General features: G+C 69.7%; 52 protein-coding genes and 3 pseudogenes (2 of these 55 running past the window's edge). 36 read left to right on the forward strand and 19 right to left on the reverse strand.

Annotation, left to right across the window (positions count from 1 at the left end; genetic code table 11):
• The 4 genes from OG858_RS29950 to OG858_RS29965 all read right to left on the reverse strand — a co-directional run.
• Nucleotides 1-230, reverse strand: partial view of a succinate dehydrogenase/fumarate reductase iron-sulfur subunit gene (locus tag OG858_RS29950; protein WP_086753107.1) — the beginning only. It extends 547 nt beyond the left edge of the window; the window shows 230 of its 777 coding nt (coding positions 1-230); it begins with the start codon at nt 228-230; the stop codon falls past the left edge of the window.
• Between the two features lie 46 nt (nt 231-276).
• Nucleotides 277-2,244: a fumarate reductase/succinate dehydrogenase flavoprotein subunit gene (locus tag OG858_RS29955; RefSeq protein WP_086753109.1), complete on the reverse strand. Its 1,968-nt coding sequence runs from the start codon at nt 2,242-2,244 to the stop codon at nt 277-279.
• Between the two features lie 19 nt (nt 2,245-2,263).
• Nucleotides 2,264-3,100 (reverse strand): hypothetical protein, encoded by an 837-nt coding sequence (locus tag OG858_RS29960; protein WP_319320220.1) that lies wholly within the window; start codon nt 3,098-3,100, stop codon nt 2,264-2,266.
• A 91-nt stretch (nt 3,101-3,191) separates the two neighbouring features.
• On the reverse strand, nt 3,192-3,482 hold the full coding sequence (locus OG858_RS29965; protein WP_086754592.1) for a hypothetical protein: 291 nt from the start codon (nt 3,480-3,482) through the stop codon (nt 3,192-3,194).
• 515 nt (nt 3,483-3,997) lie between these two features.
• Between OG858_RS29965 and OG858_RS29970 the strand changes: the two genes are divergently transcribed.
• The 9 genes from OG858_RS29970 (at nt 3,998) to OG858_RS30010 (ending at nt 16,970) form a co-directional block, all read left to right on the forward strand.
• On the forward strand, nt 3,998-6,379 hold the full coding sequence (locus OG858_RS29970) for an ABC transporter family substrate-binding protein (RefSeq protein WP_328544249.1): 2,382 nt from the start codon (nt 3,998-4,000) through the stop codon (nt 6,377-6,379).
• A 142-nt stretch (nt 6,380-6,521) separates the two neighbouring features.
• On the forward strand, nt 6,522-7,229 hold the full coding sequence (locus tag OG858_RS29975) for a hypothetical protein (RefSeq protein ID WP_319262935.1): 708 nt from the start codon (nt 6,522-6,524) through the stop codon (nt 7,227-7,229).
• A gap of 346 nt (nt 7,230-7,575) precedes the next feature.
• Nucleotides 7,576-8,214 carry a hypothetical protein gene (locus OG858_RS29980; protein WP_143677078.1) on the forward strand — a complete coding sequence of 213 codons (639 nt, stop codon included), beginning with the start codon at nt 7,576-7,578 and terminating at the stop codon, nt 8,212-8,214.
• A gap of 196 nt (nt 8,215-8,410) precedes the next feature.
• Nucleotides 8,411-10,318, forward strand: a complete 1,908-nt coding sequence (gene typA / locus OG858_RS29985) for a translational GTPase TypA (protein ID WP_037694852.1) — start codon at nt 8,411-8,413, stop codon at nt 10,316-10,318.
• A 765-nt stretch (nt 10,319-11,083) separates the two neighbouring features.
• Nucleotides 11,084-12,718, forward strand: a complete 1,635-nt coding sequence (locus tag OG858_RS29990; protein ID WP_086746379.1) for a peptide ABC transporter substrate-binding protein — start codon at nt 11,084-11,086, stop codon at nt 12,716-12,718.
• A 125-nt stretch (nt 12,719-12,843) separates the two neighbouring features.
• The gene (locus tag OG858_RS29995) at nt 12,844-13,773 is read left to right on the forward strand and encodes an ABC transporter permease (RefSeq protein WP_086746380.1); all 930 of its coding nucleotides are present in this window, start codon (nt 12,844-12,846) and stop codon (nt 13,771-13,773) included.
• On the forward strand, nt 13,766-14,749 hold the full coding sequence (locus OG858_RS30000) for an ABC transporter permease (protein WP_086746381.1): 984 nt from the start codon (nt 13,766-13,768) through the stop codon (nt 14,747-14,749). Before OG858_RS29995 ends, OG858_RS30000 begins: the two co-directional genes overlap by 8 nt.
• Nucleotides 14,750-14,761: 12 nt before the next feature.
• Nucleotides 14,762-15,820: an ABC transporter ATP-binding protein gene (locus tag OG858_RS30005; RefSeq protein ID WP_086746382.1), complete on the forward strand. Its 1,059-nt coding sequence runs from the start codon at nt 14,762-14,764 to the stop codon at nt 15,818-15,820.
• Nucleotides 15,813-16,970 (forward strand): ABC transporter ATP-binding protein, encoded by a 1,158-nt coding sequence (locus OG858_RS30010; protein WP_086746383.1) that lies wholly within the window; start codon nt 15,813-15,815, stop codon nt 16,968-16,970. Before OG858_RS30005 ends, OG858_RS30010 begins: the two co-directional genes overlap by 8 nt.
• A 47-nt stretch (nt 16,971-17,017) precedes the next feature.
• Here OG858_RS30010 and OG858_RS30015 read toward each other — a convergent pair whose 3' ends face one another.
• The 6 genes from OG858_RS30015 to OG858_RS30040 all read right to left on the reverse strand — a co-directional run bounded on the left by OG858_RS30015 (nt 17,018) and on the right by OG858_RS30040 (nt 23,558).
• On the reverse strand, nt 17,018-18,013 hold the full coding sequence (locus tag OG858_RS30015; RefSeq protein WP_086746384.1) for an oligopeptide/dipeptide ABC transporter ATP-binding protein: 996 nt from the start codon (nt 18,011-18,013) through the stop codon (nt 17,018-17,020).
• Nucleotides 18,010-18,999 carry an ABC transporter ATP-binding protein gene (locus OG858_RS30020; RefSeq protein WP_319066496.1) on the reverse strand — a complete coding sequence of 330 codons (990 nt, stop codon included), beginning with the start codon at nt 18,997-18,999 and terminating at the stop codon, nt 18,010-18,012. Before OG858_RS30020 ends, OG858_RS30015 begins: the two co-directional genes overlap by 4 nt.
• Nucleotides 18,996-19,919, reverse strand: a complete 924-nt coding sequence (locus tag OG858_RS30025; protein WP_319262932.1) for an ABC transporter permease — start codon at nt 19,917-19,919, stop codon at nt 18,996-18,998. The genes OG858_RS30020 and OG858_RS30025 overlap by 4 nt, the downstream gene beginning before the upstream one ends.
• Complete coding sequence (locus OG858_RS30030; RefSeq protein WP_319066500.1) at nt 19,916-20,977, reverse strand: ABC transporter permease; 1,062 nt, start codon at nt 20,975-20,977, stop codon at nt 19,916-19,918. Before OG858_RS30030 ends, OG858_RS30025 begins: the two co-directional genes overlap by 4 nt.
• A 7-nt stretch (nt 20,978-20,984) precedes the next feature.
• The gene (locus tag OG858_RS30035) at nt 20,985-22,826 is read right to left on the reverse strand and encodes an ABC transporter substrate-binding protein (protein WP_327724840.1); all 1,842 of its coding nucleotides are present in this window, start codon (nt 22,824-22,826) and stop codon (nt 20,985-20,987) included.
• A gap of 354 nt (nt 22,827-23,180) precedes the next feature.
• Nucleotides 23,181-23,558, reverse strand: a complete 378-nt coding sequence (locus tag OG858_RS30040) for a VOC family protein (protein ID WP_086746148.1) — start codon at nt 23,556-23,558, stop codon at nt 23,181-23,183.
• A gap of 179 nt (nt 23,559-23,737) precedes the next feature.
• Between OG858_RS30040 and OG858_RS30045 the strand changes: the two are divergent.
• Both OG858_RS30045 and OG858_RS30050 read left to right on the forward strand, forming a co-directional pair.
• Nucleotides 23,738-23,870, forward strand: a pseudogene (locus OG858_RS30045) (IS5/IS1182 family transposase); the annotation flags it as partial.
• 204 nt (nt 23,871-24,074) lie between these two features.
• A pseudogene (locus OG858_RS30050) lies at nt 24,075-24,654 on the forward strand (IS5/IS1182 family transposase); the annotation flags it as partial.
• 21 nt (nt 24,655-24,675) lie between these two features.
• Here the strand turns inward: OG858_RS30050 and OG858_RS30055 are convergent.
• Complete coding sequence (locus OG858_RS30055) at nt 24,676-25,170, reverse strand: tetratricopeptide repeat protein (RefSeq protein WP_086746151.1); 495 nt, start codon at nt 25,168-25,170, stop codon at nt 24,676-24,678.
• A 152-nt stretch (nt 25,171-25,322) separates the two neighbouring features.
• Here OG858_RS30055 and OG858_RS30060 point away from each other — a divergent pair, with 152 nt between their 5' ends.
• The 8 genes and pseudogenes from OG858_RS30060 (at nt 25,323) to OG858_RS30100 (ending at nt 33,739) form a co-directional block, all read left to right on the forward strand.
• A complete protein-coding gene (locus OG858_RS30060; protein ID WP_328544248.1) occupies nt 25,323-25,838 on the forward strand; it encodes a DinB family protein in 516 nt (171 codons plus the stop codon).
• A gap of 554 nt (nt 25,839-26,392) precedes the next feature.
• Nucleotides 26,393-26,776, forward strand: a complete 384-nt coding sequence (locus tag OG858_RS30065; protein ID WP_086746146.1) for a VOC family protein — start codon at nt 26,393-26,395, stop codon at nt 26,774-26,776.
• Nucleotides 26,777-27,671: 895 nt separating this feature from the next.
• Nucleotides 27,672-29,318, forward strand: a complete 1,647-nt coding sequence (locus OG858_RS30070) for a peptide ABC transporter substrate-binding protein (protein WP_328544247.1) — start codon at nt 27,672-27,674, stop codon at nt 29,316-29,318.
• A 6-nt stretch (nt 29,319-29,324) separates the two neighbouring features.
• A complete protein-coding gene (locus OG858_RS30075; protein WP_086746144.1) occupies nt 29,325-30,248 on the forward strand; it encodes an ABC transporter permease in 924 nt (307 codons plus the stop codon).
• A complete protein-coding gene (locus OG858_RS30080) occupies nt 30,241-31,257 on the forward strand; it encodes an ABC transporter permease (protein ID WP_319317514.1) in 1,017 nt (338 codons plus the stop codon). The genes OG858_RS30075 and OG858_RS30080 overlap by 8 nt, the downstream gene beginning before the upstream one ends.
• A 60-nt stretch (nt 31,258-31,317) precedes the next feature.
• Nucleotides 31,318-31,434 (forward strand): annotated as a pseudogene (locus OG858_RS48560) (ABC transporter permease); the annotation flags it as partial.
• A 186-nt stretch (nt 31,435-31,620) separates the two neighbouring features.
• Nucleotides 31,621-32,631 carry an ABC transporter ATP-binding protein gene (locus OG858_RS30095; RefSeq protein WP_086746143.1) on the forward strand — a complete coding sequence of 337 codons (1,011 nt, stop codon included), beginning with the start codon at nt 31,621-31,623 and terminating at the stop codon, nt 32,629-32,631.
• Nucleotides 32,597-33,739 carry an ABC transporter ATP-binding protein gene (locus OG858_RS30100; protein ID WP_086746142.1) on the forward strand — a complete coding sequence of 381 codons (1,143 nt, stop codon included), beginning with the start codon at nt 32,597-32,599 and terminating at the stop codon, nt 33,737-33,739. The genes OG858_RS30095 and OG858_RS30100 overlap by 35 nt, the downstream gene beginning before the upstream one ends.
• 160 nt (nt 33,740-33,899) lie before the next feature.
• Here the strand turns inward: OG858_RS30100 and OG858_RS30105 are convergent, their stop codons facing one another.
• Nucleotides 33,900-36,056, reverse strand: a complete 2,157-nt coding sequence (locus tag OG858_RS30105) for a S9 family peptidase (RefSeq protein WP_086746141.1) — start codon at nt 36,054-36,056, stop codon at nt 33,900-33,902.
• A 224-nt stretch (nt 36,057-36,280) separates the two neighbouring features.
• Here OG858_RS30105 and OG858_RS30110 point away from each other — a divergent pair, with 224 nt between their 5' ends.
• The 8 genes from OG858_RS30110 to OG858_RS30145 all read left to right on the forward strand — a co-directional run bounded on the left by OG858_RS30110 (nt 36,281) and on the right by OG858_RS30145 (nt 44,046).
• Complete coding sequence (locus OG858_RS30110) at nt 36,281-36,475, forward strand: hypothetical protein (RefSeq protein ID WP_005480627.1); 195 nt, start codon at nt 36,281-36,283, stop codon at nt 36,473-36,475.
• 128 nt (nt 36,476-36,603) lie between these two features.
• Nucleotides 36,604-37,575 (forward strand): N-acetyl-1-D-myo-inositol-2-amino-2-deoxy-alpha-D-glucopyranoside deacetylase, encoded by a 972-nt coding sequence (gene mshB, locus OG858_RS30115; protein ID WP_319066507.1) that lies wholly within the window; start codon nt 36,604-36,606, stop codon nt 37,573-37,575.
• A gap of 64 nt (nt 37,576-37,639) precedes the next feature.
• Nucleotides 37,640-38,071: a DUF6113 family protein gene (locus OG858_RS30120; protein WP_319262920.1), complete on the forward strand. Its 432-nt coding sequence runs from the start codon at nt 37,640-37,642 to the stop codon at nt 38,069-38,071.
• Between the two features lie 159 nt (nt 38,072-38,230).
• Nucleotides 38,231-40,387, forward strand: coding sequence for a hypothetical protein (locus OG858_RS30125; RefSeq protein ID WP_456243139.1), 2,157 nt, complete (start codon nt 38,231-38,233; stop codon nt 40,385-40,387).
• A gap of 155 nt (nt 40,388-40,542) precedes the next feature.
• Entirely contained in the window at nt 40,543-41,517 is a 975-nt protein-coding gene (locus tag OG858_RS30130) for an ABC transporter ATP-binding protein (RefSeq protein ID WP_408059434.1), read from the forward strand.
• A complete protein-coding gene (locus tag OG858_RS30135; RefSeq protein WP_086750644.1) occupies nt 41,514-42,254 on the forward strand; it encodes an ABC transporter permease in 741 nt (246 codons plus the stop codon). Before OG858_RS30130 ends, OG858_RS30135 begins: the two co-directional genes overlap by 4 nt.
• On the forward strand, nt 42,251-43,435 hold the full coding sequence (locus OG858_RS30140; protein ID WP_086750643.1) for a sensor histidine kinase: 1,185 nt from the start codon (nt 42,251-42,253) through the stop codon (nt 43,433-43,435). The genes OG858_RS30135 and OG858_RS30140 overlap by 4 nt, the downstream gene beginning before the upstream one ends.
• Complete coding sequence (locus OG858_RS30145; protein ID WP_086750642.1) at nt 43,432-44,046, forward strand: response regulator transcription factor; 615 nt, start codon at nt 43,432-43,434, stop codon at nt 44,044-44,046. Before OG858_RS30140 ends, OG858_RS30145 begins: the two co-directional genes overlap by 4 nt.
• A gap of 131 nt (nt 44,047-44,177) precedes the next feature.
• On the opposite strand, the gene OG858_RS30150 is transcribed toward OG858_RS30145, so the two are convergent.
• Together OG858_RS30150 and OG858_RS30155 are read right to left on the reverse strand one after the other, a co-directional pair.
• A complete protein-coding gene (locus tag OG858_RS30150) occupies nt 44,178-45,050 on the reverse strand; it encodes a transglutaminase-like domain-containing protein (protein WP_319317524.1) in 873 nt (290 codons plus the stop codon).
• Nucleotides 45,047-46,111 carry a GNAT family N-acetyltransferase gene (locus OG858_RS30155; RefSeq protein WP_328544246.1) on the reverse strand — a complete coding sequence of 355 codons (1,065 nt, stop codon included), beginning with the start codon at nt 46,109-46,111 and terminating at the stop codon, nt 45,047-45,049. Before OG858_RS30155 ends, OG858_RS30150 begins: the two co-directional genes overlap by 4 nt.
• Nucleotides 46,112-46,251: 140 nt before the next feature.
• On the opposite strand from OG858_RS30155, the gene fdxA reads away from it, so the two are divergent.
• Both fdxA and OG858_RS30165 read left to right on the forward strand, forming a co-directional pair.
• Nucleotides 46,252-46,569, forward strand: a complete 318-nt coding sequence (gene fdxA / locus OG858_RS30160) for a ferredoxin (protein WP_005480604.1) — start codon at nt 46,252-46,254, stop codon at nt 46,567-46,569.
• A 176-nt stretch (nt 46,570-46,745) separates the two neighbouring features.
• Nucleotides 46,746-47,846: a bifunctional succinyldiaminopimelate transaminase/glutamate-prephenate aminotransferase gene (locus OG858_RS30165; RefSeq protein ID WP_319262911.1), complete on the forward strand. Its 1,101-nt coding sequence runs from the start codon at nt 46,746-46,748 to the stop codon at nt 47,844-47,846.
• Between the two features lie 210 nt (nt 47,847-48,056).
• Here the strand turns inward: OG858_RS30165 and OG858_RS30170 are convergent, their stop codons facing one another.
• Entirely contained in the window at nt 48,057-48,470 is a 414-nt protein-coding gene (locus OG858_RS30170) for an ATP-binding protein (protein WP_086753428.1), read from the reverse strand.
• 312 nt (nt 48,471-48,782) lie between these two features.
• Nucleotides 48,783-49,805: a heavy metal transporter gene (locus OG858_RS30175; RefSeq protein ID WP_319262909.1), complete on the reverse strand. Its 1,023-nt coding sequence runs from the start codon at nt 49,803-49,805 to the stop codon at nt 48,783-48,785.
• A gap of 117 nt (nt 49,806-49,922) precedes the next feature.
• Between OG858_RS30175 and dapE the strand changes: the two genes are divergently transcribed.
• Together dapE and OG858_RS30185 are read left to right on the forward strand one after the other, a co-directional pair.
• A complete protein-coding gene (gene dapE / locus OG858_RS30180; protein WP_328544245.1) occupies nt 49,923-51,002 on the forward strand; it encodes a succinyl-diaminopimelate desuccinylase in 1,080 nt (359 codons plus the stop codon).
• Nucleotides 51,003-51,134: 132 nt separating this feature from the next.
• Nucleotides 51,135-51,893, forward strand: a complete 759-nt coding sequence (locus OG858_RS30185; protein ID WP_086753422.1) for an LOG family protein — start codon at nt 51,135-51,137, stop codon at nt 51,891-51,893.
• A gap of 305 nt (nt 51,894-52,198) precedes the next feature.
• Here the strand turns inward: OG858_RS30185 and folP are convergent, their stop codons facing one another.
• Complete coding sequence (folP, locus tag OG858_RS30190; RefSeq protein WP_086750462.1) at nt 52,199-53,059, reverse strand: dihydropteroate synthase; 861 nt, start codon at nt 53,057-53,059, stop codon at nt 52,199-52,201.
• Between the two features lie 119 nt (nt 53,060-53,178).
• On the opposite strand from folP, the gene OG858_RS30195 reads away from it, so the two are divergent.
• Both OG858_RS30195 and OG858_RS30200 read left to right on the forward strand, forming a co-directional pair.
• Nucleotides 53,179-53,529, forward strand: a complete 351-nt coding sequence (locus OG858_RS30195; protein WP_086750463.1) for a DivIVA domain-containing protein — start codon at nt 53,179-53,181, stop codon at nt 53,527-53,529.
• Nucleotides 53,526-54,113 carry a DNA-3-methyladenine glycosylase I gene (locus tag OG858_RS30200; RefSeq protein WP_319066517.1) on the forward strand — a complete coding sequence of 196 codons (588 nt, stop codon included), beginning with the start codon at nt 53,526-53,528 and terminating at the stop codon, nt 54,111-54,113. Before OG858_RS30195 ends, OG858_RS30200 begins: the two co-directional genes overlap by 4 nt.
• 80 nt (nt 54,114-54,193) lie before the next feature.
• Here the strand turns inward: OG858_RS30200 and chcB are convergent, their stop codons facing one another.
• On the reverse strand, nt 54,194-54,985 hold the full coding sequence (gene chcB, locus OG858_RS30205) for a 2-cyclohexenylcarbonyl CoA isomerase (protein ID WP_319066518.1): 792 nt from the start codon (nt 54,983-54,985) through the stop codon (nt 54,194-54,196).
• A 375-nt stretch (nt 54,986-55,360) separates the two neighbouring features.
• Here chcB and OG858_RS30210 point away from each other — a divergent pair, with 375 nt between their 5' ends.
• Entirely contained in the window at nt 55,361-55,528 is a 168-nt protein-coding gene (locus OG858_RS30210) for a DUF3117 domain-containing protein (RefSeq protein WP_003966491.1), read from the forward strand.
• A gap of 113 nt (nt 55,529-55,641) precedes the next feature.
• Here OG858_RS30210 and OG858_RS30215 read toward each other — a convergent pair whose 3' ends face one another.
• Nucleotides 55,642-56,343 (reverse strand): O-methyltransferase, encoded by a 702-nt coding sequence (locus OG858_RS30215; protein WP_078935457.1) that lies wholly within the window; start codon nt 56,341-56,343, stop codon nt 55,642-55,644.
• Between the two features lie 258 nt (nt 56,344-56,601).
• Here OG858_RS30215 and sigE point away from each other — a divergent pair, with 258 nt between their 5' ends.
• Together sigE and OG858_RS30225 are read left to right on the forward strand one after the other, a co-directional pair.
• A complete protein-coding gene (sigE, locus tag OG858_RS30220) occupies nt 56,602-57,303 on the forward strand; it encodes an RNA polymerase sigma factor SigE (RefSeq protein WP_046706113.1) in 702 nt (233 codons plus the stop codon).
• Nucleotides 57,300-57,671, forward strand: the 5' end (the start) of a protein-coding gene (locus OG858_RS30225) for an anti-sigma factor family protein (RefSeq protein ID WP_328544244.1). Its footprint extends 813 nt past the window's final position; the window shows 372 of its 1,185 coding nt (coding positions 1-372); the start codon lies at nt 57,300-57,302; the stop codon falls past the right edge of the window. Before sigE ends, OG858_RS30225 begins: the two co-directional genes overlap by 4 nt.

The raw sequence follows: 57,671 nt of genomic DNA on the forward strand, positions 1-57,671 counted from the left end.
CGGGTCATGCACATCAGCCGGGGACGGCCGTTGATCTCCGCGGAACACGAACCGCACTTGCCCGCCTTGCAGTTCCAGCGGACGGCGAGGTCGGGGGCCTGGGTCGCCTGGAGGCGGTGGACGATGTCGAGGACCACCTCGCCCTCGTTCACCTCGACCTTGAAATCCTCCAGGCCACCGCCCCGCGCATCGCCCCGCCACACCTTGAAGCGGGCCTCGTAGCCGCTCATGACCCCGTCTCCATGACCGTTCATGACCGCGGCTCCTCGTAGCTGCTCACTCGTACAGCTCCTCTTCGGCGAGGTACTTGACCAGCTCCTCCTTGTCGAAGAGGGCGAGCAGGTCGGGACGGATGGCTTCGGTGGTCTCACGGGTGAGGGCGATCTGGGCGACGACGGGATCCCAGGTCTCCGGCCCGCCCGTCGGATCGGTGAGCCGGCAGAGCAGGTTGATCCGGCGCCAGCCGCGGTCCATCGTCGGATGGTCCTCGCGGGTGTGCCCGCCGCGCGACTCGGTGCGCTCCAGCGCGGCCCGTGCCACGCACTCGCTGACCAGCAGCATGTTCCGAAGGTCGAGGGCGAGATGCCAGCCGGGGTTGAACTGCCGGTGCCCCTCCACACCCGCCCGGCGCGCCCGTACCCGAAGGTCGGCCAGCTTCTCCAGCGCCTGCTCCATCTCGCCCTCGCGGCGGATGATGCCGACCAGGTCGTTCATGGCCTGCTGCAGTTCCTGATGGAGGGTGTACGGGTTCTCCGGCGGCCGACCGGCCTCCAGACCCGGCGCCGGCCCCTCGGCGGAGAACGGCCGCAGCGCCTCGGCGGCGGCCGTGTCGACCTCGATGTCGTCCACCGGCGGCCGTGCCCCGGTCAGCCCCGCCGCGTACCCGGCCGCGTGCTGCCCGGCCCGGCGGCCGAACACCAGCAGGTCGGAGAGGGAGTTGCCGCCCAGCCGGTTGGAGCCGTGCATACCGCCGGCCACCTCACCGGCCGCGAACAGGCCCGGCACCCCGCGTGCAGCCGCCGTGTCCGACTCGACCGCGATACCGCCCATCACGTAGTGGCAGGTGGGCCCGACCTCCATCGCCTCCGCCGTGATGTCGACGTCCGCCAGCTCCTTGAACTGGTGGTACATCGAGGGGAGCCGGCGGCGGATGGTCTCCGCCGGCATCCGCGTGGACACGTCCAGGAAGACCCCGCCGTGCGGTGATCCCCGGCCCGCCTTCACCTCGGAGTTGATGGCCCGCGCCACCTCGTCACGCGGGAGCAGTTCGGGCGGACGGCGGTTGTGGTCCGGGTCCTCGTACCAGCGGTCGCCCTCCTCCTCGGACTGCGCGTACTTCTCCTTGAACACGTCCGGGATGTAGTCGAACATGAACCGCTTGCCCTCGGAGTTCCTGAGCACACCGCCGTCACCGCGCACCGACTCCGTGACGAGGATGCCCTTCACCGACGGCGGCCAGACCATGCCCGTCGGATGGAACTGCACGAACTCCATGTTCAGCAGCGGCGCGCCTGCGAGCAGCGCCAGCGCGTGGCCGTCGCCCGTGTACTCCCACGAGTTCGACGTCACCTTGAACGACTTGCCGATGCCACCGGTGGCGATGACGACGGCGGGCGCTTCGAGGACGAGGAAACGGCCCGACTCGCGCTCGTAGCCGAAGACGCCGGACACCCGCTCGCCCGCGGCGGAGCCGCTGTCGGACACAGTCTTCAACACCCGGGTGACCGTGCACTCCTGGAAGACCTTCAGCCGGGACTCGTAGTCGCCCGTCTCCTTGTGGTCCTCCTGCTGGAGGGCGACGATCTTCTGCTGGAGCGTGCGGATCAGCTCCAGGCCCGTACGGTCACCGACGTGGGCGAGGCGCGGGTACTCGTGGCCGCCGAAGTTGCGCTGCGAGATGCGGCCGTCCTTCGTACGGTCGAAGAGGGCGCCCCAGGTCTCCAGCTCCCACACCCGGTCGGGTGCCTCGCGGGCGTGCAGCTCCGCCATCCGCCACTGGTTGAGGAACTTGCCGCCGCGCATGGTGTCGCGGAAGTGGACCTGCCAGTTGTCACCGGAGTTGACGTTGCCCATGGCGGCCGCGATGCCGCCCTCGGCCATCACCGTGTGGGCCTTGCCGAACAGGGACTTGCAGATCACAGCCGTACGGGCGCCCCGCTCACGGGCCTCGATCGCGGCGCGCAGCCCGGCCCCGCCGGCGCCGATCACGACGACGTCCCACTCCTGTCGTTCGACCACGGACATCAGAAGCACCTTTTGTCTGTTAGAAGAGGGTCGGATCGTCGAAGACGCCGGACGCGACCAGGTACACGTAGAAGTCGGCGAGCGCCACACTCACCAACGACGCCCAGGCGAGCTGCATGTGGCGGGCGTTGAGCTTCCCGACCCAACTCCACATCCGGTAGCGCACGGGATGCCTGGAGAAGTGCTTGAGCTTGCCGCCGACGATGTGCCGGCACGAGTGGCAGGAGAGGGTGTACGCCCAGATCAGCACGATGTTGACGAGGAACACGAGGGTGCCGAGGCCCATGTGGCCCCACTCGTAGTGCTCGTCGCGGAAGGCCAGGACCGTGTCGTAGGTGAGGATGCCGGCGACCAGCAGGGCCGCGTAGAAGAAGTACCGGTGGAGGTTCTGCAGGATCAGCGGGAAGCGGGTCTCGCCGGAGTACTTCTGGTGCGGCTCGGCCACCGCGCAGGCGGGCGGGGACGCCCAGAAGCCGCGGTAGTAGGCCTTGCGGTAGTAGTAGCAGGTCAGGCGGAAGCCGAGCGGGAAGATCAGGATGATGATCGCCGGTGAGATGCCCCACCAGCCGCCGAGGATCTCCCAGTTGGGGCCGGCGCGCATGGGCTCGCAGCGTTCCGCCAGACAGGGCGAGTAGAACGGCGAGACGTAGGGGGCCGCGTAGTAGTGCGCGTCGGCGAAGGCCCGCCAGGTCGAATAGACGATGAAGGCCAGCAGCCCGGCGGCCGTGGCGGCGGGGGCCAGCCACCAGCGGTCGGTGCGCAGATGCGGGGCGGAGATCGCGGCGCGCGTACGGCTCCGCACGCCGCCGCGCTGTGGATGGGGTTCTGTTGCCGGTGGTTCCGTACCAGTGGCCAACGGGGGACTCCCGGTCGGGTTCTTGGCGTGTCGGGTTCTCGGTCTCGGGTTCTTGTGGTGGTCGGTTGTGGTGGTCGGTCGGTTACGGCGGTCAGGGTGCGCGGCGGTCGCGGGCGCCTAGGCCCTCGTCGTCCGAGTCCGTCCACAGGGAGCTGTCGTACGGGGTGTCGGGGATGGAGACGAGGTCGGGGCGGCGCGGCTTCGCCAGTTCGGGGGCGGCCTCGCCGAGCAACGCGACGCTCTCGCGCAGGTGGTCGGCGTCGGTGCGGACGCGGCGTATCTCCAGGCCGCTGCCGCCGAGTTGCTGTTCCAGGCGGCGTACGGACCGGGTCAGTTCGTCCAGGCAGCGCCGGACTGCCGTCAAGTCGTCGTGCACGGACATGACTTGCCCTCGCTTTCAGGGGGCGGTGGCCCCAAGGCGGCAATGTTCATGCGCCTGCGAGTGTCGCGCGTCACACCTGCCGGTGGGAAGCGGTGTGCGGGGTTCTTTTGCGTGGGGGGAGCTCGGGGGGCTGGGGTGGGTTCTTGTCCGCGGGTCCGGTGGGGCTTCTCGCGGAGTTCCCCGCGCCCCTGAAAAGCAGGGGCTGCGGGCCTTGCTTTTCAGGGGCGCGGGGCAGTGGTCTCTCCAGCCGGCAGGGGCCTGATCTCTTGGGGGCGCGGGGAACCGCGCGACCAGCCCTCACCGGACCCGCACCCGCCAAGGCACCCGAACCCACCCGAACTGTCAGGCGTCCAAACGGGTGGGTTCCCGGGGGCTCGCCGTCGTGTCGGCGCACCCGCGAGGCCTCCGTCCTCTTCAGTGGGCCGCATCCGTCTGATCAGCTCCATATACCGCCGAACGTGATCAGAGCCGCCCCCGTCCCCGTTCTCCCACCGCGGAGCGAGGAGGTCGCAGTGATGCCGATTCCCCACGACCGCGTTCGACCGCGCCCCCCGCGCTGCTCCCTGGCGTTCCTGGTCGCCGGCGTGCTCACGATGCCCGTGCTGAGCGGATGCGGTGAGGAGGACCCGGCGGGCAGGCCCGTCGCCGGACAGGACATCGCGCCGGCCGCGCGGAACCTCGTCGCCGACGGCGGCACCCTGCGCTGGGCCGTCGACGCCGTGCCGGAGACGCTGAACACGTTCCAGTCGGACGCCGACCCGGCCACGGCACGGATCGCCGGAGCCGTACTGCCGTCGATGTACCGCCTCGACACCAGCGGACGCCCGCAGCTCAACACCGACTACCTGGAGTCCGCGAAGGTCGTCGAACGCGAGCCCCGCCAGGTTGTCCTCTACAAGCTCCACCAGGAGGCGGTGTGGAGCGACGGCCGGGAGATCGGCGCCGCCGACTTCGCCGCGCAGTGGCGGGCCCTGTCGGGCAAGGACTCCGCGTACTGGACCGCCAGGAACGCCGGCTACGAACGCATCGAGAAGATCGAACGCGGCGACAACGACCTGGAGGTCCGGGTCACCTTCGCCCGCCCGTACGCCGACTGGAGATCGCTCTTCTCGCCGCTGTACCCGAAGCAGGTGATGGGCACCCCCGACTCCTTCAACGACGGCGCCCGCAAGCGGCTCAAGGTCACCGCCGGGCCGTTCGCGCTGAAGGACGTCGACCGCAAGGGCGGCGAGGTCACGCTCGCCCGCAACCTCCGCTGGTGGGGCCGCCCCGCCAAGCTCTCCGAGCTGGTGCTGCGCGCCGTACCGCGCGCCGAGCGGGCCAAGGCGCTGGCCGAGGACCAGGTCGACATCGCCGAGATCGACTCGGTGCAGGCCGAGCGGATCATGCTCGCCTCCCGTGACAGGAAGAAGTCGCAGGGCGCCGGTCCTCCTCTCTCGCGGAGCGCCCCCCAGACCCAGGAGGGCGCCCCCGCCCACGGCCCCGGACTGACCCCCGCGAAGTCGCTTCGGTCCTGGGCCATCGCGCACGGCTCGGACGAGAAGGCCGCGAACGACGAGACCAGCGCCCGGGAGAAGCGGCGCGCGGCGCTCGCCGAGTACACCGCCCAGCAGTCCGCCCTGCGCGGTTTCGCCGTCCGCCGGTCCCTGGAACCCGCCTTCACCCAGCTCGCCCTGAACGGTTCGGACGGCCCCCTCGCCGACGAGCGTGTCCGCCGCGCCGTGGCCCGCGCGATCGACCGCGAGAAGCTCGCCGCCCTCGTCCTGGAGCCCCTCGGCCTGCCCGCCGAGCCCGTCGGCAGCCATCTCGCTCTCGCCGGCCAGGCCGCCTATGCCGACAACAGCGGTGCCCTCGGCGACCAGGACGCCGACGAGGCGCGGGCCCTGCTCGCCGACGCCGGATGGGAACAGGGCGGCCCCCTGGAGCCCGTCCAGCCCATGGAGAGCGAGAAGGCGGCCGGTGCGGAGGGGGAGAAGCCCAGGACGAAGGACGCCGCCGGCTCCGACAAGTCCGGCTCCGGTCCCGGTTCAGGGAAGTCCGCTTCCGCCTCTGCGTCTGCGTCTGCGTCCGTCTCCGCCTCTGCGTCCGCGTCTGCCTCTGCCTCTGCGTCTGCCTCTGCCTCCACGTCCGCCTCTGCGTCCGTCTCCGCCTCCGGTAAATCCGGCTCCTCCGACGACGAGAGCACGTACATCGTCGGCGAGGACAACAAGCCGTACGACGCCGACGCGAACCTCGCGCAGGACGGCAAGCAGTTCAAGCCGGGCGGCGCGCCCGGCGCGTACGCGCCACAGGGGACGCGGGCGCCCGCCGATGCCGCGCGGGGGCCGCTGGCCAAGAACGGCAAGCTCCTGACGCTGAGGTTCGTGCTGCCGGACGGGCCGGGGTCGGAGTCGCTGCGGGCCGTCGGTGAGCGGATCGCGGCGATGCTGGAGCGCGTCGGGATCCGTACGGAGATCACGAAGGTCGCCGACGAGAGCTACTTCAAGGACCACATCGCCAACGGCCAGTACGACCTCGCGCTGTACTCCTGGCCGACCTCCGCGTACCCCGCCACCGACGCCCGGCCGATCTACGCCAAGCCGGTGCCCGCGGCCGACGGCTCGCTGAGCGTCGAGCAGAACTACACGCGCGTCGGCACGGACCGGGTCGACCAACTCTTCGACCAGGCCGTATCCACCCTCGACGAGTCCAAGACCCGCGCCCTGATCCGCAAGGCGGACGCCCGGATCTGGGCCGCCGCCGGATCCATCCCCCTCTACCAGCGGCCCCAGCTCGTCGCCGCCCGCACCACCCTGGCCAACGCGGGTGCCTTCGGCTTCCAGACCCCGGTCTACGAGGACATGGGGTTCTTGAAGAAGGGGGCCAAAACGTCGGCGGACCGGGTGTCGCGGAACTGATACTCACAGCCGCCTCTGACGACGCTCAAACGCCTTGCCTCGCCTTGCCCCGCCCGCACGGGCGGCGGGATGATGACCGCGCTGTTGATCATCATGCGGCTGTGGTGGCCGTACGGGGGAAGTGGGGCGCAGGATGCACACAGTGCGACGGGCATCGGTGGTGGTACTGGCCGCAGCGGCCCTGGCCGTGGCTCTGACGGCCTGCACCGGTAGCCCGGACGGGCAGGCCGAGCAGGACGGACAGGACAAGCCCGCAGCCGGGCAGTCCCGGGCCGCGGCCCAGTCCAAGGCGTGCGGGAACGGCACGTTCACCTGGGTCAACGTCGAGCAGCCGACGCGGCTGATCGCTGTCGCCGACGCGGAGCGGATGGGCGAGGGCGGTGGTGAGTTCACCCGGAAGCTGCGGTGGGTCCGTACGCCGGAGGTCTCGGTGGAGGCCGAAGGGCCGACGCTGGACTCGGCCGACGTGCTGTTCTCGTTGGGCAAGAGGATCGGCTACTTCGACGCCGACGCTCAGTTCATGGACGAGGCCGGCAACGTGTTCGTCGACGTCGGTAACCGTCCCGAGCTGAGCGCCGATCTGGGGTCGGTCACCTCGGCGGGCAACTTCGTGAACTACGCCTATGCGAAGGCGGTGGAAGGCGACTTCCGCTACTCCTGCGCTGACGGCGAGACCACGCTGGGGCATGCCGAGAGCTGGAGGGTCGATGGCGAGGGCAGCCTGACATGCGACCAGGTCCCCAGCGACAGCGCCGTGGCCCTCGAAGCCGCCCGGATCTCCTGCTCCGCGGACTCGGTCGCCGCGAAGGCCGGCCGGAAGGCCGCGGACAAGGCCTTGGCCGCGAACTGAGCGGTGCCCGTGCGGTGCCCGGTCCCCCGCCGGTGCCTCGCCCTCGCTCATCCCGGAGCCCGGCCCCGTCCGACCAGCCCTGAGCTGTGCCGAAGTGGCCCGGCGAGCCCCATCCCCGGCGCACCGGTATTCCAGACCCCGGCGTACGAGGGCATGGGCTTCCTGAAGAGAAGAAGAGCGCGCGGGAGTCGGCGAGCCCGGTGCCCCAGGGCCGAGCTGTCGTGCTCATGCAATCTCTGAGGTATCTCAAATGTCTTGCCGCCCGGCCTCCGCTGCCTCGACGATGATCGTGATCGATCGTCACTCGGTGATCGGACGACGGGGAACGGGGAAGGATGTCATGGGCATGCGTGTCATGGCAGTTCGGACTTCGGCGGCAGCAGGGCTGGCCGCGGTCGCTCTGGCGGCGGGGCTCACGGCTTGTACGGGTGGGTCGGGCGACGGGAAGAAGGACGACCCGGCCTCGGCCAAGGCGTGCACGAACGGGACGTACGCCTGGTCGGATGTCCGGCGGTCGGAGAAGCTGGCCGAGCTTGCCGACCCGATCGACATCCCGAAGAAGGTCGACCAGTACAGAGCCGAACTCGAACCCGTCGGCGACAACCGCTACCGGCCTGCGGTCACCGGTGCCCCCAAAGGCGTCGGCGCGGTCCGGGTCATCAAGGCGCTGGGTAAGCACCTGAAGACGGAGGAGCGGCTCGCGTACCCGTCCGAGCCTGCGGTGGACGAGATCGGCCACTACATCGAGAACGCCACCGGGGACATCGAGGGCTCGTACTTCGCGTGGTCGTCGATCGACCTCGTCGAGGCCGGTTTCACGTACACCTGCGAGGGCTCCGAGCCGGTGAAGGGCCACGTGGTGTCGTACGAGAACTCTGCCTCCGGCTTCTGGGACTGTGCCGACGAGCCGGTCGGGGGCAAGGCCGCCCTCGACGCCGCTCGGTTGAGCTGCCCCGAAGGGTCGCGAGCGGCGCAGGCGGCCTGACGCCTGCGCTGTGGACCCGCCGGGCCCTCCAGAGCCCGTCCGACCAGCCTTGAGCTGTGCCGAAGTAGCCCGGCGAGCCCCATCCCCGGCGCACCCGTACCATGGGGTGAGGCCGTGGCGTGTCCAGCCCGGCAGGGTCCGCGCGACACAGATGTCAGCGCAGGCCGTCCTCACACTCCGGGAGAAGCGCCTCAATATGGCCACGCGCCACGACATCCGCAACGTTGCCATCGTCGCCCACGTCGACCACGGCAAGACCACTCTGGTCGACGCCATGCTCAAGCAGGCCGGTGCCTTCGCCGCGCACGCCGCCGAGTCGCTCGACGACCGCATGATGGACTCGAACGACCTGGAGCGTGAGAAGGGCATCACGATCCTCGCCAAGAACACGGCGGTGAAGTACCACCCGAAGGACGGGGGGGACATCATCACCATCAACATCATCGACACCCCGGGCCACGCCGACTTCGGTGGCGAGGTCGAGCGCGGTCTGTCGATGGTGGACGCCGTGGTTCTGCTGGTCGACGCCTCCGAGGGGCCGTTGCCGCAGACCCGGTTCGTGCTGCGCAAGGCGCTCCAGCAGCGCCTGCCGGTCATCCTGTGCATCAACAAGACCGACCGCCCGGACTCCCGGATCGACGAGGTCGTCAACGAGACCTACGACCTCTTCCTGGACCTGGACGCGGACGAGGAGCAGATCGAGTTCCCCATCGTCTACGCGTGTGCGCGTGACGGTGTCGCCTCGCTGACCAAGCCGGAGGACGGCACCGTCCCGGCCGACAGCAACAGCCTGGAGCCGTTCTTCTCCACGATCCTGTCGCACGTCCCGGCCCCGTCGTACGACGAGGAGGCCCCGCTCCAGGCGCACGTCACCAACCTGGACGCCGACAACTTCCTCGGCCGTATCGCGCTGCTCCGCGTCGAGCAGGGCGAGCTGCGCAAGGGCCAGACCGTCACGTGGATCAAGCGTGACGGCACGATGTCCAACGTCCGCATCACCGAGCTGATGATGACCGAGGCGCTCACCCGCAAGCCCGCCGAGATGGCCGGCCCGGGTGACATCTGTGCCGTCGCCGGTATCCCGGACATCATGATCGGCGAGACCCTCGCCGACCCCGAGAACCCGATCGCGCTGCCGCTCATCACGGTCGACGAGCCGGCGATCTCCATGACCATCGGTACGAACACCTCGCCGATGGTCGGCCGCGGCGGCACCGGCAAGGGTGCCGAGAACAAGGCCGTGGTCAAGGACCGCAAGGTCACTGCCCGGCAGGTCAAGGACCGTCTCGACCGCGAGCTGATCGGTAACGTCAGCCTCCGTGTCCTTGAGACCGAGCGCCCCGACGCCTGGGAGGTCCAGGGCCGTGGTGAGCTCGCGCTCGCCATCCTGGTCGAGCAGATGCGCCGTGAGGGCTTCGAGCTGACCATCGGCAAGCCGCAGGTGGTCACCCAGGAGATCGACGGCAAGGTCCACGAGCCCGTCGAGCGCATGACGATCGACGTGCCCGAGGAGCACATGGGCGCGGTCACGCAGCTCATGGGCGTCCGCAAGGGCCGGATGGACAACATGTCCAACCACGGTTCCGGCTGGGTGCGCATGGAGTTCGTCGTGCCCTCCCGCGGGCTCATCGGGTTCCGTACGGAGTTCCTCACGGGTACGCGTGGCACCGGTATCGCGCACTCGATCCACGAGGGCCACGAGCCCTGGTTCGGCGTGCTGGCGACCCGTAACAACGGTTCGCTGGTGGCCGACCGGGCCGGCGCCGTCACCGCCTTCGCGATGACGAACCTCCAGGAGCGCGGCGTGCTGTTCACCGACCCCGGCACCGAGGTGTACGAGGGCATGATCGTCGGTGAGAACTCGCGCTCCGACGACATGGACGTGAACATCACCAAGGAGAAGAAGCTCACGAACATGCGGTCCTCCTCGGCCGACTCGTTCGAGGCGATCGTCCCGCCGCGCAAGCTCTCCCTGGAGCAGTCCCTGGAGTTCTGCCGCGACGACGAGTGCGTCGAGGTCACCCCGGAGGCGGTTCGTATCCGCAAGGTGAACCTGGACGCCCGCGAGCGCGCCCGCTCCGCGAGCCGCGCCAAGCACGGCTGAGTACTGCCTGTCCTGTTCACGCAGACGGCCCGGCCACTCCCAAGAGGGGAGTGGCCGGGCCGTCGGTGCGGGTGGAGCCGGCGAAGGCAGCGGGCCCCGGCGGCCGCCTGCGTTGTGCGGTCCAGGGTGCGGTGAGCGCAGAGTGGCGCTCACCGTGGCTCCCACCGTACCTACGCGCGGGTAGGGAAAACCCTTCATTACGGGAGAAGGGAGTCTCGGCATGGCCGGTTCCCACTACGCTCCTGGGTACACAGGTTTCTCCAAGGGCACGTCGGTGCATCCCGCGAATGTTGTCGCGCCGCTTCCGAACGACAGCCCGACGGCCAGAATTTGGCGGAGACATGTCGGCTGAGGGCGGAGGGAATTTCCCCTCGCTCGAGACAGGTGAGAGTGCCATCGGCACCCCCTGCACGAGAGTGGCTTTTCCGCAACCCATTTTTCCTTCGGTTGCGTCCGGAATGCGGACAGCCGCGACCGATAAGCGTGTAACAAGTCCGTTTCGCAGGGATCTCTCACCAAACCCTTTGTCCGGATTTTGGAAGAAGTAGGCGCAAGGTGTGATCGAACCGAGACCTTGCGAAGGTGGTCGAGCGCTGGCCCATGGCAGATAGTTAGGCGCGTAGAGCTCGGGGCAAAGGGTCACGCGTCTAGGGGGACGTCGACTCCACGAGCCAGGGGACTATCCGACTTTCTTCGTCGCACGTGTCGACGCTGTGTCTGGTATCCCCTCCTGTGGTGAACAAATGGACTCATGAGGAGGAACCCATGCGGGGTGCGAAGAGCGCCAAGTGGGTGGCGATAGCCGCGGTTGTGGCGCTGAGCGTGACCGCTTGTGGTGGTGGCGGTGATGACGGCGGCGACAAGGGGAACGACAAGGGCGCCGTTGACGCCAAGGGGATCGTGACGTTCGAGAGCGGTGAGCCGCAGAACCCGCTGCAGCCGGCGAACACGATGGAGAGCTACGGCTCCGACGTCGTCACCTCGCTCTTCGATACCCTTGTCGACTACGAGAACGGTAGCGGCAAGATCACCTACACCAACGCCGAGTCCATCACCACGGATGACTCGAAGGTGTGGACCGTCAAGCTCAAGGCGGGCTGGAAGTTCCACAACGGTGAGGCGGTCACCGCCAAGTCCTATGTCGACGCGTGGAACTGGGCCGCGAACATCGCGAACAACCAGACCAACGCCTCCTGGTTCTCCGACATCGAGGGCTACGCCGACGTCCACCCGGAGAAGGGCAAGGCCAAGAAGGACGCCATGTCCGGCCTGAAGGTCGTCGACGACAACACCTTCACCATCACCCTGAGCGCGCCGCTCGCGTACTTCGAGTACAAGCTCGCGTACAACGTCTTCGCGCCGCTCCCGTCCGGCTTCTTCAAGGACCCCGAGGGCTACGGCGAGAAGCCGGTCGGCAACGGTCCCTACGAGTTCGTCAAGTGGGACCACAAGAAGTCGATCGAGGTGAAGACGTACGCCGGCTACAAGGGCCCGAACAAGGCCAAGAACGGCGGTGTGCTCTTCAAGAACTACACCGGGCCCGAGGCCTCCTACGCCGACCTGCTCTCGGACAAGGTCGACGTCATCCGCCAGGTTCCGGCCGCGAGCCTCGCGAACTACAAGACCGACCTGGGTGACCGCGCCGTCGACCAGGACTACTCGGCCGTCCAGTCCATCGTTCCGGCCTTCTACACCAAGCAGTGGAAGGGCATCGACAACCGGGTCCTCCAGGGCCTGTCGATGGCGATCGACCGTGACACGATCACCAAGACCGTGCTTCAGGACACCCGTACGCCGGCCACCGGCTGGGTCGCCCAGGGTGTGCTCGGCTTCAAGGCCGGTGCCGCAGGTGACGTCACCAAGTACAACCCGGCCGAGGCCAAGAAGCTGATCAAGGCCGGTGGCGGTGTCCCCGGCAACAAGATCACCATCCAGTTCAACGCGGACGGCGGCCACGGCGAGTGGGTCGAGGCGGTCTGCAACAGCATCCGTGAGGCCACCGGCGTCGAGTGCTCCGGCGACTCCAAGGCCGACTTCCAGACCGACCTCGAGGCGCGTGACGCCAAGGAGGTCAAGTCGATGTACCGCGGTGGCTGGGTGCTCGACTACCCGTTCAACGGCAACTTCCTCCGTGACCTCTACGGGACCGGTGTGGCCGGCAACACCAGTGGCTACTCGAACAAGGCCTTCGACGCCCTGGTGAAGGAGGCCGACGGCGCGCCCACCATCGAGAAGTCGGCAGAGCTGTACCAGCAGGCTGAGAAGTCCCTGGTCGACAACATGCCGTCCATCCCGCTCTGGTACTACAAGGTCAACTCGGGCTACTCGAACAACGTGCAGAACGTGAAGTTCAACCAGGCCGGTGACCCGATCCTCAACGAGATCGAAGTCAAGAAGTAACGATCGTCGGCTACTTGGAGAGGCGGTACCGCGGAACAACTCCGCGGTACCGCCCTCCAGGTGCGTGGTCACACGGCCGGGGGGACCCGCGACCACGCGCTTCACCGACCTGAGACGGAGGCACGATGGGGCGCTATGTCGCACGACGACTGCTCCAGATGATCCCGGTCTTCTTCGGGACCACACTGCTCATCTTCCTTATGGTGTACGCGCTGCCCGGTGACCCGGTTCGGGCCATGTTCGGCGACAAGGGAGCCGACCCCGCCACCCTCGCCGCGCTGCGACACAAGTTCGGTCTCGACCAGCCGCTCTGGAAGCAGTATGTCGACTACATGTCAGGCATTCTCTTCCACTTCGACTTCGGTGACACCTTCGCCGGCAGACCTGTCGCGGAGGAGATCGGCCGTGTCTTCCCCACGACGATCCGACTCGCCACGGTCGCCTTCGTCATCGAACTCGTCCTTGGTGTCGCCCTCGGCATCCTCGCGGGCCTGAAGGTCGGACGCGCCGCGGACACCCTCGTTCTGGTCTTCACCCTGTTGGTGATCTCCGTACCGGTCTTCGTCCTGGCGTTCATCCTGCGTCAGGTCTTCTCGTTCAACCTGGGCTGGGTCTCCCCCAACGTCCAGAACGCCGAGAACTGGAACGAGTTGATCCTGCCCGGAGCCGTCCTGGCCTCGCTCTCGCTGGCGTATGTGGCGAGGCTGACCCGTACCTCGATCGCCGAGAACCTGCGCTCCGACTACATGCGCACAGCCGTGGCCAAGGGGCTGCCGCGCCGCCGTGTCGTCGGTGTCCACCTGATGCGCAACTCGCTGATCCCCGTGGTCACCTACCTCGGCACGGACATCGGTTCACTGATGGCCGGAGCGGTCGTCACCGAGGGCATCTTCAATGTGCCGGGCGTCGGCAACGCCCTCTACATCGCGCTGTTCCGGCGAGAGGGCTCCACGATCGTCGGCATCGTCACCATCCTGGTGCTGGTGTACCTGATGGCAAGCCTGCTCATCGACCTGCTCTACGCGGTCCTGGACCCGAGGATCCGTTATGCCTGACGTGACCAAGGACGCGGCCGAGGAAGCGAACAAGACCGCAGGCGGGGGGACACCGGCGGACGCCCTCGTCCCGCCACAGGCGACACCGGCTCAGGAACCCGCCCGCCAGGAGAAACCTGCCAGCCTCTGGTCGAACGCCTGGCGCGACCTGCGGCGCAACCCGTACTTCATCGTCTCCGCGGCGTTGATCCTGTTGCTGCTGATCATCGCGGCCTTCCCCGGCCTCTTCTCCAGCGGTGACCCTCGCTCCGGCGATCTGCGCAACCACTATCTGGGCGAGCCGCAGCTCGGCCACTGGTTCTCCCCGGAGTGGCTGGGCTACGACGGCCAGGGACGGTCCATCTACACCCGGCTCATATTCGGCGCCCGCGCGTCGATCTTCGTCGGTGTGGGTGTCACCGTACTGACCACTGTCGTCGGCGGCTTCGTGGGTATGCTCGCCGGTTACTTCGGCGGCTGGATCGACTCGGTGCTCTCCCGCATCACCGACGTCTTCTTCGGTATCCCGTTCCTCCTCGGCGCCCTCATCGTGCTCAACTCCTTCGAGACGCGCTCGATCATCGTCGTCATCCTCGCGATGTCCTTCCTGGGGTGGACCCAGGTGGCCCGCGTCATGCGAGGTGCGGTGATCACCAACAAGCAGGCGGACTATGTGCACGCCGCCAAGGCCCTCGGCGCGAGCACCCCTCGGATCCTGGCCCGGCACATCCTGCCGAACGCCATCGCCCCGGTGATCGTTGTCGCGACGATCTCGCTGGGTATCTACATCTCGACCGAGGCGACCCTGTCCTTCCTGGGTATCGGCCTCGCCGACCCCACCGTGTCCTGGGGCATGGACATCTCATCGGCCTCCAAGGTCATTCGGAACGCGCCGCACGTACTGTTCTTCCCGGCGGCGATGCTGTCGGTGACCGTGCTCGCGTTCATCATGCTCGGCGACGCGGTGCGCGACGCCCTCGACCCCAAGCTGCGCTGAGGAGGGCGTACGTTGACCATCATCGACAACACCGACGTCTTCCCCGCACCCCGCGGGCATGAGGACGAAAGCGCCCCGCTGCTCGAAGTCCGGGATCTGCACGTGGAGTTCCACACCCGCGACGGAGTGGCCAAGGCCGTCAACGGAGTGAACTACAGCGTGAACGCCGGCGAAACCCTCGCCGTGCTCGGAGAGTCCGGCTCCGGCAAGTCGGTCACCGCGCAGGCGATCATGGGCATCCTGGACATGCCCCCGGCGAGGATCCCGCAGGGCGAGATCCTCTACCGCGGCCAGGACATGTTGAAGATGTCCGCCGAGGAGCGCCGGAAGCTGCGCGGCACCACGATCGCCATGATCTTCCAGGATGCGCTCAGCTCGCTGAACCCGGTGCTCAGCGTCGGCTACCAGCTCGGTGAGATGTACCGGGTCCACCAGGGTCTCTCCAAGAAGAACGCCAAGGCCAAGGCGATCGAACTGATGGACCGGGTCAAGATCCCCGCCGCCGCGGCGCGGGTCAACGACTACCCGCACCAGTTCTCCGGCGGTATGCGCCAGCGCATCATGATCGCCATGGCGCTGGCCCTGGAACCCGATCTGATCATCGCCGACGAGCCCACCACCGCCCTTGACGTGACGGTGCAGGCCCAGGTCATGGACCTGCTCGCCGAACTTCAGCGCGAGTACCACATGGGCCTGATCCTGATCACCCACGACCTGGGTGTCGTCGCCGACGTCGCTGACAAGATCGCGGTCATGTACGCGGGCCGGATCGTCGAGCAGGCCCCGGTCCACGAGATCTACAAGAGGCCGGCGCACCCCTACACCAAGGGTCTGCTGGAGTCGATCCCGCGCCTGGACCAGAAGGGCAGGGAGCTGTACGCGATCAAGGGTCTGCCGCCCAACCTGCTGCACGTCCCGACCGGTTGCGCCTTCAACCCGCGCTGCCCCCAGGCGCAGGACGTCTGCACCACGGAGATCCCGGCGCTGCTCCAGGTGACCGAGCCGGACGGCAGCGAGCTCACCGGCCGCGGCAGTGCGTGCCACTTCTGGAAGGACACGATCCATGGCTGAGCTCAAGAAGACGGACGAGTCCGTCGGCGCCGTGGACGCCATGCCCAACGTCTCCGAGGTGGAGGTCGTCGACGCGCACTCCGAGGAGGAGGCGGTCGCGGCGATCGAGGCACCGGTCGAGCGCGGCGAACCGATCCTCCAGGTACGCAACCTGGTCAAGCACTTCCCGCTGACCCAGGGCATCCTCTTCAAACGCTCCATCGGCGCGGTCAAGGCCGTGGACGGGATCTCCTTCGATCTCTACCAGGGCGAGACGCTGGGCATCGTCGGCGAGTCCGGCTGCGGCAAGTCCACCGTGGCCAAACTGCTGATGAATCTGGAGCAGGCGACGGCGGGTGAGGTCTTCTACAAGGGCCAGGACATCACCAAGCTGTCCGGCCGCGCGCTGAAGGCCGTACGCCGGAACATCCAGATGGTGTTCCAGGACCCTTACACCTCGCTCAACCCCCGGATGACCGTGGGTGACATCATCGGCGAACCCTTCGACATCCACCCCGAAGTGGCGCCCAAGGGCGACCGGCGGCGCAAGGTGCAGGATCTGCTGGACGTGGTCGGGCTCAACCCCGAGTACATCAACCGGTACCCGCACCAGTTCTCCGGCGGTCAGCGCCAGCGCATCGGCATCGCCCGTGGGCTCGCGCTCAACCCGGAGATCATCATCTGCGACGAGCCGGTATCGGCGCTCGACGTGTCGGTTCAGGCGCAGGTGATCAACCTGATGGAGAAGCTGCAGGACGAGTTCAACCTCTCCTACATCTTCATCGCACACGACCTGTCGATCGTGCGGCACATCTCCGACCGGGTCGGGGTCATGTACCTCGGCAAGATGGCGGAGATCGGGACGGACGAGCAGATCTACGAGCACCCGACGCATCCGTACACGCAGGCACTGCTCTCCGCGGTGCCCGTGCCGGACCCGGAGGCCCGTGAGGGCCGCGAGCGGATCATCCTCACGGGTGACGTGCCTTCTCCGGCCAACCCGCCGTCCGGCTGCCGCTTCCGCACTCGCTGTTGGAAAGCCGAGGACAGGTGCGCCGAGGAGGTCCCGCTGCTCGCGGTTCCCGACCGTTTCCAGGGCGTGGACTCCCCGGCGGCCCACGAGTCCGCGTGCCACTTCGCGGAGGAGAAGGACGTGGTCCACGCGGTCTGACACCGCCTTGTTCCCGGCACCGGCTGCGGTGCCGGGAACTGGTGTTCTCAGGGACCGGCCGCTGCCGTGGCCCGTGCCCAGTGGCACGCCACCTGTGCCTCACCGCCCCCGTCCAGCACCTCCGGGTCCGCCGTCCGGCACGCCCCGGCCACTCCCGCCCGTTCCGCCTCCCCGTTCGCCAGGATCTGGCAGCGAGCGTGGAAACGGCAGCCGGAGGGGACGCGGGAGGGGTCCGGAGGCTCTCCAGTCAGCACCACCGGCTCGCCCGTCGCCTCGGGGAGGACGGACAACAACGCCTGCGTGTACGGATGTCGAGGCGCGGTCAGCACCTGCTCGACCTCGCCCGTCTCCACGATCCGGCCCAGGTACATGACCGCGACCCGGTCGGCGATGTTCCAGGCGAGCCCCAGATCGTGGGTCACCACCAGGGCGGACAGGCCCAGTTCGTCGCGCAGGCGCAGCAGGAGGGCGAGGATCTCGCCGCGCACGGACGCGTCGAGGGAAGCCACCGGCTCGTCGGCGACGATGAGTTCGGGGTCCAGAACGAGGGCACCCGCGATCACCACACGCTGGCGCTGGCCGCCCGACAGTTCGTGCGGGTAGCGGAGGTAGAAGCGTTCGGGTGGCCGCAGGCCCGCCCGGGAGAGGGCGCGGGCCACTGCCGTCTGTTCGTCGCCCGGGTATCTGTGGATGCGCAGACCTTCTGCCACCGCGTCGTACACCGTGTGCCTGGGGTTCAGCGATCCGCTCGGGTCCTGGAGCACCAATTGGGCCCGCCTGCGGTACGCCTTCAGGGCAGCCGATGAGTACTTGAGCCGCTGTCCGCCGAAACTGACGCTCCCCGAGGTCGGGGGCACCAGACCGAGCAGCGTGCGGGCCAGCGTCGTCTTGCCGCACCCCGACTCGCCGACGAGCGCCACGATCTCCCCGACACGGATGTCGAGCTCGACGCCGTCCACGGCCCTGGCCGGCGCGTCACCGTGCCGCCCGGGGAACGCCACGTGCAGGCCCGTTGCCCTCAGCAGGGGTGCCGATGTCGTCATGCGCCGCTCCTCGTGACCGGTTCGGCGGTGGTCCCCGGGCCTACGTGCAGGCAAGCCGCCCTCCGACCCGCACCCGCCTCCCGCAGTACCTGGTCCTGGCTGCCGCACTGGTCCAGTGCCACCGGGCAGCGCGGATGAAAGGTGCAGCCGGTCGGCAGGTCGGCCGGGTCCGGGGGGTCGCCGGGCAGGCCGCGCGGGGCGAAGCGGGAGGAGGGGGCGCCGATGCGGGGGAACGCGGCCGACAGGGCCCTGCCGTACGGGTGCAGGGCGTTCTCGTAGACCTCCCGGGCGGGTCCTTCCTCGACCACCCGGCCCGCGTACATCACCGCGAGCCGGTCGCAGGTGTCGGCGAGGACCGCCAGATCGTGACTGATCATGATCAGGCCCAGCCCCTGTTCGGCGACGAGTCGTTCGATCAGCCGGAGAATCTGCGCCTGGATCATCACGTCCAGTGCGGTGGTCGGCTCGTCAGCGATGATCAGCCGTGGGTCGCAGGCCAGCGCCATGGCGATCATGACGCGCTGACGTTGACCGCCGGAGAGTTCGTGTGGATACGCGGACGCCCGGGACGCCGGCAGACCGACCTGTTCGAGGAGTTCACCGGTCCGCTTACGTGCGGCGGCCGTGGTGGCTGCCTTCCTGTGCAGCAGGATCGGCTCCGCGATCTGGTCGCCGACGCGGTGGACGGCGTTCAGCGAGTGCATCGCTCCCTGGAAGACGATCGACGCTCCCGCCCAGCGGACCGCCCGGACCTGCCCCCAGCGCATCGTCAGTATGTCCTCGCCGTCCAGAAGAACCTCCCCGCTGACGCGCGTGCCGGCCGGAAGCAGCCGGAGCAGAGCGAGCGCCAGGGTGGACTTCCCGCAGCCGGACTCGCCTGCGATGCCCAGTTTCCGGCCGACCGCCAGCGACAGGTCGACACCCCGTACGGCGGCCGCTCCGCCCGCGTACGACACCTCCAGCTTCCGGACCTCCAGCAGGGTCAACGTGCCACTCCCAGCCTGGGGTTGAGCACGGCTTCCACCGCGCGGCCGCACAGGGTGAACGCGAGTGCGACCACGGCGATCGCGATCCCCGGCGGCACCAGATACCACCAGGCGCCCGAGCTGACCGCGCCCGCCTCCCGGGCTTCCTGGAGCATCCCACCCCAGGACACCACCGTCGGGTCGCCCAGGCCGAGGAAGGCCAGCGTCGCCTCGGCGAGGATGGAGGAGGAGATCATGAGGGTGGTCTGGGCCAGCACCAGGGGCATCACATTGGGCAGCACATGCCGGTACATGATGTGCCGGTGCCCACCGCCGAGTGCTTGCGCGCGCTCGATGTACGGCCGCGACTCCACCGCCAGCGTCTGTGCCCGGACCAGACGAGCCGTGGTCGGCCACGATGTCACGCCGATCGCCAGGACGATCGTGCCCAGCGAGCGGGACATGACGGTGGCGAGCGCGATGGCGAGCACCAGCGTCGGCATCACCAGGAACCAGTCCGTGACCCGCATCAGCACGGTGGCGTACGCACCGCGGAAGTGCCCGGCGGTGATCCCGACCAGCGCGCCGATCGCCACCGACAGCACGGCCGCGAGCAGACCGACGAGGAGCGAGACCCGTGAACCCCAGATGACCAGGCCCAGGAGATCGCGCCCGAACCGGTCGGTGCCGAGCGGGAACTCCCCGCTCGGCACCTCCATCGGCCGGCCCGGCGCGCTGGTCACGGCGGCCACGTCGGAGCCGACCGTCAGCGGCGCGGTCAGTGCCACCACAGCGAAGAGGGCAAGGGTGGCCAGGCCCAGGAGTCCGGCGCGCCGGGTGCGGTACTGCTTCCAGAACCGGGCGGCGGATTCACGGCGGCGGCGCCGGGCGAGCGCGCGTGGGCCGGCTTTCGCCACCGGGTCGTTCGCTTCGGTCGTCATCGGCCCACCCGGGGGTCGAGCAGTGGATAGACCAGGTCGGCGAGTGTGTTCATCACGATCACCGCTGCGGCGAAGACGAAGAACAGCCCTTGGACGAGGGGGAGGTCGGGCACGCTCAGCGCCTGGTAGAAGAGCCCGCCGAGGCCCGGCCAGGAGAAGACGGTCTCGACGAGGATCACGCCGGCGACGGTCCGGCCGAGGTTGATGAAGATCAGCGTCACCGTCGGCAGCATCGCGTTCGGCACGGCGTGCCGACGTCGTACCAGGTCGTCCCTCAGCCCCTTGGCCCGCGCGGTGGTCAGATAGTCGCCGCCCATCTCGTCGAGCAGTGCCGAGCGGGCGACCAGCAGCGTCTGGCCGTACTCGACCGCGACCAGCGTGATCACCGGCAGCACGAGATGGTGGGCCACGTCGGTGACGTACGCGAAGCCCTCCTCGCCCCCCGACTCCATGCCACCGGTCGGGAAGAGCCCGGGGAGCGGGCCCGGGCCCACCGCGAAAACGATGATGAGCAGCAGGCCCAGCCAGAAGGACGGGATCGAGTAGAGGGCCAGCGCCAGACCGGTGTGCAGCCGGTCCCCGAGCCGCCCGTGCCGCCACGCCGCGCGGGTGCCCAGGAAGATGCCGAGCGAGGTGTACAGGACGAATGCGGTACCGGTGAGCAGCAGCGTGTTCGGCAGCGCCTCGGTGATCTTGTCGATGACCGGTGCCCGGAACTGGTACGACGTGCCGAGGTCACCGGTGAGCGCCTTGCCGCAGTAGTCCGTGAACTGTTCCCACAGCGGCAGGTCCAGGCCGAACTCTTCGCGGTACGCGGCCAGTTGCTCGGCCGACACCTGGCGGCCGCCCGTCATGAACTTGACGGGGTCGCCCGGGATCAGCCGGAAGAGGAAGAAGCTGGTGACGAGTACGGCGAGCAGGGAGACGGCGGCGCCCCCCAGTTTCCCCGCGACATAACGCGGATACGTGCTTCCGGTCCGCGAGCCGTGGACGGGTGGTCCGGCGAGGGCGGGTCCACCGGGGGCGGCCGGGGTGGTGGATGCCGAGTCAGCGCTCATGATCCGGCTACTCGCGGTCCCCGGCAGTCGCACGTCGGCGCATTGCCAGGAAGATCCCGGCGCCCGCGACAAGCACGACTCCCGCGGCGACGCCGACGACCACGCCGGTCGAGCCGGAGTCGTCGGACTCGCCGGAGGCGTCCGCCGGGATCGCCGACCACCAGCTCCAGTAGCCGTCCTGTCCGTAGATGTTGCCCGCGTCCTCGGGCATCGTCGTGAGCGACTTGATCTGGTCGGTGCGGTAGGCCTCGACGGCGTTCGGATACGCCATGACGTTCATGTACCCGGCGTCGTACAGCCGCGACTGCATCTGCTTGACGACGTCGGCCCGCTTCTCAGGGTCGTACTCGGCGAGTTGCTTCCCGTACAGGTCGTCGTACTTCTTGTCGCAGATGAAGTTGTCGGTCGCGCCCACGTCGTCGGGGGTGGCGGGCAGGGCTGCGCAGGTGTGGATCGACAGGACGTAGTCCGGGTCGGGGTTGACGGACCAGCCGTCGAAGGCGAGGTCGTAGGTTCCCGCGAGCCAGGGGTCCGTCACGTTGTCGAGGCAGTTGAGCGTCACGCCTATGCCCAGCTCGCCCCACCACTCAGTGAGGTACTGGCCGACCGCCTTGTCGTTCGGGTCGGTGGAGTGGCACAGGACGCGGTAGTTGATCGGTTTGCCGTCCTCGCCCACCCGTTTGCCGTCGCTGTTCTTCTTGTAGCCCGCCTCGTCCAGGAGTCCGGCTGCCTTCGCCGGGTCGTAGGAGAGTTCCTGAGTCGCCGACGGTTTCCAGAAGTAGTCGGCGAATCGGGGCGGGATGTACCCCTGGCCCTCGACCGCGTTCCCCTGGAAGACTTTGTCGATGAGGGTCTCGCGGTCGACCGCTATGAACAGGGCGTGCCGCACTCTCTCGTCGAGCAGCGAGGGGTGGCCGTCGCCGAAGCGTTCGCCGTCCTTGGAACGAGCGCCAGGGTTGACTGCGAGAGCGTAGAAGCGGCGCCCCGGGGCGTTGTTGACCTCGATGTCCTTCTGGTTCTTGAGCGCCGCCGACTGAGCGGGCGTCAGACCGCTCACGAAAGACACCTCGCCCTTCTGCAGGGCGGCGACGGCCGCGTCACCGTCCTTGTAGTACTTGAAGAGCAGCTCGTCGAACTTCGGTGCGCCGCGCCAGAAGCTCTTGTTGGGTGCGAGCCGTACGTAGCTGTCGGCCTTGTAGCCGGTGAGGACGAACGGCCCGTTGCCGACGACGGGGAAGCTCGTGTCGTTGTTGTACTGGGAGAAGTCCTCGACCTTCTCCCAGACGTGCTTGGGCACGATCGGTACATCGAGAGCGGTCATCGTGGCTTGGGGCTTGTTCAGTTCGATGACGAGTTCGGTGGGGCTCGGGGCCGTCACCTTCTTGAAATTGGAGACATAGCTGCCGTTTGCCGTGGCGGCGCCCTGGTCGGTCATCATCTTGTTGAACGTCCATGCCGCGTCCTCGGCGGTGACCTGTTCGCCGTCCGACCACCTGGAGTCGGAGCGGATCGTGTAGGTCCAGGTGAGCTTGTCGGCGGACGGCTTCCACCGGGTGGCGAGGCCCGGGATCGCGTGCGCGTCCTTGGGGTCGTAGTTGGTCAGGTACTCGTACATCAGTCGGTGGATGCTCGTGCTGACCAGGCGGGATGCCAAGAAGGGGCTCAGCGAGTCGACGCTCTGCGCGACCGCGACGGTGAGGATCTTCTTGCCCTCCGCAGCCGATGCCTGCTGAGGTGCGGGGGCGAGCGGGGAGAGGGCCAGTGCAGTGGCGGCGGTAGCGGCGACGACTCGGATTGCTCGGCCCTTCAGGCCTAAATTCTCCTTGCCGTACCGAGGGTGAGCATTCATGGAATGTGACCTCGCGTCATCACTCGTACAGGAGGGCCGGAGGGCTGCCCGAACGGATTCGGCCGCTGACGCAGATGGGGTGGGGAGGTTTCTGTGAGGGCGGTTGCCATGCGTCAACGGCTCCCTTCCCCCTAGTGGCCTGGGGAAACGCACGTTGACACGGGCTTGCCCTCGTCATTGGTTCAGACCGGCGGGTCGTTGCTGGTGGGGGAGTGACGACCCGTTGCGCGGTGACAGCCTGTGGGGGAGGGGCTGGGGCGATCCGCTCACCGGGTCGCTGTGTGCCGTTGATGATCTGCAGGGTTGGCGAGGCGGCGGTTCAACGGGCGATACCAGGCGGTTGCGTGTCTCCTGTCAGTCCCGGACGAGACAGAAGGGGTGTCCTGCGGGATCCGCGAAGATGCGCCAACTCCGCTTGCCGTCACCCCCATCGAGCAGTGTGGCGCCCTGCTTGAGGACCTCTTCCTGGGCCTGGTCCAGGTCCTTGACGCCCAGGTCGAGGTGGAATTGCTGGGGCCGGGCGGGATCTGACCACCGCGGTGGCTGATGATCTTCCACCCGCTGGAAGGCCAGCACGAACCCGTTGTCGGCGTGGAGCGTTGCCCACCCGTCGTCGACCGACCACCGTGGGTCCGGCTGGTTCACCACGCCGCCGAGAAGCGACTGGTAGAACCGGGACAACTCAACGACATCGGCACAGTCCAACACCACGCACTGCAGCTTCGAGATCACGACGGGCAGCGTAGAACAGCACCGCACACCGGGCTCTCACGATCCTGATCGCGATCTGCAGCCGGAGTACTGACTGAGAGCTCGTGCAGACAGGTGCGGTTGTGGCACCCGGCTGTCAGGCAGGCGCAGGCCTTGGTGATCATGGAATGAACAACCTGTGATCACCGGGGAGATGGCGCCTGTCCTGCCAGTCATGGCTGACCGAACCACTCCGGGAGTGAATTCTCGGAGCTGTTGCCCGAACGGCCAGTCTCTGACCCGACCCATCCGCTGGGCTGTCACCGCCCCCGCAGCAGCGTCCGGATCATCTTCAGGACGATGCTGCAGGGTCGTGTCCCGCGTCGTGGTGTACGCGATCAAGAGGTGCGCGTTCCGGTACGAGACCGCTGGCGATCTCCGCAGAGGCGGCAGTCCACGAGGCGCCCTGCTGAGGCGAGTTGAACACCCGGTCCGGCGGTGCCACCGTCCCCGACCTGCGGATTCCGGGACCTTGATCGGCTGCACCACCCGATGGGACGCCATCTGCTGCAGCTGCTTCGGTTCGGCTGCTCCCGCCAGGCGATCGCGACACGACTTGCCCGGTCGGCACGATCCGCAGCCGTCGAGACGAGTGGATCCGGATCGGCGTCTTCGCCGAACTCCACCAGATCGCACTGGCCGCCTACGACCGCATCGTTGGCCTCGTCCTCGTCCTCGACCGGATCGCTGTCGAGGGCTCGATCACCAAGGCCCCCGGCGGCGGTGAGGTCGCCGGACGCTCACCAGCCGGCTGCCGCAAACAGGGGCTGAAACGCGCGGGCATGACGGATGGATACGGCATCCCGCCGGCCCGTGTGTCGACGGGAGCCAACCGTCACGATTCCCTGCTGCTCGCGCCGACCCCGGACCGGCTGGCCGACCTCGGGCCGTTACCCGATGCCCATCACCCTCCACGCCTGGCAGAGCGCCTTCCACCGCCTCGCCCGCTGCCACGGCGCCGACCACTGATCATCGACGCCTACTTCGACCTCGCCGACACCATCATCACCGTCCGCGCCTCATCCGCCGATCCTGGCCGGCCCACCGCCGGGCGTCCCATCCGAACCGCCGCTCCTGACGATCGACGCCTGCTCGATCCCTACTGTGTCTCGTCCAGGTTCTCGGCGTAGTACTCGATCGCACGACGGTACCTCTGCACCTGCCGGTCCGTGCTGGTGGCTGCCGTTACGTTGAGCAATGTCCGCACGGCTTCGCGGGATTCACCGAGGTTGTACAACGCCATGGCCAGGAAGGTCTGCAGAGCCGCATCGTGGGGAAACTCCTCCAGGCCACGACGCAACGTTGCCAGCGACAGATCGTAGCGACCGAGCACCCTGTACGTGCTTCCGAGCCCTAGGAAAACCCCGTGCCGGTCATCGGACGACAGCCCTGAGCCGCTCAACGCCCGCTCATAGAACGGGACGGCCTCAGTCTCCAAGCCGAGGGCGTCGTGCGCCCAGGCAGCCTGATAGGCGATCGCAGCATCCTGGGGGTACCGCTCGGCCAAGCTCACCAGTTGCTCACGTGCCTGCTCGGTCCCTTCTTCCCGTAAGCGCACAGCCTGCGATAACGCCGCATCACGTTGCTCATTCATGCCGACACACACTGCCATGACAGGGGTCGGGGACATAACGCACTCGGCGTAACCACCAGTCTGCGCAAGCGGACCCCTTGAAGAAGATCACCTGTCTGCGCAGCCTCTAATTCGTTTGTCACTCGGGTCGGTGCCGGAGATGCTTGCCGGCGATGACGAAACGCACGGATACGCCTCCCGCCTGGGACGAGCGGACGCAGCTGGCCACCTTCCTCGACTACGCACGGGGCACCGCGCTCGCCAAGTGTGAGGGCGTGTCACCACAGGACGCGCGGAAGGCGCCGTTGCCGGGATCGCCGCTCATGACTCTCTGTGGGCTGATCAGTCACTTGAGATGGGTCGAGTACTACTGGGTCCAGGTGGTGTTCCTCGGGGAGGACATGGCCGGTCCGCTCGCGGAGGCGACCGACGACGACCCCGACCCCGAGATGCGCATGGCTGTCGACGTTCCGCTGTCTCAACTCCTGGCCGAGTACGAGGAGCAGAGCGGCCGTCACCATGACCTGCTCGCCGAACATGACCTGAGCAGCAAGGCCCAGCGGCCCATCGGGGACGGCCGTCACGTCGACCTCCGCTGGGTGTTCCTTCACCTCATCGAGGAGACCTCTCGGCACAACGGGCACCTTGATGTCGTACGGGAACTCGTAGACGGGCGGACTGGCGTCTGACCGAACGGACAGCAGGCGATCGTATGCGCTCGGCAGTGACCGCGGGCAACCGACACGGTGACGAGGAAGCCCTACCCGGACGACCGCTACGAGCCGCGGTCGATTCGGCACAAAAACACCGCGCCCCGCAGCTTCTACGAGCTCTGGATCGCCCCGGCGTTGGCGAGCCGGTCAACCCGGTGCCGCGGGGACGCGGCGCCGGGCGGCGTCCGCACGCTCACCACAGTTCGCTGGATCCGTACGGCAACGAGGGGCTGTCGCACTCCGATCCGAGGGTCTCGCGCCGCCGTCCCCGGCAAACGCCGGGGCGAGTGATGCATCGAACTGTCGCGGCCCCGCAATCCAACCCGGGGCTGGGCAGGCCTCGTACTGCCGATGCGTGACCTGAGGCATACCGCCGTGCCGAGAATGCCGCGGAACAGGCGGTTGTCGCGACGCGCTCAGGAACAGCCCTCCCCGCGGCCCCGCGCACGCATCACGACCACCCCGCTCGACCACGGAACCGTTGAATCGCCTGTATGTCATGACTCACCGACTCACGATGGAGACACCAGTTGAGCCTCGAACACCCCACCATCCACAGCCTCACCTTCGACTGCACCGGAGATCCGTACGACCTCGGCCTCTTCTGGAGCGAACTGCTGGGCCGTCCGCTGGCCGACGACGACAAGCCCGGTGACCCGGAGGCGTTGATCGAGGATCCGGCCGGCGGCCCGAGGCTGCTCTTCGTCCGAGTGCCCGAGGGCAAGTCGGCGAAGAACCGGCTCCACTTCGATCTGAAGCCGCACGGCCGCACCCGGGCGGAGGAGGTCGAGCGGGTGCTCGCGCTGGGCGGCCGGGTGATCGCGGACCACACCCGCCCCGACGGGGGCGGCTGGGTCCTCATGGCGGACCCCGAGGGCAACGAATTCTGTGTGGAGCGAGGGGAGTTGGGCTGACCCGGGCTCCTGGTGGGCAGCCCGTCAGGATGAGCTGCTTCCCGCCGGGCGGTTGGGGCGGAAGGCGGTGTGGCCTCCACCGCCCGGGCGCCGAACGGCATGCTGTCGCCAAGGACGGACGAGGCCCCTGCGGGAGTATCGGCCCCCTGGGCCGTTTTCTGACGGCTCTTGAAACCGTTGGTGAGCGGTTACGGACGAGTCCGGTGAGGCGGTCAGCGCCTCACGAGTCACCGCGCGCGGCGCCGACCGGTCGGATGGTCTCCGACCAAGAGCCATCAGAAGCGCCCCGGTAGGGGCTGGAACGTGCACCTGGTCCTTCAGGAGGGCGCGCATGGCTCAGCTCATGTGGCAGGCGTCCGACTGCTGCGAGGGCGGCGCCGATACCTGCATCGGCACACCCCCCACCGCCGGCCGCGCCCTCCTTCGCGACGGCGGAACCCCGGATCGTCATTGCCGCCACTTCCACGACGCAGCGCGCCCTTGGCGGAAGCGGAATCAGGGGCGTGCTGCGCCGGCCTGGCCTCAGCGCAGGCTGAAGGATCGGGGCCCATGCCGCAACGGTGGCCGGCCTGGCCCGCGACCAGTGGGCGTCCCGCCCCACCGCATACGCACGCAACCCCGAGCCTCGGCTGACTCGGGGCAGGACTCCGCGCACACGTGTGACCGAAACCTTCCAGAGCGGGGCAGGGCCTGGCCGGCGGGTGCGCAGGTGCGGCCGATCGTGACCGTGACGCCACGCAAGAGGCAATGAGTGCGTGCATCCGGAGGAGGCAGTCCCCCGGACGGGTCATACGGTGTGCCTTATATCCATTAACGGTTGATATTGACCGTTAATGGAACAGCGCGCCCGCGCTGGAGTACTGCGCACACTCGCGCACGGACGAGGAGGCACTCCATGCGTGGAGCCACGCACGCCCGATGGATCGCCGGCGCGGCGGCGGTGGCTCTCGCCGCGACCGCCTGCGGGGGCGGGGACGACGACAGCGGCGGCAGCAGCGGCAGCGGTGACAGCGGCGCGGTGCTCAGCTCCTCGTGGGGGGACCCGCAGAACCCGCTGGAGCCGGCCAACACCAACGAGGTGCAGGGCGGCAAGGTGCTCGACATGATCTTCCGCGGCCTGAAGCGGTACGACCCCAAGACCGGTGAGGCGAAGGACATGCTCGCCGAGAAGATCGAGACGACCGACTCGCAGAACTTCACCGTCACCGTCAAGGACGGCTGGACCTTCAGCAACGGCGAGAAGGTCACCGCCAAGTCCTTCGTGGACGCCTGGAACTACGGGGCCAGCCTCAAGAACAACCAGAAGAACGCGTACTTCTTCGAGTACATCCAGGGCTACGACAAGACGCACCCCGACGACGGCAGCAAACAGACCGCCGACACCCTCTCCGGGCTGAAGGTCGTCGACGACAACACCTTCACGGTCGAGCTCACCCAGAAGTTCTCGACGTTCCCCGACACCCTCGGCTACAACGCCTACGCCCCGCTGCCGCAGTCGTTCTTCACCGACCACGACGCCTGGCTGAGCAAGCCCGTCGGCAACGGCCCGTACGCCGTCGACTCGTACACCAAGGGCTCCCAGCTGTCGGTGCGGAAGTGGGACGACTACCCCGGCGAGGACAAGGCGCAGAACGGCGGTGTGGACCTGAAGGTCTACACCGACAACAACACCGCCTACACCGACCTGATGGCGGGCAACCTCGACCTCGTCGACGACGTCCCCGCCGCCCAGCTGAAGAACGTCCAGGCCGACCTCGGTGACCGGTACATCAACACCCCGGCCGGCATCATCCAGACCCTGTCCTTCCCGTTCTACGACAAGAACTGGAACAAGGACGGCTCGGAGAAGGTCCGCGAGGGGCTGTCCCGGGCGATCGACCGCGACCAGATCACCGACACCATCTTCCAGAAGACCCGCACCCCCGCCACCGACTGGACCTCCCCCGTCCTCGGCGAGGAGGGCGGCTACAAGAAGGGTCTGTGCGGGGACGCCTGCGAGTACGACGCGGACGCCGCCAAGCAGCTGATCAAGGAGGGCGGCGGCCTCCCCGGCGGCCAGGTCAAGATCACGTACAACGCGGACACCGGCTCCCACAAGCAGTGGGTCGACGCCGTCTGCAACTCCATCAACAACGCCCTCGACAACGACAAGGCGTGCGTGGGCAACCCGGTCGGCACCTTCGCCGACTACCGCAACCAGATCACCCAGCGGAAGATGAGCGGCCCGTTCCGTGCCGGCTGGCAGATGGACTACCCGCTCATCCAGAACTTCCTGCAGCCGCTCTACTACACCAACGCCTCCTCCAACGACGGCAAGTGGTCCAACGCCGACTTCGACAGGCTCGTCGACGAGGCCAACGCCGAGTCGGACACCGCGAAGGCCGTGCAGACCTTCCAGAAGGCCGAGGAGGTCGTCCGGGACAACATGGCCGCCATCCCGCTCTGGTACCAGAACGGCAGCGCGGGCTACTCGGCGCGCCTGTCCGACGTCTCCCTGAACCCGTTCAGCGTGCCGGTGTACGACCAGATCAAGGTCGGCTGACCCCCCGTGGGGCGGTACGTCGTCCGGCGCCTGCTGCAGATGATCCCGGTCTTCGTGGGCGCCACACTCCTGATCTTCCTGATGGTGAACGTGATGGGCGACCCCATCGCGGGCCTCTGCGGCGACCGGGAGTGCGATCCGGCGACGGCCGCCCAGCTGCGCCGCGAGTTCGGCCTCGACATGCCCGTCTGGCAGCAATACCTGACCTACATGGGCAATGTCTTCACCGGCGACTTCGGCACCGCGTTCAACGGGCAGGAGGTCACCGAGCTGATGGCCTCCGCCTTCCCCGTCACCATCCGGTTGACGATCGTGGCGATCCTCTTCGAGATCGTCATCGGCATCACCCTCGGTGTCGTCACCGGCCTGCGGCGCGGGCGGCCCGTCGACACCGGGGCGCTGGTGGTCACCCTGGTGGTCATCTCGGTCCCCACCTTCGTCACCGGTCTGCTGCTCCAGCTGCTGCTCGGTGTGGAGTGGGGCTGGATCAGCCCGTCGGTCTCCTCCGAAGCCCCCTTCGACGAGCTGATCGTCCCCGGGCTCGTCCTCGCCTCCGTCTCCCTGGCGTACGTCACCCGCCTGACCCGGACGTCCATCGCGGAGAACGCCCGCGCCGACTACGTCCGCACCGCCGTCGCCAAGGGACTGCCCCGGCACCGCGTGATCCGCAAACACCTGCTGCGGAACTCCCTGATCCCCGTGGTCACCTTCATCGGCACCGACATCGGAGCCCTCATGGGCGGCGCGATCGTCACCGAGCGGATCTTCAACATCCACGGCGTCGGCTACCAGCTCTACCAGGGCATCCTCCGCCAGAACACCCAGACCGTCGTCGGCTTCGTGACCGTCCTCGTCCTGGTGTTCCTGGCCGCCAACCTGATCGTCGACCTCCTCTACGCCGTACTCGACCCGAGGATCCGCTATGCCTGAGCCGCAGCCCCCGGAGCCGCACGTCTCGGGCGGTCAACGCGCCACCGAGAACGGGGCGATCGCCGCGACGGGGCTGGACGGCACCATGGATCTGGCCACCACCGAGGGGGAGACCCTGGAGAAGCGACTGGGCGACGCCCCGGCGGTTGGCGGCCCGTCCGACAAGGCCCGCAGTCTGTGGTCCGACGCCTGGCGCGACCTGCGCCGCAACCCCGTCTTCATCATCTCGGCGCTGGTGATCCTCTTCCTGGTCGTGATCTCCCTCTGGCCGTCGCTGATCGCCTCCGGCAACCCGCTCAAGTGCGACCTGTCCAAGGCCCAGGAGGGCGCGCAGCCCGGCCACCCCTTCGGGTACGACGGCCAGGGCTGCGACGTGTACACCCGTACCGTCTACGGGGCGCGGATCTCCATCGCCGTCGGTGTCTGCGCCACGCTCGGGGTCGCGCTCCTCGGGTCGGTGCTCGGCGGGCTCGCCGGGTTCTTCGGCGGCCACTCGGACTCGTTCCTGTCCCGGATCACCGACGTCTTCTTCGCGATCCCGGTCGTGCTCGGCGGCCTGGTACTGCTGTCCGTGGTCACCAGCAACAGCATCTGGCCGGTGATCGGCTTCATGGTGCTGCTCGGCTGGCCGCAGATCTCCCGCATCGCCCGGGGCGCGGTCATCACCGCCAAACAGAACGACTACGTCCAGGCCGCCCGCGCCCTGGGCGCCTCCAACTCCCGCATGCTGCTACGGCACATCACCCCGAACGCCGTCGCCCCGGTCATCGTCGTCGCCACCATCGCCCTCGGCACGTACATCGCGCTGGAGGCGACCCTCTCCTACCTCGGCGTCGGCCTGAAACCGCCCAGCGTCTCCTGGGGCATCGACATCTCGGCGGCCTCCCCGTACATCCGCAACGCCCCGCACGCACTCCTGTGGCCCTCCGGCGCCCTCGCGATCACCGTCCTGGCGTTCATCATGCTGGGCGACGCGGTGCGCGACGCCCTCGACCCGAAGTTGAGGTGAGCGGTGGTCATGTCGCCGGGGTCGCGTGGTCCGTGGGTGGGGTGCCGGGACGGTGGTGGGCGTGGGCGGGGCCACGCGCTGTTGTGGCCCTCCGGGACGCCGGTGGCCACCGTTCCGGAGCGTTCCTCCATGCTGGGCGACGCGGTGCGCGACGCCCTCGACCCGAAGTTGAGGTGAGCGGTGGTCATGTCGCCGGGGTCGCGTGGTCCGTGGGTGGGGTGCCGGGACGGTGGTGGGCGTGGGCGGGGCCACGCGCTGTTGTGGCCCTCCGGGACGCCGGTGGTCACCGTTCCGGAGCGTTCCTCCATGCCGGGCGACGCGGTGCGCGACGCCCTCGACCCGAAGCTGAGGTGAGCCGCCGTCATGCTGCTCGAAGTGCGTGATCTGCACGTGGAGTTCCGGACGCGGGACGGGGTCGCCAAAGCGGTCAACGGGGTCGACTACGGGGTGGACGAGGGGCAGACGCTGGCCGTGCTCGGGGAGTCCGGCTCCGGGAAGTCGGTCACCGCGCAGGCGATCATGGGCATCCTCGACATGCCGCCCGGGAGGATCACCGGCGGCGAGATCCTCTTCAAGGGCCAGGACCTGCTGAAGCTCAAGGAGGAGGAGCGCCGGAAGATCCGCGGGGCCGAGATGGCGATGATCTTCCAGGACGCCCTGTCCTCCCTCAATCCCGTCCTGTCCGTCGGCGACCAGCTCGGCGAGATGTTCGTGGTGCACCGGGGCATGTCGAGGAAGGACGCCCGCACCAAGGCCGTGGAGCTGATGGACCGGGTCCGTATCCCGGGCGCCAAGGAGCGCGTACGGGACTATCCGCACCAGTTCTCCGGCGGTATGCGCCAGCGCATCATGATCGCCATGGCGCTGGCCCTGGAACCGGCGCTGATCATCGCCGACGAGCCGACGACCGCGCTGGACGTCACCGTCCAGGCCCAGGTCATGGACCTCCTGGCCGAACTCCAGCGTGAACTGCGCATGGGCCTCGTCCTCATCACCCACGACCTAGGAGTCGTCGCGGACGTAGCCGACCGCATCGCCGTGATGTACGCGGGCCGGATCGTGGAGTCCGCTCCGGTCCACGACATCTACAAGGCACCGGCCCACCCGTACACCCGGGGCCTCCTCGACTCGATCCCGCGACTGGACCAGAAGGGCCAGGAGCTGTACGCGATCAAGGGCCTGCCGCCCAACCTCATGAACATCCCGCCCGGCTGCGCCTTCAACCCCCGCTGCCCGATGGCCCGCGACGTGTGCCGGACCGACGTACCCCCGCTGTACGACGTGGAGCCGTCGGACGGGATCCGGATGAGCGCCTGCCACTTCTGGAGGGAGTGCCTCGATGACCACGACGACCGAGACGGCCACACCGGCTGAGCCGATCCTGGAGGTCAGCGGCCTGGTCAAGCACTACCCGCTCACCCAGGGCATCCTCTTCAAGAAGCAGGTCGGCGCGGTGAAGGCCGTCGACGGCGTCGACTTCGCACTGGGCGCGGGGGAAACCCTCGGCATCGTCGGCGAGTCCGGCTGCGGCAAGTCCACGGTCGCAAAGATGCTGGTCAACCTGGAACGGCCGACCGCCGGTTCGATCCGCTACAAGGGCGAGGACATCACCAAGCTCTCCGGCAAGGCCCTCAAGACCGTCCGCCGCAACATCCAGATGGTCTTCCAGGACCCGTACACCTCCCTCAACCCCCGCATGACCGTCGGCGACATCATCGGGGAGCCGTACGACATCCACCCCGAGGTCGCGCCCAAGGGCGACCGCCGGCGCCGGGTGCAGGAACTCCTCGACGTGGTCGGCCTCAACCCCGAGTACATCAACCGCTACCCGCACCAGTTCTCCGGCGGCCAGCGCCAGCGCATCGGCATCGCGCGCGGGCTGGCGCTCCGTCCCGAGATCATCGTCGCCGACGAACCCGTCTCCGCCCTCGACGTCTCCGTCCAGGCCCAGGTCATCAACCTGCTGGACCGGCTCCAGGGCGAGTTCGGACTGTCGTACGTGTTCATCGCGCACGACCTGTCGATCGTGCGGCACATCTCCGACCGGGTCGGCGTGATGTACCTCGGGCGGATCGTGGAGATCGGCCGCGACGCCGAGATCTACGACCATCCGACGCATCCCTACACCCAGGCGCTGCTGTCCGCCGTGCCCGTCCCGGACCCCGAGGCCCGCGAGCACCGGGAGCGGATCATCCTCTTCGGTGATGTGCCCTCCCCGACGAACATCCCGTCCGGGTGCCGCTTCCGCACACGCTGCTGGAAGGCCCGGGAGCGCTGCGCGCTGGAGGTGCCGCTGCTCGCGGTCCCGGCGGAGTTCCGGCTCACGACCGGCCCGGCCGCCCATGACTCGGCCTGCCATTTCGCGGAGGAGAAGCAGGTGGTGCCTTCGGAGGAACCGACCGAGGAACCGGCTGAGGGGTCGGGTTCGGCTGAGGGGTCGGCGGAGGAATCTACCGATGATCATGTGGATGGGGCGGAATAGGCGTATAAATGCGCACCAACCGCGTTAACACACAGGCAACTTGGCTGACGTCGTTCCGATATACGGACGCGCGAATCTAAATCGCGTACGGCCGTGCGGGTGCCGTAAACGGGCCGGGGCTCGCCATGTAGCCCCGGCCCGTTGCCGTGCCCGCCCGTGCCTAGGTCAGTCCCAGCGAGCGCTTCAGGAAGTCCACCTGGAGCAGCAGCAGGTTCTCCGCGACCTGTTCCTGGGGGGTGATGTGGGTGACCCCGGAGAGCGGCAGGACCTCGTGGGGGCGTCCGGCCGCGAGGAGCGCGGAGGACAGGCGCAGGGCGTGGGCGAAGACGACGTTGTCGTCGGCGGTGCCGTGCACGATCATCAGCGGACGGTGCGGCTCGGCGGGCGCGGACAGCCCCTCGCCCGTGATCAGCGAACTCTTCGCGTACGCCTCCGGAGCCGTCGTCGGATCACCCAGGTACCGCTCGGTGTAGTGCGTGTCGTACAGCCGCCAGTCGGTGACCGGGGCACCCGCGATGCCCGCGTGGAAGACGTCCGGCCGGCGCAGCACGGCGAGAGCCGCGAGCCAACCGCCGTACGACCAGCCGCGGATCGCCACCCGGGACAGGTCCAGCGGATGCGAGGCCGCCAGGCCGTGCAGTGCCTCCACCTGGTCGTCCAGGGAGAGCGTGAAGTCGCCGTCGATCTCCTTCTCCCAGGCGGGGGAGCGGCCGGGGGTGCCGCGCCCGTCGGCGACCACCACCGCGAAACCCTGGTCGGCGAACCACTGCGAGGTCAGGTGCGCGTTGTGGGCGGCGAGCACCCGGGGGCCGTGCGGACCGCCGTAGGGGTCCATGAGAACCGGCAGGGGTGTGACCCCGTCGTAGTCCCTGGGCATAAGCAGGGCGCACGGTACGCGGCGTGCGCCCCCCTGTGTAAACCGTACGCGCGGGGACATACCGGGGTCTTCCGCGCGAGACGTCACGGTCGCCACGGGCTTGCCGGCCCGCAGCACCTGCACGCGGGCGCCCGCCCTCTCCGGAACGGCCGAGATGAGCACGGTCACGCCCCCGGCGCGTACCGCCGAGTGCACGCCGGGTTCCTGTGAGACGCGCTCCACGCCCAGCTCGTTCACGCGGTAGACGTGGATCTCTCCGATCTCCGGGTCGGCCGCCGACTCGCCTGCGGACGCGGAGACCAGCACGTCGGCGTCGGCCACGTCGAGCACCGCGCGGACGTGCAACTGCGTTCCCGTCAGCGGGCGTTCGCCGACCGCCAGCACCCGCGCGCCGCCCTCGTCCGCGACACGCACGAGCTGCCCCGACGGACTCCACGAGGGCACCCCAGGGAAAAGATCAAGCCAATGTGGATCTTCGTCGGCGTGCACCATCCGGGTCGCCCCCGAGTCCGGGTCCACGGCCAGGAACAGCTGGCTGCGCTGGTCCCGCGCCTGCACCAGGAGCAGTGGCGCACCCGCCGCTGACCAGTGCACATGCGCCAGATACGGGTAGCGCGCCCGGTCCCACACGACCTCCGTGCGGGTCCCGGAGAGGTCGATCACGAAGAGCCTGACGTCCGCGTTGGCGGTTCCGGCCGCCGGATACGCAACCCGCTGCGGGTCCCTCTCGGGCTGCGCGGGGTCGGAGATCCACCAGCGGCGCACCGGCGTGTCGTCCACGCGCGCCACCAGCAGGCGGTCCGACTCGGGCGACCACCAGAAGCCACGTGAACGGCCCATCTCCTCGGCCGCGATGAACTCCGCCAGACCATGGGTGACGTTCTCCGGTCCCTCCTCCGTGAGCGCCAGGTCGTCGCCGCCCTCCGCCCCGACGACCCGCAGCGCGCCCCCGGCGACGTACGCGACGTACCGGCCGTCGGGGGAGGGGCGGGGGTCGATGACCGGTCCGGGAACATCCAGCTCACGTGTCGTGCCGGCTTGCAGCTCGGCCACGAAAAGCCGTCCCGACAAGGCGAAGGAGGCCAGCTCCACGGCCGCGTCGGTGGCGTAGCCGACGATCCCGGCGCCGCCCTCGCGCAGACGCTCACGGCGCGCTCGCTCCTCGGCCGACAACTTCTCCGAGGAGCCGGCGAGCAGCGTGCCCGGGTCGGCCGCCACCCTCTCCCGGCCCTCGGCCGGGGGGACTTCCGTCCCGCTTCGCCCGTCGCCGTCCCGGAGGTCCAGCACCCACAGCTTGCCTGCCCGCTCGGTGCCGGAGGAGGACCGCAGAAACACCACACGGGAGCCGTCCGGAGCGACGGAGAAAGCCCGTGGCGCACCGAGGGTGAAACGCTGTGTCCGGGCGTGTCGGCGGGGAAAGGACTCGGGCTGGGTCGTCATGCTCCGACCATATTGGCCATGCGCCCCCTTGTGCGGCCGTGCGCCGATCGATGCGCGCGTATGGATAGTTATGATCACTACCGCTGGGTGGGTATGAACCTGCTGGCCGCTGTATGGATTTACAACTGCGTCACCCACGTCACCGGTTGACGACGGCTTCGCCGTCAGCCCTCGACAACTGCTTCGCTCCCCAGGTCCCAGGGAACTTTTGGAGGTGAGCCGCCGTGGCACTCTCGATTTCGGCGGTGGTGCTGCTGGCGATCATCGTCTTCATCCTGATCAAGAAGTCAGGGTTGAAGGCACCACACGCGATCATCTGTATCCTGCTCGGCTTCTACCTCGCCTCCTCGACCATCGCGCCGACGATCAGCGAGCTGACGACCAACATCGCGGGCATGATCGGCAGCATCAAGTTCTGACGCCTCCGGCCGCCGGGATCTCCCCGTGCCTGGCTGTCCCGCCAGGCCCTCGACCCTCGCGGCCGACCGTTCCTGTGAATGCCCGCGCCCGGCACGGACGCGGGCCGGGCGCCTCGTAGGGTGGGTCCATGACGGATCTGCCCTCCCCCGGCCCTCGGCAGGGGGGACCCCCATCTCGCGTCGCTCGCCGACTGCTCCTGGTGCACGCGCACCCGGACGACGAGTCGATCAACAACGGCGCGACCATGGCCAAGTACGCGGCCGAGGGAGCGCGGGTGACGCTGGTGACCTGCACCCTCGGCGAGGAGGGCGAGGTCATCCCGCCCCGTCTCGCGCACCTCGCGCCCGACCGTGACGACACACTGGGCCCCCACCGGGTGGACGAGCTGGCCGAGGCCATGAAGGAACTCGGCGTCACCGACCACCGCTTCCTCGGCGGCCCCGGCCGCTACCGCGACTCCGGGATGATGGGCGTCGAACAGAACGAGCGCCCCGGCGCCTTCTGGTCCGCCGACGTCGACGAGGCCGCCACCCACCTGGTCCGGGTGATCCGCGAGGTCCGTCCCCAGGTCCTCGTCACCTACGACCCCAACGGCGGATACGGCCACCCCGACCACATCCAGGCCCACCGCGTCGCCATGCGCGCCGCCGGCCTGACCTCCGACCCGGACTTCCGCCCCGACCTGGGCGAGCCCTGGGACATCGACAAGGTCTACTGGAACCGGGTGCCGCGCGGGGTGCTCCTGGAGGGCTTCAGCAGGCTCCGCCGCGACCTCGCCGAGCCCGGACGGCTGCCGTTCAAGCAGGCCGCGAGCGTCACGGATGTGCCCGGAGTGGTGGACGACCACATCGTCACCACCGAGATCGACGGCACCGACTTCGCGGCAGCGAAGGCCGCCGCGATGCGGGCGCACGCCACCCAGATCGAGGTCGCCGAGCCGTACTTCGCCCTCTCCAACGCGCTGGCCCAGCCCTTCCTGAGCACCGAGTACTACGAGTTGGTACGCGGCAGACGCGAAGGCGGGAGCCGGGAGAGCGACTTGTTCGAGGGGATTCCCGATTTTTCTTTCGAGGAACGGCAGAACGGAACGGCCCTGTGATGCGTACGCATGGGTATGACAAACGAGTGGTGCGCCCGCACGTCTGCCGAGAGGCGGTCCGGCGATGAAGCAGACGGACCGGCCGACGGGCGGGCAAGGCGGCGCGCTCGCCCAGCCGTTGATGTTCCCCCCGCTGGCGCGCGCCGCCGCCCACCTGGGGCTCTTCGCGCTGGGAGCGGTGGTCGGCCTGGCCGGCGGGCTGCTCCAAGCAGCCTGGTTCCCCGGCGGATTGCTGCTCGCGCTGCTGGGCGCGGCCGGGCTCTTCCTGGGGGGAGCGCGGGCGACGGACGGCCGGGCGGGGGCCGTTGCACCGGCCGCCGGCTGGATGATCTCCGTCGTCCTGCTGACGTCCACCCGGCCGGAGGGGGACTTCCTGTTCGGCGCGGGAGTCGGCTCGTACCTCTTCCTGCTCGGTGGCATGGCTGTGGCTGTGATGTGCGCCACCCTTGGGTGGGGGCGGCAACCGACCGGGCCCGATGCCCGACTTGGGAAGTGACCACCACTTCGCCGCAGTGTGCGGGTGCGGGTCCGGTGTGGGTTTCCCACGCGGTCGTGGGATACGCGCCGGAAGTGGCCAGTATGGTGGTGCGCGCCGCCGAGCTGCCCGCTGAGTTGAGGTCGTGACGGGCGGCGGAGCAAACCGGGAGAACCTGCCTTGAGTCGTGAAACTGACACTTCGTCCTCCGGGGCCAATGGGCGCGGCAGCACCGCGTACCCGTCGGGGACACCGCCGTACGGCACGCCCATGGCCACCGAGGCCGGTGCCGAGGCGGCCCGTGCGGCCGCCGGCGAGCGACCGGACGGACCCAGGACCGAGACCACGCTGACCACGCGGGTCCGGATCAACATCCCCGGCTCGCGCCCGATCCCGCCGGTCGTCGTCCGTAAGCCGGTCGGCGACGGCGAGGGCGCAGCGGACGCCACCGGGTCCGAGTCGGAGACCACCGGCACCACGGCCATGCCCGTGTTCACGGACACACCGGCGCCCGCGCCCGAACCTGCCGCGCCGGCCGACGACAAGCCCGCCAGCGACTGGTTCGCGCCCCGCAGGGGCTCCACCCCGCCTCCCAAGGGCGCGGGCGGGGGCGCCAGCAACGGGGCAGGGTTCTCCACCGGTGCCATCGGCGGGCCGGGCCCCGGCGCGCCGGGCGGTCCCGGCACGGGCCCGATGTCCGGCGGCCCCGGCGGCGCACAGCCCGGTGGCCCGCGCCCCGGTGCCACCGCCGGCCCCAGGCCCGGCGGTACGAACGGCGCCGGGCTCCCCGGTGCCACGGGCGGCCAGCCGGTCGCACCCGGCCACGGTGGCGGCACCGGCTCCTTCGACGTCTCGGCCGCCCTGGCGGGCACCAAGCCCGAGCGCGACGACCTGCCGTACTTCTCGGACAACGGCGGCGGCCGCCCCGGCGGCCCGAACGGCCACCCCGGCCCGGCGGGCCCCACCGGCGGTCCCGTCACCGGCGACAGCCCGCTCGGCCCTCCGCCCGCCCAGGGCGGTGCCGGCAACCCCGGCTACCAGGGCAACCCCTTCGGCGGCCCCGACGCCGACTTCTCCGCGCCCGGTGCCTCCGGCGGCTACGCCCGTCCCGGCGGCGGCATCAGCGACGACACCGCGGTCCTCACCCCGCAGCGGCACGCCCCCGAGCCGGGCACTCCGGGCTACGGCGGCCCCGGCCCTCACGTCGACAACCCCTCCGGGCACACCCTGACCAGCGGTATCCCGGTCGTGCCCCCCGGCAGCCAGGGCACACCGTTCGGCGCGGGCGGCCCCGACGGCGCGGTGCAGCACACCCCGCCGAAGCTGCCCGACCCCGGTCCGCAGGCGAAGTCAGGCCCGGCGAAGAACACGAAGTCCGCCAAGCCGGCCAAGAAGAAGGGCCGCAGCAAGCTCGGTCTGCTCATCGGCGGAGTGGTCGTCCTCGGCGGCGGTGTCTACGGCGCCGGTCTGCTGATGAACCACTCCGACGTTCCCAAGGGCACCACCGTCCTCGGCGTCGACATCGGCGGCGGCACCCGTGACGAGGCCGTCAACAAGCTCGACCAGGCCTTCGGCAAGAGCACGAACGAGGCGCTGAAGCTCACGGTCGACGGCGAGACGGTCTCCCTCAGGCCCGACCAGGCCGGACTGCAGTTCGACAAGCAGGCCACGGTCAGCGCCGCCGCCGTCAGCGACTACAACCCCGTCTCCGTGATCGGCGCGCTCTTCGGCCAGAAGCGGGTCGTCGCGCCCGTCATGCCCGTCGACGAGGAGAAGCTGGAGGCCGCCCTGCAGCGCGCCGCCGGCAGCTCCGGCTCGGCCAGCGACGGCACCGTCAAGTACGAGGCCGGCAAGGCCGTCGCGGTCTACGGCAAGGCGGGCAAGGGCATCGACGTCGACGAGTCCACCGACGCCGTCGAGAAGGCCTACCGCACCCAGGTCGAGACCGGCCAGGTCACCGCCGTGCAGCTGCCGACCACGACCAAGGAGCCGTCGGTCGGCAAGGCCGAGGTCGACCGGTTCATGAAGGAGTTCGCGCAGCCGGCCATGTCGGGCAGGGTGACCGTCCAGACGGACGCCGCGCACAGCGTCCCGATGAGCCCGGAGAACTCCCTCTGGAGGTTCATGACCGTCAAGACGGTCGACGGCAAGCTCGTCGACTCCTACGACGAGAAGGCCCTCAAGGAGCTCTACGGCGGCACCTTCGACGGTGTGCTGATCACCCGCGGCAACGGCGAGAAGACCCCGGTCACCGTGGAGGACGTCTACGGCGCCCTCCGCCTGGCGCTGAAGAGCACGACGGACCGCACGGCGGTCATCGAGACGGACCCGAGCTAGCCGGTACGAGAGCAGCGCGCAGGGGGCACCCGGCACACGCAGGGTGCCCCCTCGCCGTATGCCGTCACCGTCACTGTCACCGTCCCCGGTATGACTTCTGTCATCCCGAGGTCAGGACCGCCGACACTGCCGACCGCACCCCCCGCCCGCCGACGATGGTGCACATGACGACCACGACGACGGCCAGGACGAGGGCCACCGACTCAGCGGTGGTGGGATTCGACAAGGTGACGAAGGCGTACGGCGACGTCCGGGCCGTGGACGGCCTGACGCTCGCCCTGTACCCGGGGGAGACCGTGGCCCTGCTCGGCCCGAACGGGGCCGGCAAGTCCACCACCCTGGACCTGCTGCTCGGCCTCAGGAACGCCGACAGCGGCACGGTCGGTGTGTTCGGCACGAGCCCGCGCGAGGCGATCGCCGCCGGACGCGTGGGCGCCATGCTGCAGAGCGGCGGCCTCATGGACGAGGTCACGGTCGCCGAACTGGTCCGGCTCGCCTGCGACCTGCACCCGAGGCCGTACCCGGTCTCCGACGTGCTCGCCCGCTCCGGCATCACCCAGATCGCCGACCGCAAGGTGCACAAGCTCTCCGGCGGCCAGGCCCAGCGCGTCCGCTTCGCCCTCGCCACGGCGGGCGACAGCGACCTGATCGTCCTGGACGAACCCACCACCGGCATGGACGTCTCCGCCCGCCAGGCGTTCTGGGCCACCATGCGCGAACAGGCCGACCAGGGCCGCACCGTCCTCTTCGCCACCCACTACCTCGAAGAGGCCGATGCCATCGCCGACCGCGTGCTCGTCCTGCACCGGGGCCGCCTGCTGGCCGACGGCACGGCCGCCGAGATCAAGGCCAGGGCGGGCGCCAGAAGGATCTCCTTCGACCTGCCCGAGAGCCCCGTCGACGAGGCCGATCTGCGCGCCCTTCCCTTCCTGGCGACGATCACGGTGTCCCACAGCGGCTCCGCCGCGGGGGCCGGCCGTACCGTCCGCATCCAGTCCACCGACGCCGACGCGACCGTCCACGCCCTGTACGGCCTCGGCGTCCATCCCCGCAACCTCGAAGTCACCGGCCTCGGCCTGGAGCAGGCCTTCGTCGCGATCACCGCCGCCGAGGAGGCGAAGACCAAGTGAACAGCCTGATCAAGCTGGAACTCGTCCGTGCCCTGCGCAACCGCAAGTCCATGTTCTTCTCGGTGCTCTACCCCTCGCTGCTGTTCCTGCTCATCGCGGGCAGCGCGAGCAGCACCGAGAAGCTCGGCGACACCGGTCTGACCCTCCCGACCTACATGATGGTCTCCATGGCCTCCTTCGGGGCCCTGACGGCCGTCCTGATGGGCAACAGCGAGCGCATCGCCAAGGAACGCGAGGGCGGCTGGGTACGGCAGCTGCGGCTCACCACGCTGCCGGGACGCGGCTACGTGTTCGCGAAGACCGCGAGCGCGGCGGTGGTCAGCCTGCCGTCCATCGTGATCGTCTTCGTGGTGGCCGCCGCGGTGAAGGACGTACGCCTGGACGCGTGGCAGTGGCTCGCACTCACCGGGGCGATCTGGGCCGGCAGCCTCGTCTTCGCCGCGCTCGGCGTCGCCATCGGCTACCTCGCCACCGGGGACGCGGTCCGCCCGATCACGATGATCGTCTACTTCGGCCTGTCGATGCTCGGCGGCCTGTGGATGCCGACCACGACGTTTCCGCAGTGGCTCCAGGAGATCGCGAAGTGGGTGCCCACCCACGCGTACGCTGCCCTGGGACAGGCCATCGAACAGAGCCGGACCCCGCACACCAGGGACGTCGTCGTCCTGGCCGTCTACTTCGCCCTGTTCGCGGGCGGCGCGGCCTGGCTCTATCGGAAGGACACGCGGAAGGCGTGAGCGCCGTCGGCATCGGGCAGCGCCCGCAGAACCGCAGACAGAGGGCGATCAAGTTCCTCTGGACCGGGATCTGGCTCGCCTATCTGAGCGCCCCCGTCGGCGACCTGCTGCACGGGGGCCACAGCGACGGCGTCGTCGTACTCGGCTGGATCGGCCTGGTGGCCTTCGTCACCTGGTACTTCGTCCTGATCTTCCGCACCGGCCGCCGCGACACCACCCGGATGGTGCTCGGCGCGCTAGCCGTCCTCGCGGCCCAGTCCTCGCTCCTCGCCCTCAGCCTCGGCCGCGAGTGGCTCGTCCTCTTCGTCTACGTGTCGGTCGCGTCCGGCGCGGCCCTCCCACTGCGGCTCGCCCGCTTCACGATCCCGGCGGTGTCGGCCCTGCTCACGGGCATCGCCCTCGCCGTACCGGGCGGCGAGGCCTATCTCGCCTCCCTGCTCCTCCCGGCCCTCCTCGGCGGCTTCTCCATGACCGGGGTCCGCGAACTCATCCGGACGACGAAGGAACTGCGCGAGGCGAGAGCCACGGTCGCGCAGCTGGCCGCGAACGAGGAACGCCTCCGCCTCGCCCGCGACCTGCACGACCTCCTCGGCCACTCCCTCTCCCTGATCACGCTCAAGAGCGAGCTGGCGGGCCGGATGCTCCCCGACCACCCCGACAAGGCCGCCCAGCAGGTCGCCGACATCGAGCAGGTCAGCCGCCAGGCCCTGGTCGACGTCCGCGAGGCCGTCACCGGCTACCGGCGCCCCCGCCTCGGCGCGGAACTCGCGGGCGCCCGGGACGCGTTGACGGCGGCCGGCATCACCTTCGAACTGCCCGCCGACCCCGACCTCACCGACGCCTCCGAGGACAGCGAGTCCGCCCTCGCCTGGGCGCTGCGCGAGGCCGTCACCAACGTCGTACGGCACAGCGGCGCCCACCGCTGCACGGTGGACCTCGTCCGCCGCCAGACCCTCGACGGCCCGACGCTCGAACTGACCGTGGACGACGACGGAACGGGCGCCCCCGGCGGCCCGGCCGACGCCACCGGCGACGCCCCCGGCAGCGGTCTCGCGGGTCTCACCGAGCGGCTGGAGAAGGTGGGCGGCACCCTGGAGGCGGGCCGCTCCCGGCACGGCTTCCGCCTGGTGGCCAGGGCCCCCGCCACGCCCCCGGACCCGCACGTAGGATCCGGCGCATGACCCGCACGATCAAGGTCCTGCTCGCCGAGGACCAGTCCATGGTCCGCGAGGCCCTGGCCGCCCTGCTCGGCCTGGAGGACGACATCGAGGTCGTGGCCCAGGTGGCCCGCGGCGACGAGGTCCTGGCCGCCGCCCGCGCCCACGCCGTCGACGTGGCCCTCCTCGACATCGAGATGCCGGGCGCGACGGGCATCGAAGCGGCCGCCGAGGTCCACCGGGCCCTCCCCGCGGTGAAGTTGGTCGTCCTCACCACCTTCGGCCGCCCCGGTTACCTCCGCAGCGCCATGGAGGCCGGCGCCGACGCCTTCCTGGTCAAGGACGCCCCCGCCGCCCAACTCGCGGACGCCGTACGGAGAGTGCTGGCAGGCGAGCGGGTCATCGACCCCACCCTCGCGGCAGCGGCCCTGGCCGGGGGCGCGAACCCGCTGACGGACCGGGAACGCGAGGTCCTGCGGGCGGCGGCGGACGGCTCCACGAACGCGGAACTCGCCACATCCCTCCACCTCTCCCAGGGAACGGTCCGCAACTACCTGTCGACGGCGATACACAAGCTGGCGGTCCGCAACAGGACGGAGGCGGTACGGATCGCAAGGGAGAAAGGCTGGCTGTAACCGCCGGTGCAGCCCAGGAACCCAGGGGCGCGGGGCTCTGGCATCATGCGGCTCCGCCGCGTGGGCGCGACCAGCCACACCCCACCCGCGCCCGCCGACGCACCACAACCCCCAGGGCGATAGGGGCACCCTCAGTTCAACAGAGCCCGAGCCGCCCCCGCCTGCCTCCGCACCTTCTCGGCCGCCCCGGAATCCACCCCGGCCACCACCTCCGCGTACTCCTCCAACGCGGCGGCACCCCGCACGTACTCCCCCCGCTGCACGAGCAACCGCGCCCACTCGTACCGCAACCGCGCCGGATGCGAAGGCATCGCCAACGACAGCTCCAGCGCCCACAGCGCGACATCCGTCCGCTCGGGCCGGGCGGCGGCCCACGCCCGTACGTTGTTGAGGATCCGCACCATCACGTCCAGCGGATCGGCCGCAGTCAGCATCCCGGGGTCCAGCGGTGCCCCGGTGGCCCCCGCGACCAACAACTCCGCATCGTCCCCGCTCAACACCCGCCCCCCGTCGAACGGATCGACGAGCACCTGCTCCTCCGGCGGCCCGAACCCGACCACGAAGTGCCCCGGCAGCGCGACCCCGTACACGGGCGCCCCCGCCCGCCGGGCCACCTCCATCCAGACCACCGACAACAGGATCGGCAGCCCGCGTCGCCGTACGAGCACCTGATGAAGCAGCGAGGACTCCAGCCGCTGATAGTCCGCGGCGGAACCACGGAACCCGCACCGCTCCCCGAGCAGTTCGGCCGTCGCGACCGCCCACGCGCGGGGCCCGCCGGGCCGGTAGGGCATCAGCCCGGCCAGCCGGTCGAGTTCGATCTCGGCGGCGTCGAGGCCCGCCTCGTCCAGCGCCCCGTCGCCCGCCGCCCCCACCAGCAGACACAGCAGGGCCAGGTCGGGCCGCTCGGCCCGCGCCGCCTGGGCGAACCGTCGCCGTACCTCGTCGGCCCGCTCCCGCTCAGGAGGACGAGGGGCCGGCACAGCCGGCTGGTGCCCGCTCACGGCGATCCGTACGGCTCGGAGCCGGAGCCGGAGCCGGAGCCGGAGCCGACACCGGGACCCGAATCTTCCGGTTCCGGCTCCCGATAGTGGTGATACGAGTGATGCGCCGCGAACCCCATCCCCCCGTACAACGCCCGCGCCCCCGAGTTGTCCGTCTCCACCTGCAGCCAGCCGGCCGAGGCGCCTTCGTCCAGGGCCCGCCGCGCCAGCGCCGCCATCACGGTCGTCGCGAGCCCCCGCCGCCGCTGGGCGGGATCGACCTCGACGGCCGCGAACCCGGCCCACCGCCCGTCCACGACGCACCGCCCGATGGCGGCCGGCCCCGCACCCTCCGCCCCCGGCACGGTCGCGAACCACACCGAGGGCCCGCTCCCGAGCACCTTCAGCGCGACCTCGCCGAGGCCCTTGCGCTGGTAGCGGCCGAGCCACGCCTCGTCCGCCGTCCGGGACAGCTCGACCCCGGGCGCCTCCCGGTCCGCGGCCGGCGCGAGCGCCCCGATCCACAGCTCGGCGGTGACCTCACGGACCCACCCGCGGTCCGTCACCTCGGCACAGAGCAGCTCCTGGGTGCCCTCGGCGCCCGTGGCCAGCTGTATGAACGCGGGCAGCCCCCGGGCGGCGTACCAGCCGCGTACGGCCGTCAGCGCCTCGTCCAGGGGCATTCCGGGGTCGCCGAGGGGCAGGACGGAGTTGGCCCGCCGGGTGAAGCCGGAGGCGGCCCGCAGCTCCCACTCACCGAGCGGCTCGCGCTCGACCGGCTGCCAGGCCCGCGCGGCGACCCGCGCCAGTTCCCCGTACGAGGCGGCGGGGCCGCGTCGGCGGGCGGGAGCGGCGGGGACGGTCTTTCCCGCCACCAGCGACGACTCCTCGATCCGCACCCGCTCCCCGTTCCGTCGGGTGATCAACAGGACACCCTCGTCCCATGATGTGAGAACACCAACCGTGTCGGTGAATTTCCCACCCCCGGCGGCATCGTCGTCGATGCGCCGCACGGATACACGTTTGCCCACGTCAGCGGCGGAGACACGGATCTCGAGACGTCCACCGGCAGAGATTTCCACAGGTCCGTCCACCCCTCCTGTTCGGATCATGCCCAGGAACGGAGATACTAGGTGCGGGCATCGACGACGCCGCGCTCCCGCGCGCCAGGCGGCGGAGCCTGAGGAGGCCCGCCGGCGCCCTATCGAGGAGGAACGACAGCGTGACCTACGTCATCGCGCAGCCTTGTGTCGACGTCAAGGACAAGGCATGTATCGAAGAGTGCCCGGTCGACTGCATCTACGAGGGCCAGCGGTCCCTCTACATCCACCCGGATGAATGCGTCGACTGCGGTGCCTGCGAGCCGGTGTGCCCGGTCGAGGCGATCTTCTACGAGGACGACACCCCGGAGGAGTGGAAGGACTACTACAAGGCGAACGTCGAGTTCTTCGACGAGCTCGGCTCGCCCGGTGGTGCCAGCAAGCTCGGCCTGATCGAGCGCGACCACCCCTTCGTCGCCGCACTGCCGCCGCAGGCCTGAAAGCGACGCCGCGGGCCCGGGGCACGGCCCCTGCGGCCCGTATCCGCGCCGCCTCGGTCCCGTACGGCCCGATCACCATGATCGCCGTACGGGGCCGAGGCGTTCGCCGTACGAGCGGTATGTACGCGTCCGTCCCTCCGTTCGGGAACGTACGTACGAGAAAGTGAGCAGATCCCGTGTCCGCAGTCAGCGACCGTCTTCCCACCTTCCCCTGGGACAAGCTGGAGCCGTACAAGGCGACGGCCGCCGCTCACCCCGGTGGCATCGTGGACCTCTCCGTGGGCACGCCGGTCGACCCGGTGCCCGAGCTGATCCAGAAGGCTCTGGTCGCCGCGGCGGACTCGCCGGGCTATCCGACCGTGTGGGGCACCGTCGAACTGCGCGACGCGATCACGGGCTGGCTGGAGCGCCGCCTCGGCGCCCGTGACGTCACCCACCACCACGTCCTGCCGATCGTCGGCTCCAAGGAACTCGTCGCCTGGCTCCCCACCCAGCTGGGCCTCGGCCCCGGCGACCGCGTCGCGTACCCGCGCCTGGCCTACCCGACGTACGAGGTGGGCGCCCGCCTCGCCCGCGCCGACCATGAGGTCTACGACGACCCGACGTCCCTGGACCCGGCCGGCCTCAAGCTCCTCTGGCTGAACTCGCCGTCCAACCCCACCGGCAGGGTTCTCTCCAAGGCCGAGCTGACCCGGATCGTCGCCTGGGCCCGCGAGCACGGCGTCCTGCTCTTCTCCGACGAGTGCTACCTGGAGCTGGGCTGGGACGCCGACCCGGTCTCGGTCCTCCACCCGGACGTCAACGGCGGCTCGTACGAGGGCATCGTCGCCGTCCACTCCCTCTCCAAGCGCTCCAACCTGGCGGGCTACCGCGCGGCCTTCCTCGCCGGAGACCCGGCCGTCCTCGGCCCTCTCCTCCAGATCCGCAAGCACGGCGGCATGATGACCTCGGCCCCCACTCAGGCCGCCGTGGTCGCCGCTCTCGGGGACGACGACCACGTCCACGAACAGCGGGCCCGGTACACGGCCCGGCGCGCGGCCCTCCGTGAGGCCCTCGTCTCCCACGGCTTCCGCATCGAGCACAGCGAAGCCAGCCTCTACCTCTGGGCCACCCGGGGCGAATCGTGCTGGACCACCGTCGCCCACCTCGCCAACCTCGGCATCCTCGTGGCCCCCGGCGACTTCTACGGCCCCGCGGGCGACCACCACGTGCGCGTGGCCCTCACGGCGACGGACGAGCGGGTGGCGGCAGCGGTGGAGCGCCTGGCCCAGGCCTAGGCCGTTTCCGACGGCTCTGGAAGCCGTTGGTGAGCGGTTACGGACGAGTCCGGTGAGGCGGCCGGCGCCTCACGAGTCACCTCGCGCGGCGCCGATCGGCCGGATGATCTCCGGCCAGGAGCCATCGGAAGCGCCCTGGGTCCTGTCGTTCGTGACAGCCCGAAGGGGCCCGGGGGAGACCCCGGGCCCCTTCGACGGTTCGGCCGCGCGTCAGCCGAGCGGGCCCTGCACCGGCAGCTGCCCCGTGGGCAGTCCACCCTTGGTGGCCGTCTTGGACGTGTCGCCCAGAACGGTGCCGGCGGAGCCGGCGGTCTCCCCGGCGGCCTTCTGCGCGACGGGCGTCGTCGTCTTGACGGTCTTCCCGCCGGTCTTGCTCACGCTGGGCAGGGTCTGCTTGGCCGCCTTGGTGCCGGCGTCGCTCGCGACCCCGGTGACGTTCTGCGTCGCGCCGTCCACGGTGGTACCGGCGTTCGCCCCGTCCACGGCGGACAGGCCGCCGAGGTTCGGGGTGGCCGGGAGTTCGGGCGCCGCACTCGCGGAGCCGGCCGCACCGACCACGGAGGCCGCTCCCGCTGCGGTCAGCAGCGCGGCACGGGCGATCCGGCGGGTCAGGGGGAGGGACATGGTGCTCCTTTGACGGAAGAGAACGGTGAAGTGTCCGACCGCGCCCGGGAGTTGACCGTTCCGGGCTCGGACGCAGTGACTACCGCTCGAAGCCCCCGAAGGTTGCGGCGACCCGACGTAAAGAGTTTGCAATGCGTCGCATTATCAAATGCGGATTCAGTCGGACAAACGTCATCCGGTCCGACAGTGTGCTGAATCCTTACGGCCCTTTGGCCCCAAGGAATTCCGCGATGCGGGGGTGACCAGCCGAAAACCTGCGCACGTCGTCCACGCGGCGCACCGCACATACCCCGCACGGGTGAGGCTCGCGGCCTACTGTCCAGTGACGATTCGGACCTCGGTGGCGGAACCCGCCGAGTCGCCCGCCGTGCCCTCGGCCTTGCGCCACGCACCGGCCCGGCCCTCGGCGACCCACTCCCGGCCCGCGTACGTGACGCGCTCGACGCCCAGGCGGGAGGAGTTGGCCACGGCCCAGTGCGCCAGCTCCCAGCCGCGCTGCCGGATCTGTCCGGCGTCCCCGGCGTCCGTGAGGGGGATGGTCACGGTCCCGGCGACGGGGGAGCCACTCGGACTCGGTGACGGGCTCGCCTGGGCGGAGGCGCCGCCCTCGGAGCCCACCACCGCCCCGGCCGCCTCGAAGGCGTCGTCCCCGAAGTCCCGCGCGAGCGCACTGCGCACGGCGTCCGGGCCGCCCGCATAGGCGGTGCTGCTGCCGGCGCCGGTGCCGGTCGCCTCCCGGCGCCCCTCGCAGGTCAGCGTGGCCGCCGACCGCCCGGTCAGCGCGGCGGCGAGCAGCGTGGCGTCGGGCTCGTGCTTGGCGTACGCCTCCGGGTAGCCGCTGCGCTGCACCCGCTGGGCGGCGACCGTCAGCGGGAGCTGCTCGTAGTCGTCGACCTTGGCGAGGTGCTCGTAGAACTCGCCCGCCGCGTACACCGGGTCCTGGATCTGCTGCTCGGTGCCCCAGCCCTGCGACGGCCGCTGCTGGAAGAGCCCGAGGGAGTCCCGGTCGCCGTGCGCGATGTTGCGCAGGCCCGACTCCTGGAGCGCGGTCGCCAGCGCTATCGTCACGGCCCGCTCGGGCAGCTCGCGCGAGGTGCCGACCGCCGAGATCGTCGCCGCGTTCGCCGCCTGCTCCGGCGTGAACTCGTACGACGCCCCGTCGTCCGCCCCGGACACGACCACGCATCGTGGTGTGCCGTTCCCCCCGGTCAGATACTGCACGGTGAGATACGCCCCGATCGCGGCGAGCACGACGAAAGCCGCCAGGAACTGCAGCACACGACGGCCGCGACGGCGGGGACGGGGATCTGGGGGGAAGGGGTAGAGCTCGGACACGCGGTCCAAGGTACTGGAGAGTAATGGCCCTCGTGCAGGAGTTGTGAACAGTGGGGCAGGAGTGACCCGATCCACTCGAAGGACAGCTCCGCCCGGCGGCGCGTTAGGGTCGGGGACATGGCCGAGACCCCCATTGACCTCACGCTGGACGCCGCGCTGCTCACCGCGCAGCTCGTCGACTTCCCCTCCGAGAGCGGTACCGAGAAGCCGCTCGCGGACGCGATCGAGACCGCCCTGCGTGCCCTGCCGCACCTCACGGTCGACCGGTACGGCAACAACATCGTCGCCCGCACGAACCTGGGCCGGGCGGAGCGCGTGATCCTGGCCGGCCACATCGACACGGTCCCCATCGCCGACAACGTGCCCTCCCGCCTCGACGACGACGGCGTCCTGTGGGGCTGCGGCACCTGCGACATGAAGTCCGGCGTCGCGGTCCAGCTGCGCATCGCGGCCACGGTCCCGGCCCCCAACCGCGACCTGACCTTCGTCTTCTACGACAACGAAGAGGTCGCCGCGGACCTGAACGGCCTCAAGCACGTCTCCGAGGCCCACCCCGAATGGCTGGAGGGCGATTTCGCTGTCCTCCTGGAGCCCACGAACGGCGAGGTCGAGGGCGGCTGCCAGGGCACCCTGCGGGTCCTGCTGACGACCACGGGCGAGCGCGCACACTCCGCCCGCGGCTGGATGGGCTCCAACGCCATCCACACGGCGGCCCCGATCCTGGCGAGGCTGGCGTCCTACGAGCCGCGGTACCCGGTCATCGACGGCCTGGAGTACCGCGAGGGCCTCAACGCGGTCGGCATCTCCGGCGGCGTCGCCGGCAACGTCATCCCCGACGCGTGCGTGGTGACGGTCAACTTCCGCTACGCCCCCGACCGCACCGAGGAGGAGGCCATCGCCCACGTCCGCGAGGTCTTCGCCGACTGCGGGGTCGAGGAGTTCGTCGTCGACGACCACAGCCCCGGCGCGCTGCCCGGTCTGTCCCACCCGGCGGCCGTGGCCTTCATCGAGGCGGTCGGCGGCACCGCCCAGCCCAAGTACGGCTGGACGGACGTCTCCCGATTCAGCGCCCTCGGCATCCCGGCCGTCAACTACGGCCCCGGCAACCCGCACTTGGCACACCGCCGCGACGAACGGGTGGACCCGGCGAAGATCCTGGCGGGCGAGGAACGCCTGAGGTCCTGGCTGACGGCGTGATCCAGGGGTACAACCACGGGTCCAACCACCTGTACGAGGTGACGGATCGCGGCGGACACGCTCACGTCCCCCGTCCGTAACCCGTATGGATCTACGCTGACGTGAACCACCAGCACGGCGGAGGGAGCGGACATGGCGACCGGGAACCCCGAGGGCGGGAAGCAGCCACCGAAGGAGCAGCGGCTCGGGCCGGTGCTGCGCAGACGCGATCAGGTCCAGGCGAGCACGACGGATCAGCGGCTGCTGGACGCGGGTGGTCCCTCGGACTGGGTCCACACGGACCCGTGGCGCGTCCTGCGTATCCAGTCGGAGTTCATCGAGGGCTTCGGCACGCTCGCCGAACTCCCGCCCGCGATCAGCGTGTTCGGCTCCGCCCGCACGCCGGCCGACTCACCGGAGTACGAGGCGGGCGTGCGGCTCGGCCGGGGCCTGGTGGACGCCGGCTTCGCCGTCATCACCGGCGGCGGTCCGGGCGCGATGGAGGCGGCCAACAAGGGCGCCCTCGAAGCGGGCGGCATGTCCGTCGGCCTCGGCATCGAGCTGCCCTTCGAACAGGGTCTCAACCCCTATGTCGACATCGGCCTCAACTTCCGCTACTTCTTCGTCCGGAAGATGATGTTCGTCAAGTACGCCCAGGGCTTCGTGGTCCTCCCCGGCGGCCTCGGCACCCTCGACGAACTCTTCGAGGCCCTCACCCTCGTCCAGACCCAGAAGGTCACCCGCTTCCCCATCGTCCTCTTCGGCGAGTCCTACTGGGGCGGCCTGATCGACTGGCTCAGCAACACTCTGATCGCCCAGGGCAAGGCGTCGGCAAAGGACCTGACCCTCTTCCACGTGACGGACGACGTGGACGAGGCGGTGGCCCTGGTCTCGAAGGAGGCGGGCCGCTAGACGGTGGTTGTCCCGCGCCCCGAAAGGGGCGCGGGGAACTGCGCGATCAACCCCGACGAACCCGCACCCGCCCAGGCGCCCGACGGCCCGAGTCGGTGGGCGGGGGCAAAGGGGCGCAGCCCCTTGAGGACGGGACGCGCAGGGGCCGCGGGGGCGAGAAGAAGCCCCAGGACGCTTCTGCTGACTCTTGGTCGGAGATCATCCGGCCGATCGGCGCCGCGCGAGGTGACTCGTGAGGCGCCGGCCACCTCACCGGACGCGTCCGTAACCGCTCACGAACGGCTTCAAGAGCCGCCAGAAACGGCCTAGGCGAGCCCCCGCCGGGCCACGGCCGGCGCCCGGTACCCCGCGATGGCCCCCACCATGTCCAGCACCTGACGGGTCTCCGCGACCTCGTGCACCCGGTACACCTGAGCCCCCAGCCAGGCCGACACCGCGGTCGTCGCCAGCGTCCCGAGCACCCGCTCCTTCACCGGTTTGTCCAGCGTCTCGCCCACGAAGTCCTTGTTGGACAACGACACCAACACCGGCCACCCCGTCGCGACCATCTCCCCCAGCCGCCGAGTCGCCTCCAGGCTGTGCCGCGTGTTCTTCCCGAAGTCGTGCCCCGGATCGATCAGCACGGACTCCCGGGGCACCCCCAGCGACACCGCCCGCTCGGCCAGCCCCACGGTCACCCGGAGAATGTCGGCCATCACGTCGTCGTACTCGACCCGATGCGGCCGCGTACGAGGCTCCGCCCCACCCGCGTGCGTGCACACCAGCCCCACCCCGTACCTCCCCGCGACCTCCGCGAGCCGGGGATCGACCCCGCCCCACGCGTCGTTGAGGAGATCCGCCCCGGCCTCGCACACGGCCTCACCGACCTCGTGCCGCCAGGTGTCGACGCTGATGACCACCTCGGGGAACCGCCGCCGCACCTCCGCGACGAACCCCACGGTCCGCCGCGCCTCCTCCGCCGCGGTCACTTCCTCCCCGGGCCCGGCCTTCACCCCGCCGATGTCGATGATGGCCGCGCCCTCGGCGACCGCCCGTTCCACGCGTGCGAGCGCCGGCTCGTCGTGGAAGGTGGCCCCCTGGTCGTAGAACGAGTCCGGGGTCCGGTTGACGATCGCCATGATCACCGGCTCGTGCGGGCCGAATTCCCGCTTGCCCAGCCTGAGCATCCGCTGTGACCTCTCCCAGTACGTCCCGCCGATCGACGGCCTTGCTCAACCGCCTGCGACCTTAACTGTCAGACTCGCATGGCACGATCGGAGCCGAACACACTCGAGGGGACCCAGCGATGTTCATGTTCTTGTTCCTGGTCGTCGCGCTCGCCGTCGTGGTCGCCGCGGTGACGCTCGCCGTCGTGGGCGGCGGCGACAACGCGGTGCTGCCGGAGGCCGAGGGCGAGCGGCTCCAGGACCCGCTTCCGGCGGACCGCCCGGTCAACCGCGCGGACGTCGAGGCGCTCCGCTTCCCGGTCGCCGTCCGCGGCTATCGCATGGCGGACGTGGACGACGCCCTCGGCCGCCTCAGCGCCGAGATCGCCGAGCGGGACGCCCGCATCGCCGACCTGGAGTCCGCGCTCGCGGGCGCCCGCTCGGCGACCGTGACCTCGCTGCGCAAGCCCGAGGAGGGCGACCACCAGTGAGCGACGGCACCGCCCTGGCCGGCCCCGACGGAGCCCTGCGCTGCCCCTGGGCCCTGTCCACCGAGGAGTACGTCGCGTACCACGACGAGGAGTGGGGCCGCCCGGTCCACGGCGACGACGCCCTGTACGAGCGCCTCTGCCTGGAGGCCTTCCAGTCCGGCCTCTCCTGGATCACCATCCTGCGCCGCCGTGAGGGCTTCCGCTCCGCCTTCGCCGACTTCAAGATCGCCTCGGTCGCCACGTTCACGGAGGCCGACCAGGAGCGCCTCCTCGCCGACCCCGGCATCATCCGCAACCGGGCGAAGATCGAGGCGACGATCGCCAACGCGCGGGAGCTGACCGCCTGGGCCCCGGGCGAGCTGGACGAGCTGATCTGGTCCCACGCCCCGGACCCGGCGCCCCGCCCGGTGCCGAGGACCCTCGCGGACGTTCCGGCGGTCACCCCCGAGTCCACGACCCTCTCCAAGGCCCTCAAGAAGCGAGGCATCCGCTTCGTCGGCCCGACGACGGCGTACGCGCTGATGCAGGCCTGCGGCTTGGTGAACGACCACTTGGAGACCTGCGTCGCCAGGAGCGCCCCCTAACGGGTGTGGGGCAGTGTCAGGTGCGGCTCCGGCGCCTGGGCATGATCAACCGCGTCGGATCCGCAGTTCCCCGGGGACGGTCACCGCCCCAGGTACTGCGGCGTCTCCTTGTTCACGAACGCCCGCACAGCGATCCGGTGGTCCTCCGAAGCCCCCGCCCGAGTCTGCAGTTCGTCCTCTTTCTCCAGAGTCTCGGCCAGCGAGTGGGAGAACCCGTAGGCGACCGCCTCCTTGATCGCCGCGTATGCCACCGTCGGCCCTTCGGCCAGCATCCGCGCCACCTGCTCGGCGGCGGTGTGCACAGAGGCCGCCGGCACGACCCGGTTCGCGATTCCCAGCTCGTACGCCTCCTGGGCCGTGATGCTGCGCGGGAAAAGCAGCAGGTCGGCCGCGCGACCGGGACCGATCACACGCGGCAGGGTCCAGGAGACCCCGGAGTCGGCCGTGAGCGCGACCCCGGCGAAGGAGGTGTTGAAGGAGGCCGTGTCGGCGACCACCCGGTAGTCCGCCGCGAGCGCGAACCCCAGGCCGGCGCCTGCCGCCACACCGTTCACTCCGGCCACCACGGGCTTGGCCATACCCGTGAGCGCCTTCACCACGGGGTTGTAGTGCTCCCTGACCGTGCTCATGACCTGTCCCGAGTCCTCGACCAGCAGCCCGATGTGCTCCTTCAGGTCCTGGCCCACACAGAACGCCCGGTCCCCGGCCGCGGTCAGCAGCACCGCCCGTACGGCGTCGTCCCCGGCAGCGGCCTCCACGGCCTCGCGCAGGGCCACCTTGGTAGCGATGTTCAGCGCGTTCATCGCCGCGGGGCGGTTCAGCGTGATCGTCGCGAGTCCGTCGTGCACCTCGTAGAGCACGGTGTCGGCCATGGCGGTTCCCCTCCGGTTCGCGGCTGACGACGTACTGGTCAGTACGCCCTCGTCACAGCACAGCATGGCGGAGATCACGGGTGACAACGGGGGCCGGAGGTGTGACCTGCGTCAAAGAATCACCAATGGCCGAGCGTCGACCGGGGACCGAGTGGTGGCGCAGTATCGCAGTCACACCGCCGAATTGGGTGGTTTTGCTCGCGCGCGTTGCCCAAGCGATGCCGACCGATGTTGGTCATCGGGTCATGAGATGCGGGATAATGGCCTGGAAGCAATGTGTTCGATGCCGGTGTCGCGTGTCCCCAGGTGGGCCCGCGCCTGCCCTCCAGGGCCGTCGGCTTAGGCGATGAGCTGGTTTCAGGAAGGGGTACGAGCATGGCGGCCATGAAGCCGCGGACGGGCGATGGCCCGCTCGAGGTGACCAAGGAGGGGCGGGGCATCGTCATGCGAGTTCCGCTCGAAGGCGGCGGACGGCTCGTCGTGGAGCTGACCCCTGACGAGGCCGACGCCCTCGGCGATGCCCTCAAGAAGGTCGTCGGCTGACGCGCGTAGCGACCATACCCTTTTCAGTTGCCCCGGCACCGCCGCACTCGGTGGTGCCGGGGCGCTGTTGTACCGGGGGTGTGCCGGGGCCGGTCCGGCTCCGGAAAGGTCGTTCAGCGCTTGACCGCGCACAGCAGGCCGTCGCCGACCGGGAGCAGGGACGGCACGAGCTCGGAGCTCTCGCGGACCGTGCGCAGCAGCTCCCGCAGGCGTATGACCTCGGTCGGCTGGGGGTTCGAATCCACCGTGCGGCCGCTGGCGAAGACGCCCTCGAACGCGACGAGGCCGCCGGGTCTGAGCAGACGCAACGATTCAGCGAGGTAGTCGAGGCACTCCAGCCGGTCGCCGTCGCAGAAGACCAGGTCGTACCCGGAGTCCGCCAGCCGCGGCAGCACCTCCAGGGCGTGGCCCGGGATGAAGCGCGCGCGGTTGCTGGCGAAGCCGGCCGCGCGGAACGCCTGCCGGGCGAACTGCTGGTGGTCCGGCTCCGGATCCACGGTGGTCAGCACCCCGTCAGGCCGCATACCGTGCAGCAGATGGATCCCGGAGACGCCGGTCCCGGTCCCGATCTCCGCCACCGCCTTCGCGTCCACGGTGGCGGCGAGCACCCGCAGCGCGGCGCCCGTACCGGGCGACACCGAGCGCAGGCCTGACTCCCGGGCCCGGTCGCGGGCCCAGCGCAGCGCCTCGTCCTCGGCGACAAAGGCGTCGGCGAACGCCCAGCTCGTCAGCCGGTTGCCGGTAATGACCCTCTCCTTATGTCCCCGTGGTTGCCTGGGCGTGACTGTATCCGTTGCCGTCGGGAACCTCCTGATGGGACCGGTCGTTTAAAGGGATGAGTGAGTGACGGGGGGCACGGGGTGGATCGGTCCGAGGAGCAGGCGCGGGCTTCGGTGCAGGTGCTGACAGCGCCATATGAGCCGCATCAGCCATATGAGCCACATCGGCGCACATCAATTTCTTATAAAACCGCTTATCCGGAGCTAACGGGCGAGGTGGCTATGGTAGGGGCTCCACTGGACACCACCAGAGCCGACAGGGGAGGTGCGGCCGCGCCTGTGGATCGGGGAGGAGTGCTACGGCGCTTTCTCGGATCGGCGGGCAAGCCGAAATCCGTGAACGACACCGCTGACCACAGCCACGCCGCCGTCGCACAGACCGCGACCTTCACCACGGACGCGCACGCGCAGGCGTGGACTCCGCCCACCTGGGAGGAGATCGTCAGCACCCACAGCGGCCGCGTCTACCGGCTCGCCTACCGTCTGACCGGCAATCAGCACGACGCCGAGGACCTCACCCAGGAAGTCTTCGTCCGCGTCTTCCGCTCGCTGTCGACGTACACGCCCGGCACCTTCGAGGGCTGGCTGCACCGCATCACCACCAACCTCTTCCTGGACATGGTCCGGCGCAAGCAGCGCATCCGCTTCGACGCCCTCGGGGACGACGCGGCCGAGCGACTGCCCAGCCGCGAGCCCACCCCGCAGCAGATCTTCAACGACGCGCACTTCGACGCCGACGTCCAGCAGGCCCTCGACACCCTGGCGCCCGAGTTCCGCGCCGCCGTCGTCCTCTGCGACATCGAGGGCCTGTCGTACGAGGAGATCGCCGCGACCCTGGGCGTCAAGCTCGGCACAGTCCGCTCCCGGATCCACCGTGGCCGCTCCCAGCTCCGCAAGGCCCTGGCGCACCGCTCCCCGGAGGCCCGGGCCGAGCAGCGCCGCGGGTTCACGGTGCCGCGGGTGCCCGTGCTGGGAGGAGGGGGCGCGACCGCGTGAGTGGAACCCGTCCGACACCTGCCGAGCAGCACCTGGGAGACCGTCTCTCCGCCCTGGTCGACGGAGAGCTCGGTCATGAGGCGCGTGACCGCGTCCTGGCACATCTCGCCACCTGCGCGAAGTGCAAGACGGAGGCGGACGAGCAGCGCCGCCTGAAGAACGTCTTCGCGGAGGCCGCCCCGCCGCCTCCCTCCGAGAGCTTCCTGGCCCGACTCCAGATGCTCCCGGCGGGCGGCGACAGCGACAGTGGCTCGCCGCTGTCCGGTGGCTTCGGAGGAAGACTGGGGAGTACGGCCGGTAGGCCGGGCCTGCCCGTCGACCTTTCCGACTCCCGGGACTTCGCCGACTTCGGCGTCTTCGGACCGGGC

This window comes from Streptomyces europaeiscabiei (genome assembly GCF_036346855.1).
GTDB classification, from domain to species: domain Bacteria; phylum Actinomycetota; class Actinomycetes; order Streptomycetales; family Streptomycetaceae; genus Streptomyces; species Streptomyces europaeiscabiei.

Coding starts and splice junctions, on each gene's coding strand:
- OG858_RS29955 (WP_086753109.1), bottom strand. CDS start 2,244: ATGTCCGTGGTCGAACGACAGGAGTGGGACGTCGTCGTGATCGGCGCC.
- OG858_RS29965 (WP_086754592.1), bottom strand. CDS start 3,482: ATGTCCGTGCACGACGACTTGACGGCAGTCCGGCGCTGCCTGGACGAA.
- OG858_RS29970 (WP_328544249.1), top strand. CDS start 3,998: ATGCCGATTCCCCACGACCGCGTTCGACCGCGCCCCCCGCGCTGCTCC.
- OG858_RS29980 (WP_143677078.1), top strand. CDS start 7,576: ATGCGTGTCATGGCAGTTCGGACTTCGGCGGCAGCAGGGCTGGCCGCG.
- typA (WP_037694852.1), top strand. CDS start 8,411: ATGGCCACGCGCCACGACATCCGCAACGTTGCCATCGTCGCCCACGTC.
- OG858_RS29990 (WP_086746379.1), top strand. CDS start 11,084: ATGCGGGGTGCGAAGAGCGCCAAGTGGGTGGCGATAGCCGCGGTTGTG.
- OG858_RS29995 (WP_086746380.1), top strand. CDS start 12,844: ATGGGGCGCTATGTCGCACGACGACTGCTCCAGATGATCCCGGTCTTC.
- OG858_RS30000 (WP_086746381.1), top strand. CDS start 13,766: ATGCCTGACGTGACCAAGGACGCGGCCGAGGAAGCGAACAAGACCGCA.
- OG858_RS30010 (WP_086746383.1), top strand. CDS start 15,813: ATGGCTGAGCTCAAGAAGACGGACGAGTCCGTCGGCGCCGTGGACGCC.
- OG858_RS30015 (WP_086746384.1), bottom strand. CDS start 18,013: ATGACGACATCGGCACCCCTGCTGAGGGCAACGGGCCTGCACGTGGCG.
- OG858_RS30025 (WP_319262932.1), bottom strand. CDS start 19,919: ATGACGACCGAAGCGAACGACCCGGTGGCGAAAGCCGGCCCACGCGCG.
- OG858_RS30030 (WP_319066500.1), bottom strand. CDS start 20,977: ATGAGCGCTGACTCGGCATCCACCACCCCGGCCGCCCCCGGTGGACCC.
- OG858_RS30035 (WP_327724840.1), bottom strand. CDS start 22,826: ATGAATGCTCACCCTCGGTACGGCAAGGAGAATTTAGGCCTGAAGGGC.
- OG858_RS30055 (WP_086746151.1), bottom strand. CDS start 25,170: ATGAATGAGCAACGTGATGCGGCGTTATCGCAGGCTGTGCGCTTACGG.
- OG858_RS30060 (WP_328544248.1), top strand. CDS start 25,323: ATGACGAAACGCACGGATACGCCTCCCGCCTGGGACGAGCGGACGCAG.
- OG858_RS30070 (WP_328544247.1), top strand. CDS start 27,672: ATGCGTGGAGCCACGCACGCCCGATGGATCGCCGGCGCGGCGGCGGTG.
- OG858_RS30080 (WP_319317514.1), top strand. CDS start 30,241: ATGCCTGAGCCGCAGCCCCCGGAGCCGCACGTCTCGGGCGGTCAACGC.
- OG858_RS30095 (WP_086746143.1), top strand. CDS start 31,621: ATGCTGCTCGAAGTGCGTGATCTGCACGTGGAGTTCCGGACGCGGGAC.
- OG858_RS30100 (WP_086746142.1), top strand. CDS start 32,597: ATGACCACGACGACCGAGACGGCCACACCGGCTGAGCCGATCCTGGAG.
- OG858_RS30105 (WP_086746141.1), bottom strand. CDS start 36,056: ATGACGACCCAGCCCGAGTCCTTTCCCCGCCGACACGCCCGGACACAG.
- mshB (WP_319066507.1), top strand. CDS start 36,604: ATGACGGATCTGCCCTCCCCCGGCCCTCGGCAGGGGGGACCCCCATCT.
- OG858_RS30120 (WP_319262920.1), top strand. CDS start 37,640: ATGAAGCAGACGGACCGGCCGACGGGCGGGCAAGGCGGCGCGCTCGCC.
- OG858_RS30130 (WP_408059434.1), top strand. CDS start 40,543: ATGGTGCACATGACGACCACGACGACGGCCAGGACGAGGGCCACCGAC.
- OG858_RS30145 (WP_086750642.1), top strand. CDS start 43,432: ATGACCCGCACGATCAAGGTCCTGCTCGCCGAGGACCAGTCCATGGTC.
- OG858_RS30170 (WP_086753428.1), bottom strand. CDS start 48,470: ATGTCCCTCCCCCTGACCCGCCGGATCGCCCGTGCCGCGCTGCTGACC.
- dapE (WP_328544245.1), top strand. CDS start 49,923: ATGGCCGAGACCCCCATTGACCTCACGCTGGACGCCGCGCTGCTCACC.
- OG858_RS30185 (WP_086753422.1), top strand. CDS start 51,135: ATGGCGACCGGGAACCCCGAGGGCGGGAAGCAGCCACCGAAGGAGCAG.
- folP (WP_086750462.1), bottom strand. CDS start 53,059: ATGCTCAGGCTGGGCAAGCGGGAATTCGGCCCGCACGAGCCGGTGATC.
- OG858_RS30195 (WP_086750463.1), top strand. CDS start 53,179: ATGTTCATGTTCTTGTTCCTGGTCGTCGCGCTCGCCGTCGTGGTCGCC.
- chcB (WP_319066518.1), bottom strand. CDS start 54,985: ATGGCCGACACCGTGCTCTACGAGGTGCACGACGGACTCGCGACGATC.
- OG858_RS30210 (WP_003966491.1), top strand. CDS start 55,361: ATGGCGGCCATGAAGCCGCGGACGGGCGATGGCCCGCTCGAGGTGACC.